Origin of the sequence: Streptomyces narbonensis, assembly GCF_014649015.1 — a bacterium.
Classification (GTDB): domain Bacteria; phylum Actinomycetota; class Actinomycetes; order Streptomycetales; family Streptomycetaceae; genus Streptomyces; species Streptomyces narbonensis.
In genome coordinates this window covers 339082-395879 of the sequence record NZ_BMSF01000005.1, presented here as the reverse complement: position 1 = coordinate 395879, position 56798 = coordinate 339082, and the positions used below count along the sequence as shown (strand labels likewise).

General features: G+C 70.3%; 50 protein-coding genes and 9 pseudogenes (1 of these 59 running past the window's edge). 24 read left to right on the top strand and 35 right to left on the bottom strand.

The window, feature by feature from the left end:
- The 3 genes and pseudogenes from IE124_RS12535 to IE124_RS34805 form a co-directional block, all read left to right on the top strand.
- Positions 1 to 2016: the 3' portion of an ATP-binding protein gene (locus IE124_RS12535; RefSeq protein ID WP_229832400.1), read on the top strand. Its footprint begins 921 nt before the window's first position; the window shows 2016 of its 2937 coding nt (coding positions 922-2937); its start codon lies off the left edge, out of view; the stop codon is at positions 2014 to 2016.
- A 291-nt stretch (positions 2017 to 2307) separates the two neighbouring features.
- The gene (locus IE124_RS12530) at positions 2308 to 4299 is read left to right on the top strand and encodes a DUF11 domain-containing protein (protein ID WP_189507776.1); all 1992 of its coding nucleotides are present in this window, start codon (positions 2308 to 2310) and stop codon (positions 4297 to 4299) included.
- A gap of 154 nt (positions 4300 to 4453) precedes the next feature.
- Positions 4454 to 4635 (top strand): annotated as a pseudogene (locus IE124_RS34805) (IS5/IS1182 family transposase); the annotation flags it as partial.
- Positions 4636 to 4641: 6 nt separating this feature from the next.
- Here the strand turns inward: IE124_RS34805 and IE124_RS12525 are convergent.
- Together IE124_RS12525 and IE124_RS12520 are read right to left on the bottom strand one after the other, a co-directional pair.
- Positions 4642 to 6051, bottom strand: a complete 1410-nt coding sequence (locus IE124_RS12525) for a hypothetical protein (RefSeq protein WP_189507775.1) — start codon at positions 6049 to 6051, stop codon at positions 4642 to 4644.
- A 473-nt stretch (positions 6052 to 6524) separates the two neighbouring features.
- Positions 6525 to 6861, bottom strand: a pseudogene (locus tag IE124_RS12520) (transposase family protein); the annotation flags it as partial.
- 136 nt (positions 6862 to 6997) lie between these two features.
- Between IE124_RS12520 and IE124_RS12515 the strand changes: the two are divergent.
- Entirely contained in the window at positions 6998 to 7969 is a 972-nt protein-coding gene (locus IE124_RS12515) for a quinone oxidoreductase family protein (protein ID WP_189507774.1), read from the top strand.
- Between the two features lie 397 nt (positions 7970 to 8366).
- Here the strand turns inward: IE124_RS12515 and IE124_RS12510 are convergent.
- From IE124_RS12510 to IE124_RS12500, 3 genes and pseudogenes are all read right to left on the bottom strand, one after another.
- Positions 8367 to 8702 (bottom strand): annotated as a pseudogene (locus tag IE124_RS12510) (IS30 family transposase); the annotation flags it as partial.
- A 141-nt stretch (positions 8703 to 8843) separates the two neighbouring features.
- A complete protein-coding gene (locus IE124_RS34800) occupies positions 8844 to 9095 on the bottom strand; it encodes a hypothetical protein (RefSeq protein WP_229832399.1) in 252 nt (83 codons plus the stop codon).
- 466 nt (positions 9096 to 9561) lie between these two features.
- Positions 9562 to 10770, bottom strand: coding sequence for a DUF4241 domain-containing protein (locus tag IE124_RS12500; RefSeq protein ID WP_189507773.1), 1209 nt, complete (start codon positions 10768 to 10770; stop codon positions 9562 to 9564).
- A 376-nt stretch (positions 10771 to 11146) separates the two neighbouring features.
- On the opposite strand from IE124_RS12500, the gene IE124_RS12495 reads away from it, so the two are divergent.
- Positions 11147 to 11584, top strand: coding sequence for a PucR family transcriptional regulator (locus IE124_RS12495; protein ID WP_229832398.1), 438 nt, complete (start codon positions 11147 to 11149; stop codon positions 11582 to 11584).
- Between the two features lie 221 nt (positions 11585 to 11805).
- The gene (locus IE124_RS12490; RefSeq protein ID WP_189507771.1) at positions 11806 to 12510 is read left to right on the top strand and encodes a hypothetical protein; all 705 of its coding nucleotides are present in this window, start codon (positions 11806 to 11808) and stop codon (positions 12508 to 12510) included.
- A 393-nt stretch (positions 12511 to 12903) separates the two neighbouring features.
- On the opposite strand, the gene IE124_RS12485 is transcribed toward IE124_RS12490, so the two are convergent.
- The 5 genes and pseudogenes from IE124_RS12485 to IE124_RS12465 form a co-directional block, all read right to left on the bottom strand.
- Entirely contained in the window at positions 12904 to 13656 is a 753-nt protein-coding gene (locus IE124_RS12485; RefSeq protein WP_189507770.1) for a hypothetical protein, read from the bottom strand.
- Positions 13657 to 13775: 119 nt separating this feature from the next.
- A pseudogene (locus IE124_RS12480) lies at positions 13776 to 14676 on the bottom strand (aminoglycoside phosphotransferase family protein).
- A gap of 538 nt (positions 14677 to 15214) precedes the next feature.
- The gene (locus IE124_RS12475; RefSeq protein ID WP_189507769.1) at positions 15215 to 16216 is read right to left on the bottom strand and encodes a TIGR00341 family protein; all 1002 of its coding nucleotides are present in this window, start codon (positions 16214 to 16216) and stop codon (positions 15215 to 15217) included.
- A gap of 144 nt (positions 16217 to 16360) precedes the next feature.
- On the bottom strand, positions 16361 to 17725 hold the full coding sequence (gene gad / locus IE124_RS12470; protein WP_189507768.1) for a glutamate decarboxylase: 1365 nt from the start codon (positions 17723 to 17725) through the stop codon (positions 16361 to 16363).
- Between the two features lie 987 nt (positions 17726 to 18712).
- Complete coding sequence (locus tag IE124_RS12465; protein WP_189507767.1) at positions 18713 to 19102, bottom strand: hypothetical protein; 390 nt, start codon at positions 19100 to 19102, stop codon at positions 18713 to 18715.
- A 276-nt stretch (positions 19103 to 19378) separates the two neighbouring features.
- Between IE124_RS12465 and IE124_RS12460 the strand changes: the two genes are divergently transcribed.
- Positions 19379 to 19678: a DUF6506 family protein gene (locus IE124_RS12460; RefSeq protein WP_189507766.1), complete on the top strand. Its 300-nt coding sequence runs from the start codon at positions 19379 to 19381 to the stop codon at positions 19676 to 19678.
- 14 nt (positions 19679 to 19692) lie between these two features.
- Here the strand turns inward: IE124_RS12460 and IE124_RS12455 are convergent.
- Positions 19693 to 20017, bottom strand: a pseudogene (locus tag IE124_RS12455) (IS5/IS1182 family transposase); the annotation flags it as partial.
- A gap of 204 nt (positions 20018 to 20221) precedes the next feature.
- A complete protein-coding gene (locus tag IE124_RS12450) occupies positions 20222 to 20485 on the bottom strand; it encodes a hypothetical protein (protein ID WP_189507765.1) in 264 nt (87 codons plus the stop codon).
- A 692-nt stretch (positions 20486 to 21177) separates the two neighbouring features.
- Between IE124_RS12450 and IE124_RS12445 the strand changes: the two genes are divergently transcribed.
- Complete coding sequence (locus IE124_RS12445; protein ID WP_189507764.1) at positions 21178 to 21789, top strand: YdeI/OmpD-associated family protein; 612 nt, start codon at positions 21178 to 21180, stop codon at positions 21787 to 21789.
- A 112-nt stretch (positions 21790 to 21901) separates the two neighbouring features.
- On the opposite strand, the gene IE124_RS12440 is transcribed toward IE124_RS12445, so the two are convergent.
- Entirely contained in the window at positions 21902 to 22264 is a 363-nt protein-coding gene (locus IE124_RS12440; protein ID WP_268246720.1) for a Kelch repeat-containing protein, read from the bottom strand.
- 293 nt (positions 22265 to 22557) lie between these two features.
- Between IE124_RS12440 and IE124_RS12435 the strand changes: the two are divergent.
- A pseudogene (locus tag IE124_RS12435) lies at positions 22558 to 22650 on the top strand (IS5/IS1182 family transposase); the annotation flags it as partial.
- A gap of 281 nt (positions 22651 to 22931) precedes the next feature.
- Positions 22932 to 23842 (top strand): IS5 family transposase gene (locus IE124_RS12430; RefSeq protein WP_189507762.1). Its coding sequence is split into 2 segments (ribosomal slippage): positions 22932 to 23280 and positions 23280 to 23842, totalling 912 coding nucleotides; the frame shifts between segments, so codons are not numbered across the junction.
- Here the strand turns inward: IE124_RS12430 and IE124_RS12425 are convergent.
- Positions 23839 to 24009 (bottom strand): hypothetical protein, encoded by a 171-nt coding sequence (locus IE124_RS12425; RefSeq protein WP_189507761.1) that lies wholly within the window; start codon positions 24007 to 24009, stop codon positions 23839 to 23841. The two genes, IE124_RS12430 and IE124_RS12425, sit on opposite strands and share 4 nt — an antisense overlap.
- A 98-nt stretch (positions 24010 to 24107) precedes the next feature.
- Between IE124_RS12425 and IE124_RS12420 the strand changes: the two genes are divergently transcribed.
- From IE124_RS12420 to IE124_RS12410, 4 genes and pseudogenes are all read left to right on the top strand, one after another.
- Positions 24108 to 24311, top strand: a complete 204-nt coding sequence (locus IE124_RS12420; RefSeq protein ID WP_010982331.1) for a cold-shock protein — start codon at positions 24108 to 24110, stop codon at positions 24309 to 24311.
- A 76-nt stretch (positions 24312 to 24387) separates the two neighbouring features.
- Positions 24388 to 24548 (top strand): annotated as a pseudogene (locus tag IE124_RS34795) (IS5/IS1182 family transposase); the annotation flags it as partial.
- 386 nt (positions 24549 to 24934) lie between these two features.
- Complete coding sequence (locus tag IE124_RS12415; protein WP_189507760.1) at positions 24935 to 25279, top strand: hypothetical protein; 345 nt, start codon at positions 24935 to 24937, stop codon at positions 25277 to 25279.
- A 1245-nt stretch (positions 25280 to 26524) separates the two neighbouring features.
- Positions 26525 to 26962: a DUF8189 domain-containing protein gene (locus tag IE124_RS12410; protein ID WP_189507759.1), complete on the top strand. Its 438-nt coding sequence runs from the start codon at positions 26525 to 26527 to the stop codon at positions 26960 to 26962.
- Positions 26963 to 27317: 355 nt separating this feature from the next.
- Here the strand turns inward: IE124_RS12410 and IE124_RS36060 are convergent, their stop codons facing one another.
- Positions 27318 to 27542 (bottom strand): GFA family protein, encoded by a 225-nt coding sequence (locus tag IE124_RS36060; RefSeq protein ID WP_440862307.1) that lies wholly within the window; start codon positions 27540 to 27542, stop codon positions 27318 to 27320.
- A 566-nt stretch (positions 27543 to 28108) separates the two neighbouring features.
- Between IE124_RS36060 and IE124_RS12405 the strand changes: the two genes are divergently transcribed.
- Entirely contained in the window at positions 28109 to 28525 is a 417-nt protein-coding gene (locus tag IE124_RS12405; RefSeq protein ID WP_189507758.1) for a hypothetical protein, read from the top strand.
- A gap of 105 nt (positions 28526 to 28630) precedes the next feature.
- On the opposite strand, the pseudogene IE124_RS34790 reads toward IE124_RS12405, so the two are convergent.
- Positions 28631 to 28789, bottom strand: a pseudogene (locus IE124_RS34790) (type II toxin-antitoxin system PemK/MazF family toxin); the annotation flags it as partial.
- A 57-nt stretch (positions 28790 to 28846) separates the two neighbouring features.
- Positions 28847 to 29731, bottom strand: a complete 885-nt coding sequence (locus tag IE124_RS12400; RefSeq protein WP_189507757.1) for a LysR family transcriptional regulator — start codon at positions 29729 to 29731, stop codon at positions 28847 to 28849.
- A 139-nt stretch (positions 29732 to 29870) separates the two neighbouring features.
- Between IE124_RS12400 and mgrA the strand changes: the two genes are divergently transcribed.
- Complete coding sequence (gene mgrA / locus IE124_RS12395; RefSeq protein ID WP_229832397.1) at positions 29871 to 30863, top strand: L-glyceraldehyde 3-phosphate reductase; 993 nt, start codon at positions 29871 to 29873, stop codon at positions 30861 to 30863.
- Positions 30864 to 31012: 149 nt separating this feature from the next.
- Here the strand turns inward: mgrA and IE124_RS12390 are convergent, their stop codons facing one another.
- Both IE124_RS12390 and IE124_RS12385 read right to left on the bottom strand, forming a co-directional pair.
- On the bottom strand, positions 31013 to 31897 hold the full coding sequence (locus IE124_RS12390) for a hypothetical protein (protein ID WP_189507755.1): 885 nt from the start codon (positions 31895 to 31897) through the stop codon (positions 31013 to 31015).
- A 217-nt stretch (positions 31898 to 32114) separates the two neighbouring features.
- Positions 32115 to 32609, bottom strand: a complete 495-nt coding sequence (locus IE124_RS12385) for an aldose epimerase family protein (RefSeq protein WP_189507826.1) — start codon at positions 32607 to 32609, stop codon at positions 32115 to 32117.
- 87 nt (positions 32610 to 32696) lie between these two features.
- Here IE124_RS12385 and IE124_RS12380 point away from each other — a divergent pair, with 87 nt between their 5' ends.
- Positions 32697 to 33839 carry a S1 family peptidase gene (locus IE124_RS12380; RefSeq protein ID WP_189507754.1) on the top strand — a complete coding sequence of 381 codons (1143 nt, stop codon included), beginning with the start codon at positions 32697 to 32699 and terminating at the stop codon, positions 33837 to 33839.
- Between the two features lie 233 nt (positions 33840 to 34072).
- On the opposite strand, the pseudogene IE124_RS34785 reads toward IE124_RS12380, so the two are convergent.
- Positions 34073 to 34357, bottom strand: a pseudogene (locus tag IE124_RS34785) (AbfB domain-containing protein); the annotation flags it as partial.
- A 359-nt stretch (positions 34358 to 34716) separates the two neighbouring features.
- Here IE124_RS34785 and IE124_RS12370 point away from each other — a divergent pair.
- Entirely contained in the window at positions 34717 to 35979 is a 1263-nt protein-coding gene (locus IE124_RS12370) for a glycoside hydrolase family 16 protein (protein ID WP_189507753.1), read from the top strand.
- A 219-nt stretch (positions 35980 to 36198) separates the two neighbouring features.
- Entirely contained in the window at positions 36199 to 37866 is a 1668-nt protein-coding gene (locus IE124_RS12365) for a beta-1,3-glucanase family protein (RefSeq protein WP_189507752.1), read from the top strand.
- A 140-nt stretch (positions 37867 to 38006) separates the two neighbouring features.
- On the opposite strand, the gene IE124_RS12360 is transcribed toward IE124_RS12365, so the two are convergent.
- The 4 genes from IE124_RS12360 to IE124_RS12350 form a co-directional block, all read right to left on the bottom strand.
- Entirely contained in the window at positions 38007 to 38984 is a 978-nt protein-coding gene (locus tag IE124_RS12360) for a phage baseplate protein (protein WP_189507751.1), read from the bottom strand.
- 366 nt (positions 38985 to 39350) lie between these two features.
- On the bottom strand, positions 39351 to 40802 hold the full coding sequence (zwf, locus tag IE124_RS12355; protein ID WP_229832396.1) for a glucose-6-phosphate dehydrogenase: 1452 nt from the start codon (positions 40800 to 40802) through the stop codon (positions 39351 to 39353).
- Position 40803: 1 nt separating this feature from the next.
- Complete coding sequence (locus tag IE124_RS35355) at positions 40804 to 40929, bottom strand: hypothetical protein (protein WP_268246718.1); 126 nt, start codon at positions 40927 to 40929, stop codon at positions 40804 to 40806.
- Between the two features lie 250 nt (positions 40930 to 41179).
- Positions 41180 to 41614, bottom strand: coding sequence for a MarR family winged helix-turn-helix transcriptional regulator (locus IE124_RS12350; protein ID WP_189507750.1), 435 nt, complete (start codon positions 41612 to 41614; stop codon positions 41180 to 41182).
- A 120-nt stretch (positions 41615 to 41734) separates the two neighbouring features.
- Between IE124_RS12350 and IE124_RS12345 the strand changes: the two genes are divergently transcribed.
- The gene (locus IE124_RS12345) at positions 41735 to 42862 is read left to right on the top strand and encodes an NADH:flavin oxidoreductase (RefSeq protein WP_189507749.1); all 1128 of its coding nucleotides are present in this window, start codon (positions 41735 to 41737) and stop codon (positions 42860 to 42862) included.
- 299 nt (positions 42863 to 43161) lie between these two features.
- On the opposite strand, the gene IE124_RS12340 is transcribed toward IE124_RS12345, so the two are convergent.
- The 8 genes from IE124_RS12340 to IE124_RS12305 all read right to left on the bottom strand — a co-directional run bounded on the left by IE124_RS12340 (position 43162) and on the right by IE124_RS12305 (position 49751).
- Entirely contained in the window at positions 43162 to 43503 is a 342-nt protein-coding gene (locus IE124_RS12340) for a HopJ type III effector protein (RefSeq protein ID WP_189507748.1), read from the bottom strand.
- Between the two features lie 351 nt (positions 43504 to 43854).
- The gene (locus IE124_RS12335; RefSeq protein WP_189507747.1) at positions 43855 to 44118 is read right to left on the bottom strand and encodes a hypothetical protein; all 264 of its coding nucleotides are present in this window, start codon (positions 44116 to 44118) and stop codon (positions 43855 to 43857) included.
- Positions 44108 to 44314 carry a hypothetical protein gene (locus IE124_RS12330; RefSeq protein WP_189507746.1) on the bottom strand — a complete coding sequence of 69 codons (207 nt, stop codon included), beginning with the start codon at positions 44312 to 44314 and terminating at the stop codon, positions 44108 to 44110. Before IE124_RS12330 ends, IE124_RS12335 begins: the two co-directional genes overlap by 11 nt.
- A gap of 193 nt (positions 44315 to 44507) precedes the next feature.
- Positions 44508 to 45008, bottom strand: coding sequence for a hypothetical protein (locus IE124_RS12325; RefSeq protein ID WP_189507745.1), 501 nt, complete (start codon positions 45006 to 45008; stop codon positions 44508 to 44510).
- 23 nt (positions 45009 to 45031) lie between these two features.
- Complete coding sequence (locus IE124_RS12320) at positions 45032 to 45520, bottom strand: low temperature requirement protein A (RefSeq protein WP_189507744.1); 489 nt, start codon at positions 45518 to 45520, stop codon at positions 45032 to 45034.
- Between the two features lie 38 nt (positions 45521 to 45558).
- Entirely contained in the window at positions 45559 to 46230 is a 672-nt protein-coding gene (locus IE124_RS12315) for a DUF4389 domain-containing protein (protein ID WP_189507743.1), read from the bottom strand.
- Positions 46231 to 46350: 120 nt separating this feature from the next.
- A complete protein-coding gene (locus tag IE124_RS12310; RefSeq protein WP_189507742.1) occupies positions 46351 to 47697 on the bottom strand; it encodes a nicotinate phosphoribosyltransferase in 1347 nt (448 codons plus the stop codon).
- A gap of 80 nt (positions 47698 to 47777) precedes the next feature.
- Positions 47778 to 49751, bottom strand: coding sequence for a serine hydrolase domain-containing protein (locus tag IE124_RS12305; RefSeq protein WP_189507741.1), 1974 nt, complete (start codon positions 49749 to 49751; stop codon positions 47778 to 47780).
- A 114-nt stretch (positions 49752 to 49865) separates the two neighbouring features.
- Between IE124_RS12305 and IE124_RS12300 the strand changes: the two genes are divergently transcribed.
- The gene (locus IE124_RS12300) at positions 49866 to 51758 is read left to right on the top strand and encodes a sensor histidine kinase (protein WP_189507740.1); all 1893 of its coding nucleotides are present in this window, start codon (positions 49866 to 49868) and stop codon (positions 51756 to 51758) included.
- A 7-nt stretch (positions 51759 to 51765) separates the two neighbouring features.
- Here IE124_RS12300 and IE124_RS12295 read toward each other — a convergent pair whose 3' ends face one another.
- The 3 genes from IE124_RS12295 to IE124_RS12285 all read right to left on the bottom strand — a co-directional run bounded on the left by IE124_RS12295 (position 51766) and on the right by IE124_RS12285 (position 53443).
- A complete protein-coding gene (locus IE124_RS12295; RefSeq protein WP_189507739.1) occupies positions 51766 to 52374 on the bottom strand; it encodes a response regulator transcription factor in 609 nt (202 codons plus the stop codon).
- Between the two features lie 206 nt (positions 52375 to 52580).
- On the bottom strand, positions 52581 to 53054 hold the full coding sequence (locus IE124_RS12290) for a VOC family protein (RefSeq protein ID WP_189507738.1): 474 nt from the start codon (positions 53052 to 53054) through the stop codon (positions 52581 to 52583).
- A gap of 161 nt (positions 53055 to 53215) precedes the next feature.
- Positions 53216 to 53443, bottom strand: a complete 228-nt coding sequence (locus tag IE124_RS12285; RefSeq protein WP_189507737.1) for a hypothetical protein — start codon at positions 53441 to 53443, stop codon at positions 53216 to 53218.
- Between the two features lie 209 nt (positions 53444 to 53652).
- On the opposite strand from IE124_RS12285, the gene IE124_RS35510 reads away from it, so the two are divergent.
- The 3 genes from IE124_RS35510 (at position 53653) to IE124_RS12270 (ending at position 56476) form a co-directional block, all read left to right on the top strand.
- The gene (locus IE124_RS35510) at positions 53653 to 54138 is read left to right on the top strand and encodes a UBP-type zinc finger domain-containing protein (protein ID WP_306432394.1); all 486 of its coding nucleotides are present in this window, start codon (positions 53653 to 53655) and stop codon (positions 54136 to 54138) included.
- 180 nt (positions 54139 to 54318) lie between these two features.
- Positions 54319 to 55908 (top strand): MFS transporter, encoded by a 1590-nt coding sequence (locus IE124_RS12275; protein WP_189507736.1) that lies wholly within the window; start codon positions 54319 to 54321, stop codon positions 55906 to 55908.
- 361 nt (positions 55909 to 56269) lie between these two features.
- Positions 56270 to 56476 (top strand): hypothetical protein, encoded by a 207-nt coding sequence (locus tag IE124_RS12270; RefSeq protein ID WP_229832395.1) that lies wholly within the window; start codon positions 56270 to 56272, stop codon positions 56474 to 56476.
- Positions 56477 to 56798 lie beyond the last annotated feature (322 nt).

Here is a 56798-nt window from a genome sequence, read left to right as displayed (position 1 = left end):
CGGCCGGCTCCCGTCAGCGTCCTCGCCGAGGTGGCGGAGTGCCCGCCCGATCTGGCCGAAGCGGCAGTCAGCGTGTGCGTACGACGGTCAGTACTGCGGGCCGACGGGTCGTCGCTCGCCTTCCGGCACCCGCTGGACCGCCGGGCCGCGCTGGCACGGGTTTCGGGGCCCCGGGCGGCACGGCTCAGCGTGCGCGCGGCCCGGATCCTGCACCGCGCCGGGGACGGTCCGGTGCCGCTGGTCGACCTCGCCCGGCTGTACACGGCCGCCGGGCATGTCCGCGAAGGTCTACGGTGCCTGGTGGTGGCCGCCGATCGCGCGGCCGCCACCGGCGACAACGCCACCGCCACCCGCCTGTACACCCGGGCGGTCGTCGAGGATCCGCGCGCCGACGGACGGGTGCGCACCGCCGCGAAACTGGCCCGTACCGCCCAACTGGCGCGTGCCGGCGAGCAGGTGGTAGCCGCCGTGCGCACGGTCCTCGACGAGGACGACCCGCCGCCGCGCCTGCGCGGCGAGATCCGCCTGCACCTGAGCGTGGTGCTGCGCAACCAGGCCGGAGGGGCGCTGGACAGCCTCGAAGAGGTCGCTCGCGCCATTCCCGACCTGGAGGCGTCCGATCCGCAGACCGCCGCACGCGCCATGGCGGTCGCCGCCATCCCCTCCATCCAGGGCTGGCCCCTCGAACGGCACCGACACTGGCTGGACCGCGGCGAGGCAATCGCGGAGCAGGTCACCGATACGGTCGCCCGGGCCGCCATCGCCGCCAACCGGGCCACCGCCCTGATGCTCGTGGGCGACCCACGCGCCTGGCGCGCCGCAGAGGCGCTGCGCGGACCGGCCGAATCCGCGATGGAGGCCGCGCACCATGCCCGGGGGTGGACCAATCTGGCGCACGCGTCCAGCGCGCTCGGATACGGTGCGCGAGCTCAGGAGTTCCTCGACCGGGCCGTTGTCGGGCTCGCCGACACCAGCAGCCCATATCTGGAAGGACTCGTTCAGACCGCGCGTCTGGTCCTCGCCTGGCACGGCGGCCTATGGGACGGTCTGCACACCGCCGCCGACCGCACCACCCGGCTCTACCAGGAGATACCCGACCTGACCGCCGAGGCGATGCTGGTACGCGGACTGACCTCGCTCCACGTGCTCGGCGACGTCCTCCGGGCCCGCCGCGACCTCGCGGAGGCCTCCCGCACCACCTGCTACGACACGGGTTTCATCCTCACCTCGTCGGCCGCCGCCACGGCCCGCGTCCACCTGGAGGCGGGGCGCCCCGGGCAGGCCTGCGAAGCCGTGGAGGACGTGCTGCGCCGGATCGGGCGTACGCGGGGCTGGGTATGGGCGAGCGAGGTGCTTCCTGTCGCAGTGGAGGCACTCCACGGCAGCGGCCGGACGGCGCGCGCCCGGCGGCTCGTCGCCGACTTCGCGGCCGGGTCCGTGAACGGCGACGCACCCGCCGCGCAGGCGGCCCTGACCGTGTGCAGGGCGCTGCTCGCACAAGCCGCGGACCGGCCGGACGAAGCCGTCGGCCTGCTCACGGACGCGGAGGCGCAGTGGCGGTTGCTCGGCCGCCCCCTCGACGCAGCCCGCGCGGCGGAGGCCCGAGGGCGCTGCCTGCTCGACCTGCACGGCGAGGCTGGGTCCCGGGACGTCCAGGACGTGGTCGAGGTCTACCGACAGCTGGGCGCCCGCTGGGACGTGGCCCGCTGCCGACGACTGCTGCGCCGCCACAACATCGTCACCACCCACCGCCGGGGCCGCCTCGGCTACGGCGACCGCTTGTCCCCGCGCGAGGAGGAAGTGGCCCGTCTCGTCGTCCAGGGCCACGCCAACCGGGACATCGCCGAGAGCCTGGTGCTGTCCACCCGCACCGTGGAGCACCACGTGGCACGCATCATGCGGAAGCAGAACGCAGCGTCGAGGGGCGACATCGCTCTGCCGGAGGGCACGGAAGCAGCCCGTGCCCCGGCCGCCGCACCCCGGCGTGACCAGGGGTGGCCGGATGTGTGGGCGTGACATCTGACGACAGAACCTAGGGCTTGTCCAAGCGGATCATGTGACGCGGGGAGATTTCACGCATGCCGAATGGGTGCGACTGCAGCCGCATCTGCCGAAGTCCGGGCAGCGGGGCGGACGCTGGCCGACGGCGGCCCGTACCGGGCCGTTCGGATGACCGGTCCGTCACTCCTGGGGGTGGAACACGGCGGTCCAGTGGGCGCAGCCCCGGCCCGCCGCGGCCCCGTCCTGACCCGGTATCCCGGAAAGCTGGGGCACCCAAGGAACCGAACGGACGGAAGTGGTTCGCGCATGCCCCAGCACTCCCCACGGCGCCGGGCCGGGCGCGCCGGAGCCGCCGGCGCCGCCGCCCTGGCGCTCGTACTCGGCCTGCCCACGACGGCCGCGGCCGCTCCCGGCGATCTGGACCCCGCCTTCAGCGGCGACGGCAAGGTCGTCACGGACGTGACCGGCTACGAGAACGTCTCGGGCATGGCCGTCCAGCCCGACGGCAAGATCATCACGGTGGGCGACGGCTACTTCGACGAGACCAGCGGCGACTTCGTGCTGGTGCGCTACAACGCCGACGGCAGCCTGGACACGACTTTCGGCGGCGACGGCATCGTCAACACCGACTTCGACTTCAACAACGACGAGGCCAGGGCCCTGGCCCTGCAACCCGACGGAAAGATCATCGCGGTGGGCGGGTCCACCTCGATCGCCGGCTACGGCGACTGGGTGGCCGCCCGCTACAACCCCGACGGCAGCCTCGACCCGACCTTCGGCACCGGCGGCAGGGCGGTCACCGACATCGACCCGGACGCGATCGAGACCGCCATGACCGTGGCCGTGCAGCCCGACGGCCGCATCGTGGCGGCCGGCCAGAGCTTCGCGAGCTGGGTCGTGGTCCGCTGGAACGCCAACGGCTCCCTGGACCCGACCTTCGACGGCGACGGCAAGGCCGTCACCACCTTCCCGGGCGGGAGCTTCGCCTCGGCCGCCGACCTGGCCCTCCAGCCCGACGGCCGGGTCGTCGTCGCCGGGGCCGGCCCCGGCGGCGTCACGCTCGCCCGCTACAACACCAACGGCAGCCTCGACCCCACCTTCGACGGCGACGGCCGGGCGACCCCCGGCTTCGGGGCCAGGGCCCGGGGCGTGGCCCTGCAGTCCGACGGCCGGATCGTCGTCGCGACCGGCGACAACAACGTCTTCGGGCTGGCGCGCTTCACCGCCGGAGGCGTCCTGGACCCGACGTTCGGCAGCGCCGGCCGGGTCACCACCACCTTCGGACCGGACATCGCCGACGCCGCGGACGTCGCCCTGCAGACCGACGGCCGTATCGTCGTCGCGGGCCGGTACGCGGGCGACTGGGCGCTGGCCCGGTACAACACCAACGGCGCCGCGGACACCTCCTTCGACAGCGACGGCCGGCTGACGACCGACTTCGGCGGCCCCTCCGAGCAGGCCTCCCAAGTGGCCCTGCAGCCCGACGGGAAGATCGTCGCCGGCGGGGTCGTCGGCCAGGCCAACAGCCTCGCCGCCGACCGCGGCGTGGCCCGCTACCTCGGCGGTGGCGGCACCACGCCCCCGCCGCAGTCGGCGGACCTGTCCGTCACCAAGTCCGGTACGACGACGGTGAGCATCGGCGACCAGGCGATGTACACGGTCCGGGTGACCAACGCGGCCTCCTCCACGGCGACCGCGACGGGCGTCTCCCTGACCGACTCCCTCTCCGGAGCCGGCGGCACCCTGATCTCCGCCGCGCCCTCCCAGGGCACCTGCACCACCACCGCGACCGGCGCGACCTGCGCCCTGGGCAGCCTGGCCCCCGGCGCGAGCGCCACGGTCACCGTGACCGCCGAACCGCGCACGACCGGCACCCTCCGGGACACCGCGTCCGTGACCGGCTCCCCCCAGGACCCGAACACCGGCAACAACAGCGCCACCGCCACCACCTCGGTCAACAACGCCCGGGGCTGCACGATCGTCGGTACGTCCGGCACCGACACCCTCACCGGTGGCTACGGCAACGACGTCATCTGCGCGCTCTCCGGCAACGACACCGTGCGTGCGGGCTTCGGCAACGACACCGTCTACGGCGGCCCGGGCAACGACAACCTCGACGGCGGCTTCGGTGACGACACCATGAACGGCGATCGCGGCAACGACGTCCTCACCGGCTACTACGGCAACGACCGCCTGACCACCACCGACGGCGTGAGCGCCAACGACACCGCCAACGGCGGCTCCGGCTTCGACACCTGCACCACCGACACCGGCGACACCCGCATCAGCTGCCCCTGACGGCTGGCCAAGCGCGCACCCCCACCAGCGCCGGCCGGGTGAAACCCGGCCGGCGCTGGGGCGCACCCCGCCGGGCCGTCCCGCGGTGTGTGGGAAAGCCAACGTGCTTGGTCTTGGCGGTGAGGACGTCGACGAGCAGGCCACGCGGGGCCTTCCGAACCGGGGCCTCACCACGACCCAGCGAACGGTCAACCGGGCCCTGTCAGCGGCGAGAGCACCAGTCCAACTCAGCGTCGCGCGATTCAATTCCTGGCGTATCCCCCGCAAGGCCCGCTGCCGCCCCAACCACCTGACCGCCATCGCCGCAGCCGTCCTCACCTGGAGCGTCAACGCTGAAAATGCTCAGTGTGCCGACAGGCCCAGGCGTTCCCTGGCGTTCCTCAGGTCGGCGGTGAGCGCGTCGCTCATCGGATCCCCGGCTTGTTCCAGTGTGTCGACGAGAACGGCCGCTCCGGCCAAGGCGTTCTCCTCGGCCTCGCGCAGCGGCACGGTCGCGGTGGAGTCGCTGGTGTTCAAGGTGGTCCAGCGGCGGGCGGCATCGCAGAGGAGCAGTGCCTCCCAGAGTACGCGCAGTGCCGCGGGAATGCGGTCGGATGCGATGAGCTGGTGGCCGACCCGGGCGAGCGAAGTGACCTGCCGTGGCACGGCGTTGACCACCTTCATCCGGCCGGTAGCCGAGAACCTGGCTCCGTCCCCGCTGCAGAGGGAAAGTCGCAGCGTCTGGATCTCCAGCGGATCCAGGGCGCCGGCCCGCCCGCCGCCTGCGAGCCTCGTGGACTCCGTCCGCTCCGCTTCCAGCAGTGCCTCCCGCAGACTCGGCGCAAGCACCGACCCGAACTCCCGCTCCATCTCCGCGATCCGATCATGCGACCCGCGGCCGGCCATGGCCAGATGTCCGGCCGCCTCCGCGTCCCGCCCGGCCTCTCTCAGGTGGACACCGATCCGGGCATGAGCCCCGGAACTCCCGACCTGGCCGAGTTCTGCGGCCTCCAGAATCACGCCGTCCACGGCCAGTGCCGCGTCCCACTGCCCACGCGCCGCCTCCAGCATGGAGACGACCGGGGCGGCGAAACCGATCGCGTACGGGATCGCCTCAGGGCCGATCCGGCCCATCTCCTGGTATCGGGCGAGGGACTCCTGGCCGCATTCCAGAGCCAGTTCATGGTCCCCTACCCTCAGTTGGATCCCCGCCCCGACCGCGAGGATCCGGGCCGCGTCCCCGGATCGGTCCGAGAGGGGAGTGAAGGCTCCCGCCCGCATGTACCCACCGATCGACATGTCCAGATCGCTGAGAGCGCTGAAGGGACGGTCCCACTCGGCATAGGCCCGGGCCCTGCGTAGCCGGACATCGGCCGTCAGCAAGACCGCGGGTACGGGGCCCGTCTCCTGCCGGTCACCCCGCTGCTCACCCTCCTTCCGGGTGGCGAGCTGCTCCGACTCCATCCGCTGGTACAGCTCCTCGGCCTGGTCCAGGGCTGCGACTGCACCCGTCACGTCTCCGACATCAGTGCTGGCCCGTCCCATGGCGTAGAGCAGTCCGGCTCGAGCCTGGGGAACCTCAGGCAGGTCCGGGGAGGCGGCGTCCAAACGGTCCAGGGCGTGCTGCGCCCGCGCGAACTCGGCCAGCGCCTGTGCTGGCCCCTGGCTCTGCTCGGCGGCGAGCCCCCGTTCGTATGCCGTCCGGTACTCCTGGATCGCCTGCTCGGAACGATCCCGGTCCTGAGAGGCTTTGCGCCGCCGAAATATTTTCATCTTCTCTATATTCCCCTTGAGTTGACTTCATCCAGCCGTCCGGTGAACGTCGGAATCCTGTCACGGCGTCTCCACCGGATGCCCTCGTTCACTTCGAAGGGGTCTCTCACAGGGTCTGTCACAGGTTCCCTGGCCGACTTGTGCCGGTGTGTCGGTCCGCGCGCGGGTGTTGGCGAGGCGTACGGCGCCTGCGATCGACGGGTGGCCCGACCGCAGGTGCACGGCGGTGGCGACGGCGCCCCGCCTCGGCTCGCTCGAGCGTCGGATCAGGGGAACGGCAGGGGCGGTCCAGCCGCTCGCGTCCGTCGGGTGCCGTGATGACGGGGGCGTGCGCGACGAGCCGGAGGCGGCCGTCGACCACCAGGTACAGGTAGGTTCCGTCGCTGTCTTCGAGGCGGGGAACAGTGACGGCTCCCCCGTGCATGAGTTGCCGGCACAGGCCCTCTCAGGGAGGTGCGCGTCAGTCAGCCTCTTCAGCGTGGCCTCTCCAGGGTGAGGACGGCTTCGGTGATGACGGTCATGCGGTTGGGACTGATCCGGGATCCTCGGAAGATCTGCCAGGACTACAGCCGTGCCATGCCGCGTTCGACTGGCGCTCTCGCCGCGGCCAGGACCCGGTTGACGGTGCGCTGGGTGAGGGTGAGTTCACCGCCCGGTGGCCGTTTGAGTCCGGTGGTGACCCGGGGGGGCCAGCGCCTGGGTAGGCGCGGTCGGCAAGGATCGGGACGCCCTGGCGTTCGCGATCCGGATGATGCGGTGGGTGCGTGCGGCGGTCAGATCGTGAGCGCGGCCCGGCAAGGCCGGCGGCAGGATGGGGAACCAACAGGGCTTCTGGACCGGCAGGTTGAGACTTCGACTCGAGACGGCTACAACACCTCACCGTGAGCGGGAATTGGATCACCACGACCGGGGTTGGTGAGGGAAGTTAGCCGTTTCAGGAGGGGTTATGCGAGCGATTCAGGTGTCCGAAGTGGGCGGTCCCGAGGTGTTGCGACTGGTCGACGTTGATCGACCGGTGCCGGGTCCGGGCCAGGCGGTCGTGGAGGTTGCCGCGTCCGGTGTCAACTTCCTCGACGTATACCACCGACAGGGCCGGTACACCCTCCCGCTGCCCTTCACCCCGGGCACTGAGGGCGCGGGCACGGTCCTCGAGGTGGGCCCCGGCGTCACCCACGTCGCTGTGGGAGACCGGGTCGGCTGGGTGGAGATTCCCGGCACCTATGCCGAGCAGGCCGTGGTGGACTCCTCCCGGCTCGTGCCCCTTCCCGACGGCGTCGACTTCGAGGCCGCCGCCGCCGTGCTGCTGCAGGGCATGACGGCGCACTACCTCGTCAAGGACGCCTACCCGGTCCAGCCAGGCGACACGGTGCTCGTGCACGCCGCTGCCGGCGGCATGGGGCTTGCGCTGACCCAGCTCATCACCCATCTTGGCGGCAGAGTGATCGGCACAACTTCCACACCGGAGAAGGCCCAGCTGGCGCGGCGCGCCGGGGCCGCCGAGGTGATCCTCTACTCCGCAGTGGACGATCTCGCGGCCGAGGTGAAGCGGCTCAATGGCGGCCAGGGCCTGCCTGTCGTCTTCGACGGCGTCGGCAGGGACACCTTCGATGCAAGTCTCGCCAGCCTGCGAACCCGCGGCCACTTGGTGCTCTTCGGCGCCGCGAGTGGTGCAGTGCCGCCCTTCGACCCCATCCGGCTCGCCCAGGGCGGTTCGCTGACCCTGATCCGGCCCAGCCTCGACGACTTCATCGCCGATCGCTCCGAGCTGCTCCGGCGCGCCGCCGACGTGCTTGAACTGGTGCGCACCAAGGCGCTTGAGACCACCGTGACGGCCCGCTACCCGCTCGCCGAGGTCACCCAAGCTCACCGCGATCTGGAGGCTCGGCGTACCACCGGCAAGCTACTCGTCATCCCCTAGGGCAACCGACTGAATTAACTGACCTGTAGGAACCTGGCTTCCGCCAGGCGTCGATCCCGCGCAGCTGTGTCCGCGATCCCGGGTGATGACCGCTGACGGGAGCCGGCTGCAGTGCGAGCGCAGGCCAAGCCGTGATGCCCGGCAGGCCGTCGAGCGCGTTGCGTCACCTGGGCAAGCCCATTCCGTCGGTGGCGCAGCAAGGCCCGCACAGCGAACGAGGGCGTGCTCACACTCCAGATCGCTTCCCCCATCGGCTCGTTCGGTGAGCTTGTCCGAGATCCCAGACACGATCCGCAGCCTCCCACCGCCCGACCCGCCCGGACATTCCGCTGTCAACCACAGCGGACCCGGGCGGCCGGATCAAGCCAGCCCGGCCTGTCGGCAAACGATGGCGAGCTCAAGCGGTCAGCGCATCACCGCTGTTCAGAAGGTCAGCGTAGACCTCTGCCGGAGTGCGGTAGCCGTGTGTCCTGCGCGGACGGTGGTTGAGCTCGTGGGCGATGGCGTCCAGGTCGGCCTGGCTGAATGTGCGGAGGTCGGCACCCTTGGGCAGGTACTGCCGAAGGAGCCGGTTGGTGTTCTCATTGGTGCCGCGCTGCAACGGGCTCCGTGGCTTGCAGAGATAGATCGGCATCCTGGTATCGGTGGTGATGGCCTGATGCTCGGCGGTCTCCCAGCCCCGGTCCCAGGTAAGCGTCCGCCGCAGTTGGGGCGGGATGCCGAGACGGCTCCTTGGAGGCGGTGTAATTCCGGGCGGTCGGGGCGCACTTCCGGCAAGTCGCCGGCTCACCGCCCCATCCGGCGAACAGCGTCTTGACCTCCGGCCCGGACGGCGGAATCCGCAGTGCCGCGTCCTTCGCGCCGCGCGGCCGGTTCATCTCGTCGATCGGCACTCGATCACCCGACCGGTCATCCGGTGGATCCCGACCTTGTGCCGCAGCTCCAGGAAGAGGAAGTACGTGGTCAGCGCCTGAGAACGCCCCAGCCGGGTGCCGCTCGGCGAAGCCCGCAGCGCCTTCCCGAAGTACGCGTCGGCGTCTGGCGGTTCCCTCTCCCACAGAGGCCGGCCGAACCAGGACCGCATCTGCTCCAGATGCCCGACGTCCCCGCGGGATCGTCCCGTCACCAGGCCCCGCCGAAGCCCGCGCCAGCACGAACCCCGCCGGCACGTCGGTCTCGAACTGCTCCAGCTCCTCCGCCGTGGCCGGCGGCCGGACATCGCGCAGGTCCCGTACTGCAGCCAGCGCCAACCCGAGCCTCCTCACCTTCAGCTCGATCGTGAACCGATCGGGCAAGGTCCGAACGTTTCAGGAACCCGAAGTTACGTCAGCCCGCGAACTGCTACGGGAAAGAGGACGAACCGCCTGGTCACTGGGTTGAGGACTCGCGGAGGCTCAGAGCAACCCACGGGATGTCGCACACAAGTTCAGCGTGTTGAAGTGAAGCAGTCCACCCAGCTGACCGGCCGCTCCTATCCGATTGCGCTCCTGGCTCAGGAGGTAACTGTCAGGAGCCTTCGACGTGTGCACTGTGGAGGGTCGTCGTGGTCTCAGTCTCGGGTGGTGCGGCCTCGCGCAGGTGGTTGGCGATTCTCACTCTGCCCCGGCGGCGGAATGGAGCTGGAAGTCGACGACGACGCAACTGACTTGTCCGTCTTCGGTCCGGCCGGTCCAGACGGGATAGGCCCCGTCGCCTTGGCCGGCACGGAAGGCGATGAGATTCGGCTCGGGCTCCATGCCGGGCAGTTCGACGCTGAAACGGCTGTCGCTGTCGAGGGGTATGAAAACGTCGTCGTCCAGCTGGTCTTCGGTCACGGTCCGCGTCGCATCCATGAAGGCCGCCGTGCCGGTATCCACGCCAACCCCGTAGAACTGGCCCTCGCCGAGCAGCCCCAGGTCCTCGTCGGGCCGGAGGGTCATTTCCCATTCATGGGGAGGGATGTCCAGGAACGTCACCCTGGCCGCGGCGACACCGGCCCCGTGTTTCGTGCGCAAAAGCGAGAGTGTGACCGGGAACTCGCCTAGCGGCACTGCGACGGTCCGCGGGTTGCTGATCCAGCCGGGGTCCGAGACCGCCAGCTGCCCTGACGTGATCCGCAGCATGCCGGAGTCAATGGGCTCGACGACGGCCGGCCCCTCCTGGGTGTCACACTCACCCGGGCTGAACAGCTGCTCGATTCCGGTGGCACGCAGCGGTCCCGATCCTTCGGCCACCGACTTGTCGTTCAGGACGACGGTTGTGACGGACTCGTGGCCCTGCTGAGCGAGGAACGGCGCGAACACCTGCCAGTCGCCGAATTCCGGTGCGGGACAGAGGAAGTCCTCGACGGGTGTCGCAAACCGCCGCACGGGGACGCTCGACGGGCCGGATGCTCGATCATGTGATGATTCCGGCGATCCGCCCCGCGGTCCGGCGAACTCGGACTTCACCTCAACCTGCCCGTCGGCTGAGACGGTCGTGGTCTCCTGAACATCCCACTTCCCGTACGAGTGCGCCTGATCGTCGGGAAACTGCCATCGGGTGTTCCGCTGAGCCAGCAACATCCCCGTGCCGTGCGGCTTGAGGTCGATCATCTGCATGCACCAAGATCTGTCGTCGAACAGATACACACGCCACATCCGCCCCGGCCAGTATTCGACCAGTGCAAGCGGTTGCTCCCGCGCGGACAGCAGAACCGCGTAATCCTTCCCGGCCGCATGCTTGCGTGCCGCGAGCGCGCGGGACATTGGGCTCCGATGGGTCGTTCCCCGATAGGAACCCCACATCTCGCCGTACGACACATCAAGACTGTCGAAGATCACAGCCGAACATCTCCCCCGTGGCACCAGCCACCCCGGAGCAGTGCGTTCGACCGGTGACCCCTGTCGCGACGCCCTGCCCTTCCGAAACTCCGTCGCGCCGCAGTCTGCCACTGAGGTACGACACAGAGGTCGTGGCCCTCCTGCGCGGGAATCCAACCCGGCGGAAGCATGTTCCCGCTGGTCAACGAATTCCGTCGGTTACCCTGGACCACAGTGAGTGTGAGCTGTCTCCGAACGGGATTACGTCGGCAGCGTGCGGACTACGCCGGTGCCCGGGCCTGCAGCAGGGTCCCGGCCCGTCATCGGGATCGGCCGTCCCGCTGCCGACCCGAGCGATCTGCCTCGCTCGCGCGCCGACGCCGACCGCGCCCTGCGCGTGCTCACCGCCACCGGCACTCCCCACCGCGCCGCGGCGCTCGAAGACGTCTACCTGCCCTCCCTGCTCCTCGATCTCGCCGACCGGGTCCACATCGATGCCCATCCGTCCGACGACCCCGTCACCCGTCTCCGCGCCTACGACGCCGAACACCACAGCGCGCTCACCGAGACGCTCGCCGCCTGGCTCGACAACTTCGGCGACGTCATCGCCGCCTCTGCCGCGATCCATGTCCACTCCAACACCTTCCGCTACCGCCTCAAACGCCTCGCGCAGGTATCGGGCTTCGATCCCGGCGACCCAGCGGCCCGCTTCGAGGCCATGCTTCACCTCCGCCTGACACCGCCTGTCGCTCGGGGAACGACTTCATCCCGCCTCACCCAACCTGCACGCCACCAACGGAAGGAGCAAGGGGAAACGGAAGGCACAGGGCCATGACCCTCAAGGGCAGTTCGGCAGGACGTCACGGATCGCTGAGGGCGTGGACTGGCGGGGTGGGCCGGTGCGTTTCTCTCTCCTGGCCGGTATCGGCCATGCCGCTACCCGGTTCCGGTCATTCCGCCAGGGTCGTGCTGGACTTGTGTGGGTGCCATCGAGAGCGTGCCTGCGTCTGCACCAACCCCTTGGAGCGATACAGGAGCATCCCTGTGAGAAGACGCATGATCGCGAGAGCCTTGGTCGCTGCCGCAGCGGCTGCGGGTCTCGCCCTTGCCGGCGCCGGGAGTACGTCCGCCGCAAGCCAGTACGCCTGGGTCCACGAGTCCTTCAACAACGACGTCTGCGTGGCGAACTGGTCGGAGGTCACGACCGGAGGCGCAAACAACGGCGGCTATACCGCGAGCGTGGTCAACACCTGGTTCAACAACCACTGCTCGCAGCACATCCCGAGGCCGGCGAACTCGGTGCGCGTGAGGACGGACATCCTCGCCTTCGACCTGGATACCGGGATCTGGTTCGTGTGCTGGTCGAGCCCGTATGCGGTCAACGTGAACGGGCAGTACCAGGTCGGCACGTACTACAACATCAACAGGTACTGCAACAAGCCGGGTGAAGGCCGCTGGTACGCGAACAACACCCTGGCCGAGGCCAAGAACATCGCCGGCAGCTGGCGCGGGGGCTGGCTCGCCTCCGGCAACGAGTGGGTCGGCCCCGCATTCGCCGCGGCCGCTACCGCAGTGAAGCCGAAGGAGCCGAAGATCGGCATCCGCCAGGCCATCGAACGGGGCGACGTCCGCACCGGCTCGCCGACGGGCCCCAAACTCCCCCGCTCCTTCTTCGAGGGCAAGACCGCCGCCCCGCCGGCCCTGAACCTGAACCCCGCGGCGAACGTGCCCACCAAAGCCTCCGCAACACCCCGTCCGTAACCCGGCGCGGGACCTCGCGGGCGCCTCCAGCTCCGGCTTCCCGGCAGCCAGTCGTCCATGACCTGGGCGAGTCCCGCTGCCGGAGGGCCGTCCCGGTCCGGCGGCCTCATACTCGTGCGCACGGCCACCGCGCCATGTCACCCGCGCCGAGTCGTCGAGGAGGGCGTCGGCGTCATCGAGCCGGGGCCACCTCAGAACGCCACGACATCGGCATCGCTGTGCGCGAGGCCAAGGATCCCGCGGTCGCGGACGGTGACCCTGCCGGCCGCCGCTCGGCGAGGCCGGGTGGACGACCTCGGCGCGCTGCTCATCTCGCCATGGTGCTCCCGCCCGTGCATGGAACCTCCCGGGCGGGGTCGATTCCGGGCGGGCGAGCGGCGTCGTACGTGCGCTCTACGTCGCGGACGAGTCGTGGGAGCGCCAGTCCGGATTGGTGACCGTACGGGCGACCTGCCATGTCTCCGTGCCCCGGCGGCACGTGAAGAGGAGGCGTATCGGGTGCCCGGCGTACTCCTGCTGCCAGGAGTCGTAGGTCTTTCCTCCCATCCACGTGCCTGGGTTCGTCCGGTCGAGCACAAGGGGTCTGCCTCGGCCGACTCGCAGGTCGGTGAAGGTCAGCTCCCGGCCGTGTTCGTCGGCCTCGTTGATCCTGGGACGGAGGCGGAACGGCCCCCAAACGTGAGCGGCGATCTGCTCGGGAGAGGGATCGTGCGGGTTGACGAACCCCAGCGCCTGCTGCGTAGGGGTGTGGTCGTAGTCGTCATCCCCGATCCGCACCGTGACGGAGTCGAGGTGACCAAGGGCGTCCGGGCCGGCGAGGTGCATGAGGAGCTTGGCCGCCTGGTCGCCCTCCTTGGTGAGGGTGAACTCGAACACGGGGGTGAGTTCGGCGAGCCACCGGTCCCGCTCGATGCGGGCCACGATTTCGGCGGTCCGCCGGGCCTCTTCGGCTGTGTCGCTGGCGCGGCCGGTTGCCTCCCACGCCGCGGCCGCGGCGACAACGCTGAGGAAGGCGGCGATGATGCCCGCACGGTCCTTCCCGAGCTGGTCCAGCGCGGTCAAAGCCACCAGGCCGGCCACCGTGGAGACGAGCGCCAGCACGAGGAGCAGGCGGCGCCGCTGTCGGCGTTGATCTATGTCTGTCATGGGGGGAGGTTAGGGGCCGGGTCTGACACGGAGGTCGGGTTTCGTGTGGGCGGCGCCGGCTTTGTTCACGGGTAGCGACAGCGGTTGTTCAGGAAGCGGTAGGTCTTTGCCCTGGTGGCCTAGCCGATGAGGGCCTCGGTGATCTGACGGGTGGTCTGCGCGGCGACCCGGGGGTTGACGGCAGCGTAGTAGGTGTAGGCGTCGAGGGCCGTGGCCAGTGCCCAGCCGCGGCCCCGGATCCAGGTGGCGTCGTCCACGACGAGCGCGGCGCGGAAAGCGGCCCGGCTCCCCGCCGACATCAAGGTGAAGGCGATCACCAGGTCGCAGGCCGGGTCGCCGATGCCGAGCCCTCCGAAGTCGATGACCGCGCTGAGGCGGCCGTCGACGGTCAGCAGGTTGCCGGTGTGAAAGTCGCCGTGGAACCAGACCGCAGGACCATCCCATCCGGGGGCACTGATCGCCGCTTCCCACAGCTCGGTCACGGCCGCAGCGTCGAACGCGCCGTCGACCTCCGCGATGGCGGCCCGCGTCGCCCGATCCCGTGCGACCAGCGGCCGGGCGGTGAGATCCTCTCGGGCGCCCCGGGCCGATACGTCCCCGGGCTCGAACCGTTGGAGAGCGGTCAGGAACCCGGCCAGTTCGACGGCGGCCTCGGCCGAATCCGCCAGTGCCTCGACGGTTGCCACCTCGCCGTCCAGCCAGCGGGAGACCGCCCACGGCCCCGGATAACCGAACTCGGGCTCCCCCACCCCCACTGGCACGGGGACAGCCAGAGGCAGGTGTGGGGCGAGCCGCGGCAGCCACTCGGACTCCTTCCGAGCCTGCCCGATCGCGCCAGGATGGCGGGGCAGACGGACGGACAGCTCCTCGCCCAACCGGTAGATCACATGGTCCGAGCCGGCCGGGTCAAGCAACTCCAGGGGCAGACCGGCCCACTGGGGGAACTGCGCATCAAACCAGGCGCCTGACCAGTGCGGCATCGATCGCGGGACGGATGTCCGCGGTTCTCTCGGTTGCCAAGAGCAGCTCCTGGAGTCGGCCCGCCCGTGTGGCAAGCTGTTGGGACCATCACATGACGTCACAGGTCTCCTGTCGACCGGATTTCCCAACCGGCGTCGTCCGCTACGGGTTTCGCGTGCCGGCTCTCGAAGCCGACCCGTCGTGATCCTCACTGATCCGAACATGGGCCGGCCAAGGGGGCCCGGGCATCACCCGCTGGTTCTCTGCCGTCCTCAAAGAACACGCGGGCCGCCCGGACATCATCGAGACACCCCGGACTTCCGAACGGACGCCCACTCCCTCAGCGACGGCTTGCCTGTGTCCCGTACGCCTTCGCAGGCAGCTCTCGTCATGGCCGACTCGACGGCGGCACACACCGAATAGCGAACACGCTTCCGGCCACCCGCGCAGCTCCAACTCGCCCTGCCGCCCCGTACCGACGAGAACTCGGTGCGGGCCGGGTGGTCTGGCTCCGCATCCGCGCGCTCAGGACGCAGCAGGCCGAGGAGCGGCCGCGCCGGGACGTTGCGCGGGAACAGGACGGATACGGATGGGATGCTCAGCCGCCCACCTTCCCGGCATCGATACGCCGTCCGCGCGAGGCATCCACCACGATGGGGATCCCGTCCGGGACCTGCCCCTCAAGCCGGTCGAGCAGGGACTGCACTGGCGGAAGTTCTCCCGGGTTACGAACATTGATGTACATCGTTCGCGAATTCGCGTCGACACTCGTCACGGACGCGCCCGGTTCGTCGGCGAGCCACTGCTGCGCCGCCTCCCTGGCCCGGCCGGTCCAGGCATTGAGCAGCAATGTGGTCACGGTGTTGGCCGTCAGCGGAACGAACACGACGACGAACAGCAGGGCCATGGCGACAGAAGCCCTGCGGGCGGGGTGCCCGGCTGCCTTGTCGGCCTCCGCGGCGTACCCGAGCGCTGCGAATACCACCATACCGGCGAAAACCAGGGCAAAGAGGTTCGATACGAACAGCGCCAGAGCGCCCAGTGCCAGCCATCCCGACAGCTGCCCCAGGCACACTCCCACCACCACCAGAGGCGGGACGAGGGAGATGGCGATCGCGACGCCGGGCAGCACCGCGGCGACGTCCCGGCGAGCCAGGGCGATCGCTCCGGCGAAGCCGGTCGCCAGGGCGGCGATCAGGTCCATCAGGTCCGGCGACGTGCGTGAGGAGATCTGGCTGTTCGACAGCAGGTCGTAGTTGCTGGGCAGAACCATCGACATGGTGATCCCGATCGCGATCACCAGCAGGCAAGCGAGGAGGACGATCGTGACCGATCCGGTGCGCCGGCGCAGCACCGACCCAAGTGCGATGCCCATGATGGGCGTGGAGAGCGGGGCGATGATCATGGCGCCGATCACGGTCGCCGTCGAGTCGGTGAGCACCCCGCCGGCAGCGATGATCGAGGACAGCGACAGCATCGTCCAGAAGGCCGAGCGCTTGGACGCGGCGTCCCCGGTCGACAGGATCAGATCCTGTGTCAGTTCGTCCAGCGAGCGGCGTTGAGAGGCCGGCAGAACACGGGCGCGAACCTTGCTCATCATGTATCCAAATAACCACGAGCAGGAGCATTTGGACGTGTGGGACACAGGGAGATGATCCTGGGCCCGGAGCAGAAGTCAGCGGAGGATGCCCTCCGCGACCCGCTGAAGTCCGGCCATCGGCACGGACGCGAGGCCCGGAAAGGATCAATAACCGGTGCCGCGCTTGACCTGGGCTCGCTCTGCATCGTGCGCCGCACCCTTGTCGTCCAGGGTTCGGCAGGCGTCGATGATGTCCTGACTCAGGCGGTCGATGTGTTCGCGGCTCAGGGTTTCCTTGACGAGGGCACGCATGATCTTCACCCGCTCCGCATTGGGCGGGAGCGTGTACGCCGGCACCATCCACCCGCGTTCGGCAGAGAGCTGCCAGGCGATGTCGGACTCGTCGTAGGAGCGCTTTTCCGCAAGGCGGAACGCGACGAGGGGCAGCTGTTCGAGGTCGCTGCCGATCACTTCGAAACGGCCGCTGCTCCGCAGGTTGTCCGCCAGCACGCGGGTGTTCTCCTGCATCATCTTCATGACGTACGTGTAGCCCTGACGTCCGAGCCGCACGAAGTTGTAGTACTGCGCGAGCACCATCGACGCGCCGGTGGAGAAGTTCAGCGTGAACGTGGCGTCGGTCTTGCCCAGGTAGTTCTCGTAGAACACGAGGTCCTTGGCCAGGTCGGACTCCTCGCGGAAGATCAGCCAGCCGATACCGGGATAGACCAGGCCGTACTTGTGGCCGGAGACATTGATCGAACGGACCTGCTCGAGCCGGAAGTCCCATGCAGAGTCTGGGTAGAGGAAAGGCCACACGAACGCGCCGCTGGCGCCGTCGACATGGATCGGGATGTCAAGGTCCCGCTTCTCGCGGACATCCCGCAGGAGCGCGTCGATGCCGACGACGTCGTCCTTGTGGCCCGTGAACGTGGTGCCGAGGACGGCAACGACACCGATCGTGTTCTCATCGAGTCGGGGTTCCACGTCCTCCGGGCCGATCGTGTACTTGCCCTCTTCGAGCGGTACGATCCGCGGCTCGACGTCGAAGTAGCGGCAGAACTTCTCCCACACCACGTGGACATCGCCACCGAAGACCAGATTGGGCCTGTCGGTCGACAGGCCGGCGGCCTGACGGCGCTCACGCCACTTCCACTTCAGCGACAGCGCTCCGAGCATGATCGCCTCGGACGAGCCCTGGGTCCGGCACCCGGCAGTGCCGCCCGGCGCGTGGAAGAGATCGGCGAGCATGCGCACGCAACGCCGCTCGATCTCGGCGGAGATGGGGTACTCCGCGTGGTCGATGAAGTTGCGGTGAAGGTTCTCGGCGATCAACCGCTGAGCCTCTGGCTCCATCCACGTAGTGACGAACGTAGCGAGATTGCGCTGTGGATCGCCCTCCATGGCGAGATCCACGTCCACGAGCCGCATCGCGTCCGTCGCGGCCATGCCTTCGTCGGGAAATCTCTCGGAGGGGGCGGGCGCGGTCAGAAAACGATTGCCGAACAGAACCGCGTCATCACGCTTAGTCATAGGCGGATTCAAACAGCGCGAGTTCCCACCTCGGCTAGAGACACGCCGACAGGTAATTGCCGGGCACCCGGGCATGAACGACTCGACAGACGCGGAGGTCTGCTTGGAGCCCGTACGCCCGCCGGATGCGGCTGCAGAAGGTCCTCCACCACATTCGGCCTCCACAAGCCGTAGAAACGCCGGTCCTCCAGCTTTCGGAACGCACGGCTTCACAGGAAGCTCCAGTCGTCAGGCGCGCCGATGAATGGCGATGACGAGGAGTGGCGCGAGCCCGACGGGGCCGCCCGCAACGCGCTTTGGGCGCTCTGGTCCGTGGTGGCCGGTCATGAACACCCGCCAGGCTCGGCGAGCCCGGCATCGTGCGGCTGACCGCGTCGGACAGGGAGCTGGTTGCGGGACGCGGATCGTGGTCTGCGTGAGCAAGTTCAATCCCTCTCCGAGGTCTGCGCCAACGATCCCGGGGCCTTCCTCGGCACCGACGAAGCCCGAGAGGTCGGTGCGCTGGATTCCGCCGACCTCGCCGCAGTGGAGCAGGCCCTGACCGCACTCGGCTACGCGCGCGGCCCACGTGGTGGACGCGATTCTTCGGCCTCTGGTGATCCGCTCGTGCAGAGGCCCCGCCCTGTGAGGAGCGCCCCGACACCGGCTGTCCGGCCTCGCGTGCCAGGGCGGCAGCCCGTGCGTGCCGGCGAGGCGCACGTCCGGTGGAAGAGCCGGTCAGCGCCGACCACACGGTCGAGCCAGGCGGTCCGAAGAGTCAGCCGCGGATGGACCCGGTCCCATGACTGCGCGGTCGACTTGCCGTAGCTCGTCGTGGCGGTGCGGGTGGTGATCGCGGGCTCGGGCCGGCTCTCGAGCTCGGCGAAGCGGAACGCCGGCCCGCGCTCCGGCGGCCAGCCGCCCTGAGGATCGTAAATGCGAAGCGGCTTCGGCAGCTGCATCCCCCGGTCACAGCGGACGCGGCCCACCAGTTCAACGGGCAGGCCTCTAGGGAATGTCCGGGGGCGGGCCGGAGAAAGCCGCGATCGCCGAGATGACCAGGAAAGCGAGGGCCAGGGCGAACACGAACCAGATCGCCGAGACGGGCCGGCCACCGTGCCGCTCCGCCCACTGCTCGTCCTCCGTGCCGCTACCGAGCCGGCCCAGGAGCAGGGCACGGATCCGCGTCGCGAACTCCGGGTCGGCCGCCATGCGCTCCGCCAGGATCGATGCGAGGGCATGGGTGGTGGCCGGTGCGAGCGGTTCACGCTCGAAGGCGGCGACGATGCCCACGTGTTCGGGCGACAGCTCTTCGAGGATCACCTCACGCAGCCGACGCACGACCGGGGAGGGTGCGTCGGGGTCCTCCTTCAACCGGTCCAGCACTTCGTCGGCCATCACCCGGCCATCCGCTTCATCATGCCCGTGTTCACCGGATTGGGATTGCATGTACTCCCCCCGTTCCAACTGCCCCGTTGCGAGTATGGTCGCGCCGCCCTGGCCACCACCACCAGCTGGGCCGACACCACTACCCGTGCCACCACCAACCGTGCTCGGATGGCGCGGGCATCCGGAGTGCGGCGCAGATCACTCCCGGATCGTCTCCGATTCAGGCCGTTCCCGCTCTCACTCTGCTTGGCTGGTGACTCTGACGATCACGGGAGGTCGATACGTATGGCGCTCACACACTGGGGGTTCATCTACACGGCGGACGGCAGCGCGGCCGGTGGCGATATCAGCATCGTGGACACCGGTATGTGCCGCAGTGTGTTCGTCGGGGTGGAGAAGCCCGAGGAGGGCATCGAAGCCGCGCGCCGCCTGGTGAGCGAGGGCGTGCAACTGATTGAACTGTGCGGGGGGTTCGGGCCGGTATGGGCCGGGCGTGTCATCGAGGCGATCGACGGCGCGGTCCCCGTGGGCACGGTTGGCTATGGGCCCGAAGCGGTCGATCAGGTACACGCGATCTTCTCCTGACGGTGCCGACTCCTTCACTCCGACAGGGACCGGAGCCAGAGCCGGATGGCTACGGCTGTGACGGTGCCGTGAAAGATGCAGGCCCTTCGTCGTATCTCGTCGCGACGGCCCGGAAGGCTTTGAGCGCGTTGATCGTTCGCTCCACTTCGTTCCTGCGTTCGTGGATTGTCGTGTCGAACCGGTGGGCCGACCGCCCTTGCTGCCGCGGCGCTGGCGGTTGGCCCGCTGATCCTCCGGATCGGGGACGGTGTGTTTGATCTGGCGACGGCGCAGGTAGCGGCGGTTCCGCCGGGGTGAGTACGCCTTGTCGCCGCCGAGATGATCGGGCAGGGCCCGGGGCACTTCGTGAGCTGCAGTTTCACCTCACCCCTGGTCCCGCCTGAACCACTTTCGCCGAAACCGGCAATCGGGGCAACGCATCCTGGAGTAGGGCGGCCTACAGCTGTGGTCAGCTCGGGGGCCCTTGCCCGCACTGCGGCTGCGGAGCCGACCGCGGGCACTCGACCCGGGCCGCGACAGCTCCTGCCTCAAGCACCGTGCTGCTCAGCCGTTGCCTTCGATCGCCCGTACGGATCCGGGGACGAGTCCCAGACATGGCTCTGGCCGAGCATTCCGCCCCGTTCCCTGCTCCACGCAACCGCTGTTGTCGAGATCGAACACCGCGCAGGGCTGGCCATTCAACGACGATGTGTAGATCAGTCCCTGAGCGGGGTTGTCCGGGTTGAAGACCTTGAGGAGCAACTCTGCGACCACCTGGGTCGGCACGTGATCGATCTGGTCGTAGCCGTCACGAATCGGCTTGGCCATCTGCTCGATGAACTGGTGCAGAAACAGCAGGGTGCGCCGCTGGTGGCCGCGCTCAGGGAGCTGCCGGACCGTGACTACTGGGGTCAGTTACTCGGCCACCGACGTCGACAGCAGGCGCCCGGCGGTTACGCCGATCAACGTCTTCACCGTCCTGACCGCCTCGCAGCCCTTTCAAGTAGCCACGCGGACCAGGCCGTGGGGCGCGGTCGCTCTCGCGACCCGGGTGGCCGACGTGATTCCGCTGGAGCAGGCGGAGGCGCACCGGCGCGTGGAGGCGGGTCACCGGCCCGGCCGGATCGTACTGATGCTCGGGACCTTCGTTGACGGGATCCGCTGTCATCCGGCTGGACGACCGGATCGCGGCCGACAACCCCACGCCCCACAGACGTGACCCTGACCGTGGGGTACCGGCTGGGCAACGACACACCACCCGGCCAACGACGGCCCTGGTGACCTGGTGCCCCAGTCCGGCCACCTGCACCGGTCCCAGGGCCTCTCCGGGAAGCTGCCGCGGCTGTGCGACAGTCCTCTGAGCCTTGCTGACTCCTTGCCCCGTGACCAGGGTGTTCTGTCTCCTTGGGATGTTCTTCGAGGGCGGTGCGGCGGGCTTCGGCCCGGGTACAGGGGTGGGGTCCTGGTCGTAGCGACGCGAGACAGGTCGCACCAGCTGGTTGCGGCACTAACCTGCAAGGGTGACCGGAACCGAGCTGAATGAGTTGATCGTTGCTGACGGCGCGGCGCTGCGCGCGTGGCTGATGGACAACCACGACACCTCTCCTGGCGTGTGGCTCGCCCTGACAAGAAAGGGCGGCTCCGTTACCACGCTTACCTGGCAGCAGGCGGTCGACGAGGCACTGTGCTTCGGCTGGATCGACGGGCAGGCCCGCAAGCGTGACGAGGAGAGTTCCTGGAGGCGGTTCACCCCGCGTCGGCCCCGCAGCGTCTGGTCCCAGCGCAACGTCGCCAACGTGGCCCGGTTGGAGGCAGCCGGCCTGATGCTGCCCGCCGGCCGCGCCGCGGTGGACGCCGCGAAGGCTGACGGGCGGTGGACGGACGCCTATGCGCCGTCATCGGAAGCGGAGGTGCCGGCTGACCTGCGAGCGGCGATCGCCGCCGACCCAGCGGCGCAGGCGATGTTCGAAGTGCTCACCAAGACCAACCGCTTCGCCCTCATCAGCCGGGTCAATGCCGTCAAGCGGGCCGAGACCCGCACCCGGAAGATCGCCGAGTGCGTGGCGATGCTGGCCCGGCACGAGACGGTCCACCCACAGCGGGCCAAGCCGACGGACGCGCCGACATCGTGACCGGGGCGCGACAAAGGCGGGCTGGTCAGGAGATCCGGACGAGCGGGCGTCGCCCTGGAACGGCAGACCGCCGTCCTTACACGAGCCCTGCCGACGGGGTGGGGCCACTGGGTCAGTGTGGTGTGAACAGCTCGGTCGTACCCGTCAGGTGGTGATAGCCCCCTGACGGTGTGGACGGGCCCGTGCGGGTCGTGCCGGCCGTCACGAGGGCTCGGCCGTCGGTCAGGACGACCGCGGCGAACTCCGCACGGCCCACCTTCATTCCGGCCTCGGGTGACCAGCTTCGCGACAGGGGGTCGTAGCGTACGGCGCTGCTCAGGCCCCCGTCGTGCAGGGGCTCCGTGCTCCCACCGATCACCAGGACCTCGCCCGAGAGCAGCGGGAGGGCGCGGTGCTGAGATCGGCCGCACGGGCGATTCAGTACGGGTGATATCCCCTGATCGTGGGAATGGCCCGATACAGGCGTATGTGGCATGGTCACTGCAATGCCACGACATGCGGCCTCGTGGCACCGCCGCCCCGACGGCCGCGTCCGCCGGCTGCGCACCTGCCGCTGCGACTTCCGAGATCCGCGACTGCGGTCACCCGGCTACCCGACGAACGTCACAGAAGGGCCACCCTGCAGAAGTAGCCGGGAGCATCCCCACGGGTGCAGGGGAGCAGGTCTCCACCAGGTTGTTGCCCGGCCTGTCGAACGGGGGCGCGGAGGGCGGGATCTCCCCCTCGACATACGCAGGCATCCGCCGCTGACCCAGCACACCAGGCGGTGAAGAATCCGACGCCAAGGCCGCCGTCGGCGAGGCCACCACGATCGCCGACGGCGGCTGCCCGGGCACCGGACTCGTCATCCCGCACCGCCGCCGGGCTTCAGCGTTGGTGAAAGCAGCATCTGTGTCTCGTGGGCGGCGCCGCCGATGACGACCTGGGCGCGGCCTCGGTGCCTAGGGGGTGTCGTCACATTCCCGTCGTCGCCCGAAGGGCGGCCCCGCGGCGTCTGGTGCGTGCTCTCGGCGTGCCGGGTGGAAGCCCACGTACTGGACGTACGTGGGCTTTCGCCCGGTGCGGCGAGAGCACGCACCAGACGCCGCGGGGCAGACGGGAATGTGACGACACCCCCTAGGCGCTGTCTGATAATTGATCTTGTGGTGGGTCGTGGTGAGCTGACGGATGTGGCATGGGAGCGGATAGCGCCCCTGTTGCCTGGTGTTGATGGCCGTGGGCGGCCGTGGCGGGATCACCGGCAGGTGATCAACGGGGTGTTGTGGCGGTTGCGGACTGGTGCCCCGTGGCGTGACCTGCCGGAACGCTACGGGCCGTGGCAGACGGCCTACGAGCGGTTCGCCCGCTGGGAAGCCGACGGCACCTGGTCCCATTTGCTCGAGCAGGTGCAGATCCGCGACGACTCCGTCGGAGCCGTGGAGTGGACTGTGTCGGTCGACTCCACGATCAGCCGGGCTCACCAGCATGCCGCCGGCGCCCGCAAAAAGGGGCGGCGGCGGGGGACGAACTGGAAGATCCGGCACGTGAGGCGGCTGGCCAGGCGCTGGGCCGTTCCCGCGGCGGGCTGACCACCAAAGTCCACCTCGCCTGCGACGGCCGGGGCCTGCCCCTGGCCGTCGTCGTCACGCCCGGCAACGTCAACGACTCGACCGTCTTCGACGCCGTCCTGGGCACTTTGAGGGTGCCCAGGAGCGGCGCCGGACGACCCCGCCGCAAGCCCGACGCGGTCATCGCGGACAAGGCGTACTCGTCCCGGGCGATCCGCCAGACCCTGCGCAGGCGAGGCATCCGAGCGGTGATCCCTGAGCGGGCGGACCAGAAGGCCAACCGCCTGCGGCGCGGACAGGCCGGCGGCAGACCCCCGGCCTTCGACCGCGAGCTCTACAAGGCCCGCAACGTGGTCGAACGCTGCTTCGGCCGCCTGAAGCAGTTCCGCGCGATCGCGACCCGCTTCGACAAACTCGCCGTTCGCTACAAGGCGGGAGTCCACCTTGCCGCACTCATCCTCTGGCTCCGCGAACCCGCCCAAGATCCTTTGTCAGACAAGTCCTAGTGGACTTCGGGGGCGAGCGTGCGCCAGGCGTTGACGCTGTAGTGGGCGAGGATGTACTTGAGTCCTCGCTCACCGAGCGTTCCGGCCGGTGAGGGCGCGGCTGCTGGTGTAGCGTCAGGGGTAGCTGTCGTGGTTCCGAAGTACCGGTCGCCCGTGCGCACACTCACGGGCGATTTTTGCTGTTCACAGTCTCTGAGGACCAGGGCGATCACCTCCGGTTCCCGCGCGGTGCGGGAACCGACTACTAGTCCCCTTGGAGGGCACAATGGCCAGCGGAACCGTCAAGTGGTTCAACTCGGAAAAGGGCTTCGGCTTCATCGAGCAGGACGGCGGCGGCCCTGACGTCTTCGCCCACTACTCCAACATCGCCAGCTCCGGTTTCCGTGAGCTCCAGGAAGGCCAGAAGGTGAACTTCGACGTCACCCAGGGCCAGAAGGGCCCCCAGGCGGAGAACATCACCCCCGCCTGAGCCCGCACGTCCACGGCGCCCGCCCTGCGATGCCCGCTGGGCGGGTGCCGTGCGTCCGGCACCTGACCACCGGTGGCGGGCGGTGTTCGACTCCAGCCATGTCCGGGCGGTTCGGCAGGGCCCAAAAGCGGTCCCAGCCCGGTCGACCGCGCACGTCCGGGCAACAAGCGCCACATCCCCGTCGACGGACAAGGCATCCCGCTCGCCGTGTCGCTGACTGGCGGAATCCGCAACGACGGCGGGTGTGCCCGGACCGGCCCGCCCCTCCCGCGGGGTCAAATCGTCACGGAGTACGTGTCACCGCACCTGACGGGCAGGCCGGCCGTCGCCGCGATGGGTCCGGTCAGCCGGCGCCCGAACACGGCCACATGTGAGCTCTGGGCATGGCAGATGCCCCGCCAAGTGTCGGATTCCTCGCCGCACGGCGGGTCATCGGCATCCCGTATCCCCCGTCGAGCGTGCCGGGGAAGTGGCCAGTCTGTTGTCGGCCGCATCCGTCAGGTCATTTCTTTTGTGACGAGATGACGTAGGGGACATCTGGGTGGATATCCCCTTGCGTGGCAACTGTCCTCGGTCTCCGAGCCGTCGTCCTTGGCAGCTGCACGACGACTGAGGAGGCACTCATGACTGGATTCCAGGCCTTCGACACGGCTCCGACCTCGCTGTTGGATCTCGACCCGTACCGCTTCCCTGCCATGTACATCGACGACCGACACGAGGAGACATCGACGGCCTGCGGCACCATGGAGTTCGGCGACTACCCGCCGCCGGCGCCCGAGCCCTCGAACCGCCTGCCCCTTCGTCTGGAGCCGGCCGATCGCCGCAGACTGGAGCTGCACGCCGCTCTCACCGCGTCAGGTATCGCGCCCCTGCCGGGCGACCTCGACGCCATCGAGGCCCTGTGCACGCTCGACGACACGACCCACATCGCGCTCAGGCGCTGGCTCAGCAGGTCTGACAACCTCTGACACATCACAAGAATCGGCCGGTGAATCCGCCACACTTCGCCTCCCTGCCCAGGCCGCTCTTGGCACGGGATAGTCGACCACTTCGTCGACTGATCCCGGGAACGAGGTAGCAGATGAATCCCTCTTTGTGGTCGGCTCGGTGGCTGGCCTCTGCATGTGACGACCCCACCGCGTGTCTGCGTGAGTGGAGGCTCAGCGAACGAGGTGTGGCACTTTTGCCGGCGGGGCGATTGTGGGACGCGCTAGCAGTCCCGGAGATGCTGGGACACAGCCTGCTGAACGCCTACTCCCGCTGCGGGCACCCCACGGCCGGCCCAGTGCTTCGCAACAGCAGGCGTCAGGAACTCGTACTCCTGATGACTCCAGGCAGCCCCGCAACGAGGCTGGAGCGGGCCGCTCGGTACCTGACGACCGGGACCTGGCTGGCCGTGCCCGACCCTGGCCGGAAAGTGGCCGGGCTTTCCTGGCTCGTCCCACCCGACGGCAGCGGAACGCTCTTCTCACTGAGGGATGTATATCCCGCACTCGCGCCACGGCCGTCAGCCGAATGAAGGAAGGAGCGAAGAAAGGGCGCGGCCGCGCATTCTCGAGACTCCTGAGCTTCCCCCACCTGCGAATTTACTCGATTCGACTGAGGGTTGCTCGTCTCGGATGGTTCTCCGCGCTCCTCCGTAGGCTGGTCTGGGGAGCCCGCCACGACGTCTACCGATTGAGAGTCCGTGATCCGGCATGCGGTGTGGAGGATGACGCCGGGACCGCCGGCGGGCAGGAGCGCGTCTGAGCGAGGGCGGGCCGGCTCGCCTGGGCCCGCCCGCCTCGTCCCGGCCGGGCCCGGGACGGACGGGGGGTGTGGCATCGGCGGTCCGGCGTCACACTGCTGCTGCAGGTGCGTATCACCGCGGCCCCGCTGGTCGCGGAGCCGGGCGTTCTGGGGCGGTACGCGGACGGTCGGGCATCGGGTAGGGGTGCGACACCTGACCCGATGGGCCGCGGACTCCGCGCACCGTACGCCGCGATATCGACCGGCTGCGCGACCTCGGCTACCCCGTGCTGACAGGTCGCCCGGCAGTCACTCCATCGGCTGCCGCCCGCGTTGAAGTAGGCGGTGCCGAACTCGTCCTGCGCGGACGCAAGCGAATCGACAGCGTGGCGTTAGAGCAGAGGCCGAGGATATCGACATGCCGGGTGCGCCAAGGCGTTGGCTCACCCTCTTGCCGGCACGACCACGCCACTATGCAAAGGAACATGGACATGCGCAGATTCAGGAGTGGACTCGCGGCAGTTGCGGCCCTGGCCGCCTTCGCCGGGGTTGGTGTCGCGGCGGCGCCGGCGCAGGCGGCGACCTACTGCACGAACAAGAGCCAGAAGTTCTTCTGCGAGTACGGCATCTCGACGACGACGTTCCCCGACGGGACGAAGGAAGAGTTCGTCGTCGGCGCCGATCATGCGGTGTGGACGAACTGGACCTACACCGACGGTTCCTGGAACGGGTGGGTATCCATGGGCGGGTGGGTGAAGAGCAGGGTCGAAATCAGCCATCTGCAGGACAACCCCTACAACTTCACCATCGCGGCCATCGGCAGCGACGACAACTACTGGTTCCGAGTGCGCTACACCAACGGCTCCTGGAACAACTGGCAGGTGAGCTGCAACGTCAACCCGAACGGTCCGGGCTGCCCGTGACCGCCGCAGGTGGGTGGGCGGGCTGTCCCGCCGCCCGAGAGACACGGCGAGACAGGTGACGTTGCGGTCGTCCCCTGCACGCGTGGCCGTACCCTTCGCCACCTGCTGGACGGGCGTTCAGCCGGCCGTGCCGTGCTCGACCTTCGGCACCGAGAACAGCCAGCGCACGGCGTTGTCCCTGAATGACGCATGGATCGGAGCGAGGTCTGGACAGCTGGTGTCGTCGAGGGCGGTGACGTTGATGCCAATTTCCGGGATGTCGCTGTCGATCGCCGCGAGGCGGCTGCCGCAGACTGGGCAGAAGCCGCGTTTCGCCTCGCCTTCGAAGGTCTCGTACCAGGTCGGCTCGCCACCTTCACCAGTCCAGGTAACCCGTCTCGAATCCCACCCACCACATCACTGGGGTGCCGCCGAGCTTCTGACAGTGAGGGCATGCACACGTGTGAGGGAATACGGCCCGGCCTCGGGTGGTGAAACGGATACGGCCGCACAGGCAGCCCCCAGTACGTTCCCCGGCTGTTTCGGCTCCCTGAGCGTCCTCGGCGGGGTTGGGACCGCGCAGGGACTCGTCGACGAACATGTCTGCACCGTCTTGGGGAGCGGCGAGGCCGCCCGTCGTGTTGTTCATGCTCTGGTTAACGAACGTCCGGACCAGCGGATGCCTGACAACCGCCGCCGTGGGGCATTCGCTGTCCGCCGCCGCACGGGTGCCCAGTACTGGTTCGCTCCGGCGTCTGGGGTTCTCTGGCCTGGATACCTCCGACGGCTGCAACACCCGCAACGAGGTCCTCCGCACCGAAGCCACCGAGGCCCCGACCATCGCTGCCGACTGCAAGGCTGTCCGGAGGCGAGTGGCTGCCGTACTACGACGGCCCGGCGGTCAACGGTCCCACCAAGCTCGACTCTCCCACATGGTCCCCAGGAAATGTGGGAAAAGCTGGGTGCCAAGCAGTGCACTGTGGAGGTCTCCTGAGACTGCGCAAAGACCGCGCCTCAACGAACTTGGCCGGGCGCCGAACGTTCGGCTCCTGACGAACCAGGGCGCGCCACCAAACCGGTGACGGGCCCTGATTCGTGGGGTCGTGGTCTCCGCTCACAGCCGAGACCACCACACGACGATCACGAAGAGCCATAGAATGACGGGCCATGGACATGCAGTCGGTCATCGAGGACCTGGCAGAGGAAGCCGAACGCCTGGTCGCGGACCAGGTGTGGATCCTGTCCCCCGCCGAACGCACCGCCGCCGCGAAGGCCGCCGCCGACCTGCACGCCGCGGTCGGCCCCTCCCCGTCCCAGCAGACCTTGACCACGGTCGACAGGCTGGAACATCTACGGGAAGCACTCGCCACCGTGGCCATCGCCCTCGCCCACGTCCACGGACGCTTGGCCTGGTTCCTCGGCGCGGCTGCCACCGCCTTCACTCCAGTCCTGCACTGGCGCGCCCTGCCCGCCGAGGAGGGTGCCACCTTCGGCGCTGTACAGCCGACTCCCCTGGAGTACGCAGAGGCGGAAGACGCGGTCCGCCGGCTTCAACGCGCGCTCACCAGCATTGCCACCGCCTGACGCGCACCGCTCGGCCAGGGCTTGGCCGTCGCAGGCAGCGGCGCCGGCCGGGTGCGCGCCCCGGGCATCGGCGGCATCGCACAGGAGTGCGCGTAGGCACTGGGCTAGGGCGTCCCCTATCTCGCTGAGCTTCGCGGTCGTTGACAGGGTCCGCTCCTGTGCTTGTTCAGCGAGGCGGAGGGCATCGTCGATCTCGCTGAGCTTCCTGGAGGACAGGACGGCCTCCCGCTCTATCAGGACATCCCGGGACACGGTGGTCAGCCAGCCACGTGCATGGGGTTGGGGCGGGCGCGACCTCGGCGGTGTCCGGCTATGGGGCCGTCACCGTCTGCCGCTCTCCAGCAGTTTCATCAGCGCGCGGGCTGCCGGGCTGGTGGCATGCGGCGGTGGCAGCAGGGCCACCGTCTCGTAGACCGCCTTGCCGGTGTCGGCGAGAGGGGTGGCGTGCAGGGAGTCACGCTTGTGCCGGAAGTGCCGTGGTACGGCAGCGACACCGAGGCCCTCCTCGACCAGGTCCAGGAGGCTGTGCACGTCGTTCACCTCCAGGCTCACGGTCCGCGGTACGCACGCGGAGGCGAAGGCCTCGTCCGTGGCCCGGCGCGGTCCCCAGCCGGGGTGGAAGTCGACGAAGACCTCCTCGGCGAGGTCTCGGAGGGTGAGGTCCGGGCCGGCCGCGGCGAGCGGGTGCTCGGGGTGGCACAGCAGGGTCATCGGCTCGGTGGCCAGCGGCACCGACCGCAGCTGGTCGGCATCCGCGCGGGTGCGGTAGGCGAAGGCCAGGTCGAGGCGACCCGCGGCGACGTCCTCGGCCAGGGCGAGCCCACCTTCCTGCCGGAGCCGTATCTCCACTTCCGGGTGCCGCTGCCTGAACGCGGCCAGCAGCCCCGCGACGTGCACTCCGGCGACGCACTGCTCGGCCCCGAGGGAGAGCGTGCCGCGCACCACGCCCTGCACGGCCGCTACCGCCTCGTGCGCGGCACGTACCTGTGCCAGGATGCGCTCCGCCTCGACCAGCAGCGCCCTCCCGGCCTCCGTCAGCGTCACCCGGCGGGTGCTCCGTACGAACAGCGGCGCCTTCAGGTCCCGCTCCAGGGCGCGGATCGATGCCGAGAGACCGGACTGGGAGACCATCAGCCGCTCCGCGGCCCGTGTGAAGTGCCGGTCCTCGGCGACGGCGACGAAGTGCTGGAGATGCCGCAGTTCCATGACTCAGAAGTCTATGCGCTGAATCTCATCGGATTCTCCTGTTGGATTCATGCCCAGAGGTCGGGGGAGATTGGTCACGCCACGACAACCCCCGGCACGCAGCGATCGCTGTGCGCCGGTCCCACGCCATGGAGTCGCGTTGTACACCGCACATCCCGCCCGCTACGACGACATGCCCTACCGGCGCTCCGGGCGCAGCGGCCTGAAGCTCCCCGCCCTCTCCCTGGGGCTCTGGCACAACTTCGGCCCGGACCGTCCCGCCCAGGCCCAGCGCGCCATCCTGCGCCGTGCCTTCGACCTCGGGATCACCCACTTCGACCTGGCGAACAACTACGGTCCGCCGCCCGGTGCGGCCGAGTCCGCCCTCGGCGAGTTCCTGCGGACGGACTTCGCGCCCTACCGCGACGAGCTGGTCGTGTCCACCAAGGCCGGGTATCTGATGTGGCCCGGGCCGTACGGCGAGTGGGGCTCCCGGAAGTCCCTGCTGTCGTCGCTCGATCAGAGCCTGGGCCGGCTCGGCCTCGACTACGTCGACGTCTTCTACTCGCACCGCTTCGACCCGGACACGCCCCTTGAGGAGACCATGGGCGCCCTGCACTCCGCGGTCCAGCAGGGCAAGGCGCTCTACGTCGGCGTCTCCAACTACTCGGCCGAGCAGACCCGTGAGGCAGCCCGCATCCTCGGCGAGCTCGGCACACCCCTCACCATCCACCAGCCCCGCTACTCCATGCTCGACCGGCGCCCGGAGGACGAAGGCCTGCTCGACGCCCTCGACGACCTGCGGGTCGGTTGCATCGCGTACTCCCCGCTGGAACAGGGCCTGCTCACCGGACGCTACCTGGACGGCATCCCCGAGGACTCCCGGGCCGCGAGCGACAGCCCCTTCCTGAACCGCGACGCCGTCACCGCGGACCTGGTAACCCGGTTGCGCGCCCTGAACGACATCGCCGCGTCCCGTGGCCAGACCCTGGCCCAGCTCGCCCTGGCCTGGGTGCTGCGCGGCGGCCGCGTGACCTCCGCCCTGGTGGGCGCAAGCAGCGCACGACAGCTCGAGGACAGTGTCGCCGCCCTGCGCAACCTCGACTTCGACACCGAGGAACTCACCCTCGTCGACGCGCTGACCCGCCCCTGAGCCGCGAGCGCCACCCCTCAATACCGACCGGCGTCGATCCCCTGTGCCCGTGACCACCGGTCCGAACCTGGCGGAGCACGAACGCAAGGAGAGCCGCGAGTGCCCAGCCGCGCCATCAGGTCCGCTACGGGCCGCGGGGTCCGGTGGATTCACTCTCCCCCGCACCCCCCACAACCACCGCAGCTGCTGTCGCTGCTGTCGCTGCTGTACGAGTCGACGTCGATACCGGCGCCGCCCGGGTCACCGCTGTTGCTGCGGGTGTGGTGGCGAGTGGGCTGTGGGGGCGGGGGTGGTGGCTTCGGGCGTTCCTTGGTGCGGGCGATCGCCTGGCGGGTCGAGGCGGGGAGGGCCGCGCGGGCGATCTCGGTCTTGTCCCGGCAGACGGTGTCGAGGGCCTTCCAGCGGCGTCGTTTCTCGGACGGCCAGAGGCATGCCGGAGCCCATTGAACCAGCCAGGCGGCCATGCACACGTAGAGCCAGGACATGCGGTGGGCTTCGGGGAAGAACGCCGTGGGGGCCATGGCTCCGCCGGCGTGGACGCCCATGCCGAACGTGGTCAGCAGCGAGGTAGCGAGCATGAGTGACTGGCTCTTGCCCGAGGCGGTCAAGTGCACTGCGGGTGACCGGTGTTCGACGAGTTGTCGGAACGGGGCGAAGCGGGCTTCGGTGGGGATCTCGTGCAGTGGCGTGGTCGTCCCCGACGGCGTGGCGCGGATCGCTTCCGCCAGGGCGCGGAGGGCGTGGTCCGTCTGCTTCCTCCCTCGGTGGGTGGGGCGGAGCTCGCCCGTGGAGGAGACCTTCACGGCGCCGTCGTCGACGAGCATGCAGACCGCGGTCTCGGCGGCCTCGCTCATTCCGCCGAGCAGGAACGACGCCTGTACGGGATGGGGCTTGAAGGCGAGGAGGCGCTCGACCACGCGCCGCTGGTCCTGGTCACGGAACCAGCAGTACATCCCGCGCAGTCCGTTGCACAGCGCGAAGATCAGCAGCCAGGAGGCCACGATCCCCTCACTGTCGGTCAGCCACCAGTCCACCTGTCGCCCCCGTCTCGGTGTGGTCCCCCGGCCGTACCGGGGGCCGACCGTCGACCGCACAGTTGAGCGATCGCCCCCCCTCTGCCAGTACCAGACCCGTACGCCCTCGCCGTGGTTCCCGAAGGGGTGAGACGGATGCCTCGGAAGGTGACGGGGGCTCGGCGGCGGAAGGTCCGTCGGGGAGTTGGGCGGTGGCCCCAGGGCGGAGGGGCCGGCGTCAGTCGGCCGACGGCGTCCGTGCCGCCGGGCGGGGGAAGCGGAATTCCGTGCGGCGGTGGCCTGTCGTCCCGGGGCGGAGTACGGCGCTCGGGTAGGCGGGGCGGTTGGGCGCGTCGGGGAGGTGCTGGGTCTCCAGGCAGACGGCGCCGTGCCGGCCCAGAGGGTGGCCGGCCGGGTCGGTGAGGGTGCCGTCGAGATGGTTGGCCGTGTAGACCTGGAGGCCGGGGGCGGTCGTCCAGACCTCCATGGTCCTGTCGCCGTCCGGGGCGGACAGACGGGCGGCTCGGCGCGGAGCCACGGATTCGTGGGAGGCCAGGACCCAGAGGTGGTCGTAGCCTTGGGCGCGCCGTAGGGCGACGTCCGCCGGGGCCGCGCGGGAACACCGCGCGGCCCCGGGCTCCCCGGACCGCGGGCACGGGCCCGCGGTCCGGGACTTCGCCGTGCCCGGGGGCGGCGCTCCGGCGCTGCCGTCGCGACGGCCGAAACCTGGTATGGACCTGACAAGCGGGGCCGGATAGCGTGACGACGGCGCTCACTGAGAGCGCTCTCAAGATGGCCAACCCCCACACCAGGAGGTCCCGTGAAACGCACCACCCCCCTGCGCGCCGCCATCGCCGCCGTACTCCTGACGGTCGGTCTGAGCGCCGTCCAGGCCGGCGCGGCCCCGCTCCCCGAGCCCGCGGCGGCGCCGTCCGCCTCGGCCGGCCTCCTCGACGCCATGAGCCGGGACCTCGGGCTCACGGCGGCCGAGGCCGAGGAGCGGCTCACCGCCGAGAAGGCCGCCGTCGAGGTGGAGAAGGCCGCCCGCCGGAGCGCGGGCGCGGCCTACGGCGGTTCCTGGTTCGACGCGGCGACCGGGCGGCTCGTCGTCGCCGTGACCGACCGCGCCGAGGAGGCGGAGGTCCGGGCACTGGGCGCCGACACCCGGCTGGTCCGGCACAGCGCGGCGGCGCTGGACCGCGCCAAGGCCCGCCTGGACACGCTGAACGCACCCGCTGGAGTGGCCGGCTGGCACGTCGACCCGAAGAGCAACAGCGTGGTGGTCGACGTCGTGCGCTCCGAGCGGCAGACCCCCGCCGTGCGGTCCTTCGTGGACCGGGCCCGGGCCGGCGGCGCCGTCACCGTCGCCGAGACGGCGCAGGCGCCCCGAACCTACGCGGCGGGCACGGTCGGCGGCGACCCGTACTACACCGGCAACGTCCGCTGCTCGATCGGCTTCTCCGTGCACGGGGGCTTCGTGACGGCCGGGCACTGCGGTCGGGCCGGCGCGGCGGTGCGCGGCTGGGACGGTTCCGCGATGGGCACCTTCCAGGGTTCCTCGTTCCCCGGCGACGACTACGCGTACGTCTCGATCCACAGCGGCTGGTGGACCGTGCCCGTCGTCCTCGGCTGGGGCACCATCCCCGACCAGCTGGTCCGCGGGTCGGCCGAGGCGCCTGTGGGCTCCTCGATCTGCCGCTCCGGCTCGACCACGCACTGGCGCTGCGGCACGGTCCTGGCCAAGAACGAGACGGTGAACTACAGCCAGGGCGCCGTCTACCAGATGACCAAGACCAGCGTCTGCGCCGAGGGCGGCGACTCCGGCGGCTCGTTCCTCAGCGGTGACCAGGCCCAGGGCGTCACCTCCGGCGGCTGGGGCAACTGCTCCTCCGGCGGCGAGACGTGGTTCCAGCCGATCAACGAGATCCTCGGCCGGTACGGCCTGCGGCTGCACACCGCCTGAGTCCGTGACGACGAGCGGGTCCCTCCGGGCGCACGCGCTCGGAAGGACCCGCGGCACGGCTCCCCGTCCGGCCCGCACGGGCCGGACGGGGTTCCCGTCAGGGCGCCCAGGGCGCCTCGACCGACCAGCTGCTGTCGGCGCCGAGCGTCTGGGGCCGGTCGAAGCCCCCCGCTTCCCGCGCCCGAGGCGATGTACACCGCGGACTCGAAGTGGCGCAGGTAGGAGCCGGGTATGTTCAGCGACTCGTACGAGGTGCCGCCGGTCCCACCGATGCCCGGACGGGCGCAGAAGCTGGCGTCCTGGCGGAACAGCGCCGAGCCGTCGTCGGCCGCCGTGCGAACCCGGCTGTCGCGGTCAGGGCCGGCGTCTTCGGGACGACGGCGGAGGCGGCGGTGGCGCCGGTGGAGACAAGTCCTCCGGCCATCACCAACAGGGCCGCCAGACAGGCGACGATGCGTCGCATCGAACTCCTCCTGGGCAGGACGGTCAGGCCCATACCAGCACCTTGACGTGCACACCTCAGGCCTTGACGCTGCCCCCCCGCCGCCCGAACCGTGGCGGGACGCGCGGAACCGAATCCGCCGGCTCGACGGCGACGCGGACCGCCCGGCGACCGCTCCGACGAGGCCCCAACCGGCCCCCGCGGTCCCTCAAGCCAGCCTTAAGCGAGCGTTAAGCCACAGGTCGCCGAGAAAAAGCCCAGGTCAAGGGCGCGTAAGGAGCGATCGCTGACGTTGCCATGACAGTTACCCCTCCGTAATACTCACTGCCCGCGGACAACTTCCCGTCGTTCTGAGAGCGCTCTCATGCGACGCCCCGCGGATTCGCCCCGCCCTGTCGCCCTCGTTCCCCAACCCCCAGACAAGGGAGCACGCCCATGGCTGCTGCTCATCGCGCACGACGCTGGTCCTTCGGTGGCGTGGTGCTCGTCGTCACCGCCGCCCTCGTCGCGGCCGTCCTCATCTCGTTCAGCGGATCGGTCGCACCGCGGGCCGGTGCCGCGGTCGCCGCGCAGACCTGGTCCGACGAGTTCGACGGCGCGGCCGGCCGTGCGCCCGACGGTGCCAAGTGGACGCTGGAGACCGGAGGTTCGGGCTTCGGCAACCACGAGCTGCAGTACTACACCAACAGCACGTCCAACGCCGCGCTCGACGGCCAGGGCCAGCTGGTCATCACGGCGCGGAAGAACACCGACGCCGGGCTCGGCTGCTGGTACGGACAGTGTCAGTACACTTCGGCCCGGCTGAACACCGCCCGGACCTTCACCCAGGCGTACGGCCGCTTCGAGGCCCGCATCAAGATCCCGCGCGGCCAGGGCATCTGGCCGGCGCTCTGGATGCTCGGCAACGACCTCGGCACCGTCGGTTGGCCCAACAGCGGCGAGATCGACATCATGGAGAACATCGGCCGCGAGCCCAACACCGTGCACGGCACGGTGCACGGCCCCGGCTACTCGGGAGCGGGCGGCCTCGGCGCCGCGTACAGCCTGCCCGGCGGCCGCGCCTTCGCCGACGACTTCCACGTGTTCGCCGTCGACTGGAGCCCCGACTCGATCGTCTGGTCGGTGGACGGCACCACGTACAAGACGCTCACGCCGGCCGACACCGGCGGCAAGAAGTGGGTCTTCGACCACCCGTTCTTCATCATCCTCAACCTCGCGGTCGGCGGCGACTGGCCCGGCAGCCCGGACGGGTCCACGGCCTTCCCGCAGACGATGACCGTCGACTACGTCCGCGCCTCCTCCTCCGGCAGCGCGCCCGCCGCCCGCCCGATCCGCGGCATCGGCGGCATGTGCGTCGACGTGGCCGGTGCCTCCAGCGCCGACCGCACCCCGATCCAGCTGCACAACTGCACCGGAAACGCCGCCCAGCAGTGGACTGTCGGCACCGACGGCACCGTCCGCGCCCTCGGCAAGTGCCTGGACGTGGCGGGTGGCTCCACCGCGGACGGCGCGATCGTCCAGCTCTACACCTGCAACGGGACCAACGCCCAGAAGTGGACGTACACCGCCTCACACGACTTCACCAATGTCGGTGCCGACAAGTGCCTGGACGCCAAGGGCAACTCCTCGGCCGACGGAACCCGGCTCCAGACCTGGAGGTGCACCGGCGCGGCCGGCCAGAAGTGGACTCTCGGCTGACGGGTCCGATCCGGCGGACGGGCCCTCCCCTCCCTTCCGCCCCCCTCTCCCGATCTCCCCACACCCCTCGCTCCCCCACCCGACGTCACGCAGACCTCCACCCAGCCCCACGCAGACCCCCACCCGACCTCACGCAGACCTCCACCCAGCCCCACGCAGACCTCCACCCGACCTCACGCAGAACGGACCCCCACCGTGACGGCACGCCATCAGCGCACGATGTCCCGCAGAAAGATCCTCGCCGCGACCGCGGGCCTGGCCGTGGCGGTCCCCGCCGTGGCCGGCTGGCTCGAGGCCGGCGCCGGCGCGGCCACGACGCCCACGCTCCCCCTCGACCTGGTCAACACCACCGGCAACAACACGGTGTACGCCTACGTGCTCGGCCGCGACCCGGCGGCGGGCGGCAACTGGGCCTTCATCCAGGCCAACGGTTCCACCCTGTACCACCCGCCGGCCCCGGCCAACGACCAGACCCCGCTCGGCGCCGACTGCGCCATCGCGCTCAACGCGTCCGGCGCCGGCGCGCGAAGGGTGACGCTGCCGCGCCTGTACAGCGGCCGCATCTACTTCTCCGTCGGCGCGAAGCTCACGTTCCTGATGAACCGCGGGGGCGGGCTGGCCCTGCCGTCGGTGAGCAACCCCACGGACCCCAACGCGGACGTCCACCACGACTTCTGCGAATTCACCTTCAACGCCGACCAGTTGTACGCGAACATCACGTTCGTCGACATGGTCTCGCTCCCCATCGCCTTCCAACTGGAGACCGGTCAGGGCACCCAGACGGTGCGCGGGCTGCCCTCCGACGGCCTGTCCCGGGTCTCCTCGGCGCTGCGCGCCCAGTCCGCCGCCGACGGCAGCGACTGGAGCAGGCTCATCGTCAGCAAGGGCGGGGGCGACCTGCGCGTCCTCAGCCCCAACCTGGCGATCCGCGGCAACAACGCCCTCTTCCGGGGGTACTTCGACAGCTACGTCGACGAGGTGTGGAACAAGTACCGCTCCACCGACCTGCGCATCGACACCCAGTTCACCTGGGGCACGCTCACCGGCCGGGTCAACGGCGACACCCTCACGTTCCCCGGGGCAGGCAGCTTCGCCAAGCCGTCGACCCTGTCGATCTTCTCGTGCAGCGACGCGCCCTTCACCACGGGCAACGACCTGATGGGCAACCTCAGCGCACGGCTCGCCGCCGCGTTCAACCGCACCACTCTGCTGGACAACGCACACCAGCCCACCGCCGAGAACCCGGCCGCCTTCTACACCCGGCCCCGCACCAACCACTACGCCCGCATCCTGCACAACACCACCCCCGACCACCTCGGGTACGCCTTCCCGTACGACGACGTGCACCCCGCCGGTGTCGACTTCGAGGGCAAGGTGCAGTCCGGCAGCCCCGGCCGCTGGACCATCACCGTCGGCGGCGTGGCCGGCGGGGGCGGCACGCCGAGCCCGACGCCGACCGCCACCGCCACGGGCGGCGGGGTCAGCGCCTTCGCCACCATCCAGGCCGAGGCGTTCAACGCCCAGTCGGGTGCCCAGGTCGAGGCGTGCTCCGACGGCGGCGGTGGCTCCGACGTCGGCCACCTGTCCAACGGCGACTGGCTCAGGTTCTCGTCCGTCGCCTTCGGCGCCACCGGAGCCACCCGGTTCAGCGCCCGCGTCGCCTCCGGAGCCTCCGCCGGCGTCAGCGGACTGGTCCAGGTCCGCCTCGGCAGCCCCACGGCCGCCCCGGTCGGCAGCTTCGCCGTCGCCAACACCGGCGGCTGGCAGGCCTGGCGTACCGTGCCCGCCGACATCGGCCGCACCACCGGCACCCACGACGTCTACCTGACCTTCGACAGCGGTCAGCCGGCCGACTTCGTCAACGTCAACTGGTTCACCTTCGCCTGACGGGGTCTCCGTGCCGGGGGCCGCGTCCACGCGGGCCCCGGCCTCGCCCTACCCCCGCGGTGGTTCCGACGCAGAACTGTCGACCGGTCAGCGACGCGTGTGTAGACCTGACTTGGGGGCGGGCGGGGGCCGGGTGCGGCTCAGACCAGCACGTTCTTGTAGAAGATGCTCGAGCGCCGGTCGCCCTCCACACCCGTGGCGAATCCGATGAAGAGACGGGCCTCGCCGGCGTCCGTGCGGTAGATCGCCAGGCCCTCGGGCTCGCGGTGGTGGAGGGTGGAGCCCGCCTTGGTGAGGACGGGACCCTGCTTCACGGTGCCCGTGTTGATGTCGATGCTGGTGACGTAGGAGTTGCCGTCGCCGGTAGGGGTGCCGTCGCCGGGGTATGCGTCACCGGTCAGGAAGTACATGTACGAGCCGTAGAGGGTGTAGCCCTGCGGAGTGCCGGAGATGGCCGGCTGCTTGAAGTCCACCAGTGGTGTGCCGAAGTTGCGCGTCTCAAGAGCGGAGAGGGGGAACACCGCGATGCGCTTCCCGGCGCTGGTGTGGTAGCGCACGATCACACGCCGGTAGACCGGATCGACAGAGCAGGTGTACTCGGTGGCCCCGGCGATGGGCCGGTACGCGGCCGAGCCGGCCGGCGAGTTCAGCGTGGTGCCGGCGGTGTAGCGGACGGGGGCGAGCGCGGTACCGTACCCGCTGCCGTTCGCGGCGCACTCGATCCACAGCTCGGTGCCGGAACCGTCCGGCAGCGCGGCGAAGGCAACACCGTGACCGAAGCCGTTGAGGTGCATGTACGAGATGTAGTTCCCGTCGAAATCCATCTTGTTGATGCACAGGTCACCGGCGGACTCGGGGCTGCCGCTTCGCTTGGTCGCCACGAACAGGAACTTGTTCACCCAGTCGAAGGCGAAGCTCTGCTGAACCCGAGCACCGTGCGTGTTCGCGGACCGGAACAGATCGTGCGACGGCTGCGTGAGGTCGAATCGCTTGGTGACGGCCACATCGGCCGAGGCGGTCTGCGCGCCGGCGCCGAGCCCGAGAGCGGCAAGTGACGCGCCGGCCCCGGTGAGTATGAGGCTGCGGCGGGAGAGGGGGGAGCCGGGGGTGCGGTTCATGGGGGGACTCCAGGCAGGGGTTGGGGGGATGAACACGTGATGCTATCCGCCGCCGAAACGGCGTGATGTGCGGGGCCCCGATGGGCGGTTGGGGCGTCTGGCACCCGAGCAGCGGAGGAGGCGTCCGGCAACGGTGGTCTGCGTCCGAAGCGGCTGGGGCCCGTTCCGTCGCGTCGTTCCCGGTGGATCCGCGATCGGCGCGGCATGGAACCAGGAGTTGGCCCGTTCGACGACCCCACGCACGCTCGCCCGTGGGCCGCGCGCAGGACCGCCCCTCCCCCGCTGTCGGCGACGGTCGACCGCTCCGCGTGCGCCGGAGTCGGTGACGACCACAGCGGCCGAAGCGGTCGGGCTGTGGATTCCGGGTCAGTTGCTACGGGGGAGGTGCCAGCGGTAGGGCCGGATGAGCTCCGTCAGGCTGTCGGGGCCCCAGGATCCCTTGGCGTACGGCTCGACCGGCGGTGGGGAGTCCAGGAGGGGCGCGGCCACCTCCCAGAGTCGTTCGATCCCCGTCGCGTCGGTGAAGAGGGACTGGTCGCCCAGCATGGCGTCCAGGATGAGGCGCTCGTAGCCCTCCAGGGCGTGGTCCTGGCTGAAGGAGTCGGCGTAGTCGAAGACCATGTCCGCCGGGGTCAGGCGCATGTCGGGGCCGGGCTTCTTGGCGAGGAAGCGGGCGGTGATGGTTCCGGGGTCGTTGAAGTCGATGACGAGCTCGTTGTGTCGGCCTTCGGCGGACTCCTGCGCGGCCAGCGGGAACATCCGCAGGGGCGGTTCGCGGAAGCCCAGGGTGATGACGTGGCGGCTCGCGGCGAGGGCCTTGCCCGAGCGGAGGTAGAAGGGGACGCCTGCCCAGCGCCAGTTGTCGATCTCCAGGCGCAGGGCCGCGAGCGTCTCGGTGTCCGAGGCCGGGTCGACTCCCGGCTCGTCCCGGTAGCCGTCGTACTGTCCTCGGACCACCCGGGCCGGGTCGACGGGGCGCAGGCTGTGGAAGACCTTGTCCTTCTCCGCGCGCAGCGAGTTCGCGTCCAGGGTGGCCGGCGGTTCCATGGCGATGAACCCGAGGAGCTGGAACAGGTGCGTGACGATCATGTCGCGGAAGGTGCCGGTTCCCTCGAAGAAGTGGGCGCGGCCTTGGATGTCGATGTGCTCGGGGACGTCGATCTGCACGTGGCTGATGTGGTCGCGGTTCCAGATCGGTTCGAGGAGTCCGTTGGCGAACCGCAGGGCGAGGATGTTGTCGACGGACTCCTTGCCCAGGAAGTGGTCGATGCGGAAGACGCGGGACTCGTCGAAGACGGTGTGGATGGCGTCGTTGAGGGCACGGGCGGAGGCGAGGTCCGTGCCGAACGGCTTCTCCACGATCACGCGGGCGTTCCGGGCCAGTCCGGAGGCACCAAGCAGCTGCACGACCGAGGCGCAGGCCTGCGGGGGTACGGCGAGGTGGTGGAGGAGCCGGGGAGTGCCGCCCATCTCCCGTTCGGCCTCCTGGACGGCGGCGACGAGCGGGCCCGGGTCCTCGGGGTCGGCGGCGCCGAAGGTGAGTCGGCTCTCGAATTCCAGCCACTGCGGGCCCTCGGGCTTGGCGAGGCCGAACTCGGCGACCGCCTCGCGCGCGTGTTCTCGGAACGCTTCGCTGCCGAGGGCGACCGTGGCGGGGGCCGAGCCGACGATCCGGTAGCGGTCGGGGAGCAGTCCGGCTCTGGCCAGGTGGTACAGGCCGGGCAGGAGCTTGCGGCGGGCGAGGTCGCCGGTGGCGCCGGAGATGATGATGACGTGGTCGTCAGGGGTGGCTCCGCCAGGGCTGGGGGATGCGGCCACGTCAGTTCGTCCTCTCGCCACGGTCGCCAAACTCGTCGTGCGTCGTGGAGTGGACCTGGCGGGCGGGCCGGTTCGCCGGGGCGGTGAACCGGTCGCCTCGGGACAGCACGTCCGGGACCTGCTCCATGGGGCCACTGTGGAGGCCCCGCGGGAGTCCGGCACCCTCCGGCGGGCCGACCGGGCGACTGGGCACCGACCAGCGGCCGAGCCGGCGTACGTGATCACCGCGGCAGCCCGGCCTGCGCGGCGTGGCCGTGAGGGCGTCGGCGCGCACGTGTGGGCCGGGCGGGGCTCAGGCGGTGGGCGGGCTCAGGCGGTGGGCGGGCTCAGGCAGTGGCCGGGCTCAGGCAGTGGCCGGGCTCAGGCAGTGGCCGGGCTCAGGCAGTGGGCGGGGTGAGGAAGATCCGTTCCAGCAGGGTGTACAAGGCGTCCCGGTCGTCGGACCTGAGCCCGGCCAGACCCTCCTGGGTGATGCGCATCTTCGCGCGGATCGCGTCGGTGACGCGCTCGCCCTCGGCCGTGAGGATCACGTTCTTGACGCGCCGGTCGGCAGGGGCGGCTTCGCGGCGCACCAGGCCGCGCTTCTCCAGCCGGTCGATGATCCCGGTCATGTTGGAGGCGTCGCAGGTCATGGTCTCGGCCAAGGCACGCATCGCGGCCGGCCCCCGACGCAGCGCGGTCAGGGCCCGCCCCTGGCTCGCCGTGAGGTTCTCACTCGCCGCCGCGACGGTGAAGTCGCCGTAGTAGACGCCGAGCGACACGGAGAGCAGCTCCAGGAGCTGGGCCGTGTCGACGCGGGGAGCTTCTGTCATGGAGGCCACTTTAGCCCAGAGATACTTGACTATCTCAAACATCGATGTCTACCGTCACCCCTGTTGCATGAAGTTCTCAAGCATCAAGGTTGTCAAGTAATTGCCACGAGGAGCGTCCCTGTGACCGTCACCGCGTCCCCCAGCTCACGCGCCGCCGAGATCCTGTCCCGGCCTGTCACGCTGAACGGCCTGACCGTCCCGAACCGCATCGCGATGGCTCCGATGACCCGCATGTTCTCCCCCGGCGGAGTCCCCGGCGAGGACGTGCGGTCGTACTACGCCCGACGCGCCGCGGCCGGCGTCGGCCTGATCGTCACCGAGGGGACCTACGTCGGCCACGAGTCGGCCGGGCAGAGCGACCGCGTGCCGCGGTTCCACGGCGAGGAGCAGCTCGCGGGCTGGGCGAAGGTCGCCGAGGACGTCCACGCGGCCGGCGGCACGATCGTGCCGCAGCTGTGGCACATCGGCATGGTGCGCGAGCAGGGCCAGGCACCGTACCCCGACGCACCGGCGATGGGCCCCTCCGGCATCCGCACGGACGGCACCGAGGGCGTGGGCAAGGCCATGACCCAGAGCGACCTGGACGACGTCATCGGCGCCTTCGCCGAGGCCGCCGCGGCCGCGGAGCGCATCGGCTTCGACGGCGTCGAGCTGCACGGCGCCCACGGCTACCTCCTGGACCAGTTCCTGTGGGCGGGGACGAACCGCCGTACCGACGCCTACGGCGGCGACCCCGTGGCCCGTACGAAGTTCGCGGCCGAGATCGTGGCCGCGGTCCGCGGGTCCGTCTCGCCCGACTTCCCGGTGATCTTCCGCTACTCGCAGTGGAAGCAGGACGCCTACGACGCGCGGCTCGCCGAGACCCCGCAGGAGCTCGAGGCGATCCTCGCCCCGCTCGCCGCGGCCGGCGTCGACGTCTTCCACGCCTCCACCCGCCGCCACTGGATCGCCGAGTTCGACGACTCGGACCTCAACCTGGCCGGCTGGACCAAGAAGCTCACCGGCAGGCCCACCATCACCGTCGGCTCGGTCGGCCTCGACGGCGACTTCATCCACGCCTTCGCCGGCCAGGGTGCCCCGGTCCAGGGCATCGACGAGCTCCTCGACCGCCTGGAGCGGGACGAGTTCGACATGGTCGCCGTCGGCCGCGCGCTGCTCCAGGACCCTGAGTGGGCTGCGAAGGTCCTCGCCGGGCGCACCGACGAGCTGAAGCCGTACGACGCGTCCGCCGTCAAGACGCTCAGCTAGCGTCGCGCGTCACGACTGCTCGGCGACGAAGCCCGACTGACGGGTGCGGCCAGGCTGAATCGCCGGGCCGTACCCGTGTCGAAGCGCCCGCCCCGCCGTGCGCGCAGCATGTGGATGATCAGCAAGGAGTTCGGCGCCTCGGCGTGCGCCGCGACGGCCCGGCCGTGAGCGGCCTCGGCAGCCTCGTCCGGCAGGACGAACCCCCGCACCGCGACCGCGTCCGCCTGCTGGTGCCGCGCCCGAGCGGCCGAAGCCAGGCCCGTACCCCCAGTTGGTGGCCTTCGCGGCGGCCTCGCCGTTCAGCTCTTGCGGGCCAGCGGCTGCCCCGCGAAGCTCACTCCCGCCAGGCCGTGGGCCATGAGGTTGCGGATGTTGCCGTGATCGGTGTCGTTCGGCGTCGCGAGCACGCTGCGGTAGTGCTCACCGAAGGCCAGCAGCGCTTCCTGGTCGCTCAGCCCTTCCAGCAGGGCCAGCCCCAGCGTCTTGCAGGAACCCTCGTTCTCGCCCGCGGCGTTCTCCACGCCTCCGTTGCGGAACGCCTGCGGCTGGTAAGCGTAGTGCGCGGAGACGAAGGCCAGGGTGTCGGCGAACTCGTGCTCACCCGACGCGAGGCTCGCCCGCAGCGCGTTCAGATCGGTCATGTCGTTTCCCTCGGGTCGGACAGACGATCCCGTTGCCGTCCGTGACCGGATGACGATACCCCCACCGTGCCGCCGTCGGCGGTGGTGTCTCAGCTCCGTCGGATCCCCGCGAGCAGCTCTACCAGCCGCTCACCAAGGACGGCCGGTACGCGGTCACTGTCCTCGACAGCACCCAGGAGGGCGGCCGGTGGTTACGGGGCGCCGAAGCCGCTATCGCCCCTGCCGGCGACGACCGGTGGACCGCCGCAGTCGCGGCAGCACACCTACCGGACGTCACCTGCGACGACACCATCACCGTCACCACCCCGGCCGCACTCCGGTGAACTCGCCGGCGACGGATGCGTGCGGAGCTCAGTCCACCTCGACGTAGGTGACGATGAGGATGCTGCCGAGCGCGGTCGCGTAGAAGATCACGCGGATACCATCGTGCTGGTAGTCACGAAGCGCGGATGCGGTGGCGTGCGGCTTCACGTCGGTGGGGTCGGCCGCAATCACGTTGAGCGCCTTGTCCAGGCAGCCGGTCTGCTCGGTGGTGAGGACGCGAACCTGCGTCTCGGCCGGCTCGATGAAAACGATCCTCGGGCGACGGCCGCCCCGGTTGTGCCTAGGCGACACCCTGCGCCCCGCCATCGCGATCGGGCAGGCCCTGCTCGGCCCGAATGTCGTCCCAGTCACGGCACCGGTCCAGGTCGATCCCTTCGGCCGCGAGGTTCTCGAGGACGTAGGCGAGCGCCGGGTTCCCGGGGAACTCGGCGCGCGCGGCGTCACGCAGCTCACGCTGCTCAGCCTCGTCGAAAGTCAGGTGCGCCACGGCGGCCCCCTCGTGGATCGGGTACGCCCCTGAGGCTAGCGCAGCGGGCCTTCCCCTGGGGGCGAGTCCTACTCTCGGCCCTCGGCTTGCCGAAGCTGCTCCTCCACGCACTGAGGAAACCGTCGGGGCCATCGCGAGCGTCCCCGAGCTGCCCGGGCCCCGGCCGGCGGTTGTCGGCCGGGGCCCGCTTCGGTCAGCCGGTCTCACCCCACCAGGCGGGAGACACGCTGAGGCTCCACAGATCGCCTGCCGCCCCCTGGGCGTCGGCGTCCACCCGGACGATGAGCCGCACACCGGACTCGGGGACCCGATAGCGGCGGAAGTCGGTGGCCGTCGCGTCGTCGTCCGGTTCGACCGAGCAGCCCAGATCGTTGATCGCCGCGGTCAGGTCCTCGAAACGCACCGAAGAGGCGAAGGCACCGTATGGCTTGCGCAGAGCCGCCGGCACGGCCGACTCCGCGTCCCACCTCAACCGGTGCGCCTGCACGCTGATTCCGAAGCAGGGCCAGGAACCCTGCGCCTCCTCGAACGACAGCTCCACGAGCCCGTAGTCCTGGCGCATGAGCCCCGCGTCCACATCGTCGACGTAGTCGGTCCCCAGCAGGTCCGCCCACTCGGCGGGCTCCGTGCCGATGCCCACGCCCAGAACATCGCCGCGGGTGGCGACGTGGGCGTACAAGTCCAGGTCGGACATCTACGTCTTCTCCATTGCCTCGATCAGCGCGCGCCCGCAGCTCGGCCGTCCGGTCGTTGCTGAAGCGCCACTGCGGGTTGCGGCCTTCCTTCATGGCCTTGGCGCGGCGCACCCGGAGTACTTGGCGGCGGCCTTGAAGTCGGCCCGTTGGTGCCGCGCGAGTCGCTGCTGGTCCACTCGGGGTACAGGAAGCCGGCCACGTCACGGGCGAGCAGGTGGGCGTCCCGCCGGTCGGCGGTGCCGATGACCCGCTCCGCGGCGGTCGGGGCGAAGTCGAAGTACGACCACCGAAGCGCGGCCGGCAGGCCGAACCCGAGCACCGCCACCATACCGGCCGCAGCGGTCCGGACGTGGTCGGTGGAGGTGATCAGCGCCGGCACGGACTCGCCCAGGACGATGATCGCGAACAGTCCCACCCGTTCGACCAGGTGACCGGTGTGCAGCCGGCCGGGGATCCCCCGGCCCCGCGAGGTGAGCAGCGGGATCATCTCCGCGATGGCAGGCCGGCTCATGTCACGGCACCCGCGCCCGTCGTCCGGTGGGGGCGGCATCAACGCCCGTCGGCGGCCCAGAGCTTCTCGGCGGGCTCCTCGCCCCCTTGGTCGAGGCGGAATGGCGGGTAGGCGTCCGTCATGAGGCCCGCGTAGGCCGCGACGCGGAAGACCCAGCGGTTCAGGCCGACCACCAGGACGAACAGATCGCGCGGATACCGGCCGGTGAACGCGAGGGCGATGGCGGCGAAGAGGGTCAGCAGGGTGATCAGGCCACCGCTCCACCAGCTCGCCCTCATGCCACCGGCGAAGATGGCGATCACGAGGTAGTGCGGGATGGCGAGCAGCCACCACTTGACCAGGACGAGGCCGCGCGAGAGCCGCTCCGGGTAGGCGATGTCCAGCCGCGCGGGGTAGTCGGGCTCCGGCCCCAGGCTGAAGGGTGGGTAGCGGTCGGTGCCGAGGGCGCTGTACGAGTAGTAGGAGACGCGCCACGCCCAGCGCAGCACCCCGAGATTGAAGTCGAACAGTGGTCGCGGATACCGCTCGGTGAACAGGATGGCGAAGAACGCGATCACGGTCACGATCAGGAACGCGATCCAGAGGAAGATCAGCACGATCCAGTGGGGGATCACGAGGAGCCACTTGACCAGCCACAACCATCGGGACAGCGGGGTGTCGAGCCGGGCCGTCACCGTGACCGGAGGGTAGGAGGAACGGGAGGTTTCCATGAACGTCACTTCCTCGCCGAACCGGTGGTTTCGTACGGGAGCCGGTCATGCACCCCCACCTTCAGGATCACCCCGTTCCGCACTCCGGCCCACCGGAGTACGAGCTTGCCGGAGTCCTCCTCACGGCCCTGCCCCGTGCCCGCCCTCCGGCCGCGCCTCGATCCGGTGGCGGACGACCGTCGTCAGGACCGTGAGCCGCGTCGACGCCGCAGGGACCGGGGCGACGGGGTTCTCGATGCGCCGGGCCGCCTCCGGGAGCTGCGCCAACTCGGCTTCGAAACGGGCGCGCGCGGCGTCCAGGGTGTCGGGCGGCTCCGTGCGGAGCCCGCCGCGCATCACGGTCCGCAACAGCGGCTCCGTACCGTCCGGCGGCTCCTCGTTCGCCAGGCCCACGGTGTCGCGGAACCCCGCGCCGCGGAAGACCTGCTTCGGTGCGGGCGCCGTCGCCTGGGCGGACGCGAGCCTCATGACGGGACGCCCGTCGTACTCGACAAGCTTGTAGGAAGCATCGAGATACGGGGCGCCTGCGGCGACGCCGGTCTTCGTACCCACGGCGAAGACGTCGATCGGTGCCCCGTCCCGTACGAGAGCGGCCACGCCGTACTCGTCGAGTTCACCACCGGCGATGATCCGCACGTCCCTCAGCCCCGCCGCGTCGAGAGTGGCCCTGGCCCGGTGAGCGCGCGCTCCGAGGTCGCCGCTGTCGATGCGGATCGCGGACCCCGGGCCGCGCCCCAGGTCCGTCAGGACGCGGGCGGCCGTCGCCACCCCACGGTCCGTGTCGTACGTGTCGACCAGGAGGGTCACCGGGCCGGGGTGGGCGCGCGCGAACGCCCGGAAGGCGTCCTCCTCGGAGGCGAAGGACTCGATGTGCGAGTGGGCCATGGTGCCGGACGAGGGAATGCCGTACCGGGCGGCGGCCGCGACGTTGCTCGTGCCGGCGAAGCCGACCAGCGCGCAGAGCCGCGCCGCCTGCAGGCTGCCCGCCGGTTCGTGGGTCCGGCGCGAACAGGAGTCCACGAGGGACCGGCCTGCGGCGGCGAGCACACAGCGTGCCGCCTTGGCGGCGACCGCCGTCTGATGACAGACGAGCGCCACCAGATACGTCTCCACGAGCATGGCCTGGGGCAGGGTCGCGGTGACCTCCAGGAGGGGTTCACCGGCGAAGACGAGCCGCCCTTCCGGAACCGCGCGGACCTGGCCGTCGAAGGACAGCCCGTGCAGGGGTTCGAGCTCCTCGACCGGCCGCCCCAGAGCCTCCGCGAACGCACGCACATCGGACAGGCCCACCCGGAACCGCGAGAGATGGTCGAGCGCAGGTTCGAGCCCGGCGGCCACGAGGAAGCCGTGCCCCGGCGGCAGGTCGCGCACGAAGAGGCTGAAGGTGGCCGGTGCCCGCATGTCCTCCCGCAGGTACGAGAGCGCCATCGTGACCTCGTACAGCTCGGTCGTGGTCACCAGGGACATACTTCGAGGATGCGCGGCCGATGGGCGCACCGCACGCGCGACGTACGTACGACGCCCGCCGCACGAGGCCACCCGGCCGGTCAGGCGAACGGGAACCCCGCCAGGTGGTAGTGGAGCAACATGCTCGTCGTCGCGACCGCGGCCGCTCCCGTGAGGGTGAACAGCAGGCGGCCCGCGATGGTCCACCATCCGCGGAGCCAGGCCGCGACCGCCCCCGCCACCACGCCCAGGGTCAAGGCCACCAGTGATGTACCCAGCATCGTGACGGCGGACAGGAGCGGCGACCCCAGGGGGACCATCTCCATCATCGCGTTGCCGTCCGCGACGACCGCCGCCAGTGCGGCGGTGAAGGCCGCCGCGATCAGGCCGGTCACCGCGGCCGCTGCCCGGGTGGCCCGGGCGGCGGGCGGATGCGGGGTCCGGCCACGGGTGCGTCGCAGCAGGGCGGTTACCGGGAACGCGATCGCACCGATGACCAGCCCGCCCACGCCGAAGGCGAGCAACCCCATGTGCATGGAGGGAGATTGACGCCAGGTCAGGGCCTCGTACGCCGTGGAAGGCGTCGCCGACGAGACCAGTACCCCGCTCTTGGTGAAGGCGAGCGTCGCACCATGGCCGCCGCGTTCGCGGAAGAGGCCGTCGCCGAGGGCGAGCCAGCTCTGCTCGGGCTGGTCGGGGTCGAGGGAGAGACCGGTGGTGCGCAGTCCGTTCGCGCCGTCCCTCTCCACGCCGACCGACGAGACCAGGCCTTCGACCGCCATGAGGCTGGTCCGGCTGACCCGGGCGGGGCGGTACGTGCCGGTGTACGAGTCGAGGGCGGGGTCCGTGGCGGCATCGCCGGCCCCGCTCGGCGCCGCGGTCGCCGGGCGGTCCGGGACCAGGGTATCCACGATGCGATTGATCAGGTCCTTGCCGTCCCAGGCGGCCCGGCCGTCCTTGCCGTCACCGTTGAAGACGACGAACACCCCCAGATCATGGCCGGGGACGAGGAGCAGGTTCGAGTGGAATCCGGGGATGTCGCCGTCCTTGAACCAACCGGTCCGGCCGTCGCGCCGCCACTCCTCGAAGCCGTAGCCGACGCCGGGCAGCCGGGGATCCTGCCGGTGGTGCACCTGCTGCATCAGGCGGTTCGCCGGAGCCGCGTCGGCAAGCTGGTCGGTCATCCAACGGCCCATGTCGGCGGCGGTGCTGACGGCCCCCGGCCCGGTCGGGCTCCACGCGCCGTACTGACCCCTGTCCTCGGTCCAGCCGGACGTACCGCTGGGCCGGTAGCCGTGGGCGAGACCCGCTGCGATCGGCTCCGGCTGCGGCTGGGCGACCGTGGAACGCGTCATGCCCAGCGGCCTGAGGATGTGCTCGTCGACGTAGGAAGGGAAGGACCGGCCCGAGGTCTCGGCGACGATCTGGCCCGCGAGCGCGTAGCCGTAGTTGTCGTACGCGGCGATCGTGCCGGGGGCACGGACCCGGGGCGGGCGGCGCGTCACGAGGCTTTCGGCGAGCGGTTCGATGTCCTGCGCACGGGCCCTGCTGCGGCCGACGAGGTCGCTGTCGAAGCCGCCGGTGTGGGTGAGGAGTTGGTCCAGGGTGACGGGGCGTCCGGGATAGGTGTTTGGGACGGTGACAGCCCGGAGGTGGTCGTTGACGTCGGCGTTCGGGTCGATCCTGCCCTCGGCGACGAGCTGGGAGGCGGCCTGCGCAGTGAACAGCTTGGCGAGCGAGCCGAGGAAGAAGACCGTGCTGTGGGGGTCCACGGGCGCCCTGGTTTCGATGTCGGCGACGCCGTAGCCCTCGGTCAGGACGGTCCGGCCGCCGGAGACCACCGTGACGGCCGCGCCGGGGATGCGGTCGTCCGCGAGGTAGCCGGCGACGGCCGTGTCGACGAGGGAGTCGAGAGCGCCGGGGGTGCGGGAATCACGGGCGTCAGGGAGGGCGGCGGGGCCGGCCGGAACGGCCGCGTGAGTGGATGTGGCTACGGAAACCAGCGTGGCGGAGGTGACCGTCATCATGATCGTGGCGGCCATCGTGGCGAGGGCTCGTATCGGCGTCGTACGCATACGTCGACGATCTCCTCCGGGCGCGGGCCGCCCCAGTGCGAGCCGCATCGGCCTGTGTGTATTTCACATGGGTGGGCCGGGTGCGGTGCCCAGGTGTACGTCTACCGTGACCTCATGAACGCCCGCCAGGCCGACCGCACCGCCGACCGCACCGCCGACGGCGCCCGCCGGGCCGACCGTACCGTCGACCGCACCGCCGACGGCGCCCGCCAGGCCGACCGCACCGCCGACGGCTCCGAATCCGGTCCGGCGCCCGCGGTCGTCTCCGTGGTCCTCGTCGTCGTCATTCTCGGATTCTCCTTCGAGCCCGGTGTCCTCCTGCCGCGCCCGGCCGCCGTGCCGATGCTGCTGCTCCAGATCGTCACCTGCCTGCCCTCGACGCGGCGGCTGCGAGGGGCGTGGACCCTCGCCGCGCAGATCCTGCTCGCGCCCTGGTCCGGACTGCCCGGCTTCCTCGGCGCCTCCGTGCTGCTCGTCGTCGAACGGCCCGTCCGCTGGGCCCTGTTCGCGGTCGTGGTGCTCGCCGGCGGGCTGCTCGCCCCCGGCGACGGCGGTGTCCACTCCGTACTCAACGGCATCGGCAACGCTCTCGCCCACGGCCTGATCATCTACGCACTCACCCGGCTCACCGACCTGTACACCGAACTCCGCGCCACCCGCGACGCATTGGCGCAGGCCCGGGTCGCGGCCGAGCGGGAGCGCGCCGGGCGGGACCTCGACGCGGTGCTGGGAACGGCACTGGCGGAGATCGTCCGGCTGGCCGGACAGGGAACGCGCGGAGCGCGGCAGCTGGTGACGGTGGCGCGGGCGGCGACGGATCGGGTACGAGCCGCCCCGTCCGTGCACTCCGCCGATGGCACGGACATCCACGCGGGCGCCCTGACACCCCGGCTGGCGTGGCCCATCGTCGTCGCCACCCACCTGGAGTACCTGATCGTGGGCGTGGCCTTCCTGCTCGACGACGGGGTGACGGGTGGGCGATTCGCCGCGTACACGGCCGCGTTGGCGGCGGTCGTCGGTCTGCAGGCGTACCACTCCCTGCCGCGTCCGCCGGGCGTACGTCCCCGTTTCGTGGTGTGGACGCTGGGCGCCCAACTCGCCCTCGCCCTGGGCATACTGACGGCTCCGGACGGCCCGTACCCCCAGTTGGTGGCCTTCGCGGCGGCCTCGGTGCTGATCGTTCTCCCGGGCCGCATCGCCTGGCCTGCGACAGCAGCGCTGACGGGTCTGGTGGCGGTCGTGGCGCTCGTACGGACCGACGGCCCCGGAGCCCGGGGCACCGCGGTCCTGGTCCTGGACGTCGTGGTGATCGCTCTGGTCTTCTACGGCCTGGCCCTGCTCACCGGCCTCGTCCACCAGGTGCGGGAGGCCCGCGGAGCACTCGCCTCACTGGCGGTGGCCCGAGAGCGTCGGCGTATCGCCAGGGACGTCCACGATCTGCTGGGCCACGGCCTGTCGGCGATCGCGCTGAAGGGCGAGTTGGCGGACCGCGACCCGGACCCACTGCGAGCCGCCGGCCATCTCGCCGATGCGGCGGCGCTGGCGGGCCGAGCGCTCGCGGACCTCCGGGCGATCCCGGGGGACGGCACCGAACTCACGCTTGCCGAGGAGGTGAACTCCGCCCGGCAGGTGCTCGCCGCCACCGGCATCGAGGTGCGGGTGCGGGGCGAGGTGGCGAACGTCGACGAGGTGTCGGAGGGGCTGTTCGCCACGGTGCTGCGGGAGGCGGTGACGAACGTGCTGCGGCACGCCCCGGGAGCACGATGGTGCGAAGTGGAAGTCGGTCAGCGCCTGTTGCGGGTCGCGGACGACGGCCGTGGGCCGCTGGCGGAGGGAAGCACCGCGGTGGCCGGCGTCGGCGGCAACGGGCTGAGGAACCTGCGTGAGCGCGCGGCGGCGCTCGGCGGGCGGCTGGAGGCCGGGTCGGCCCCGGACGGACGCGGCTACGTCCTGACCGTCCGGCTGGTCACCGAGCCCGTCTCGGCGCCCTCGCGGACCGGAGGATGACTCCGCGTCAGGCCAGCCATCCTTCCTCCCGCGCGATCCGCACCGCGTCGAGCCGATTGCGGGCCGCGAGCTTGGTGACCGCCGCACCGAGGTAGTTCCGTACGGTGCCCTGGGTGAGGTGCAGTTCACGGGCGATGCGGTCGAGCTCGGCGCCGGTGGCGGCCAGCCGGAGCACATCGGTCTCGCGGGTCGTGAGCGGGCTCTCCTTGGCGGTGAGGGCCGCGGCGGCGAGCTTCGGGTCGATGACGTGCTCCCCGGCGGCCACGCGTCGGATCGCGGCGGCGAGCTGGTCCGGCGGGGCGTCCTTGAGCATGAACCCGCCGACACCTGCGGCGAGTGCGGACCGCAGTGCCTCCGGTCGGCCCAGCGCGGTGAGGATCATGATCCGGCACTCGGGAAGCGCGACGGAGAGGTCTCGGGCGGCGGAGAGCCCGTCCGCGCCGGGCATCTCCAGGTCGAGGACGGCGACGGTGGGCCGGTGGGCGAGCGCGGCGGGGACGACGGCGTCCCCGCGGGCCACGTCGGCGACGACCTCCATGTCGTCCTCAAGACCCAACAGGGCGACCAGCGCCCCGCGGATCAGGTGCATGTCCTCGGCCAGCAGAATCCGGATCATGGTTCCTCCCCCGGGAAGATCGTAACGGCTGCCGGGGGCTCGGTCCGAGGCGCGTTCCGAGGCGCGTTCCGCCGGAGGGACGTCCGGGGCGGGTGTCCCGCGCTGCCGTTGCGCGGTGCACGCGCTGCCGCGGGGCGTCGGGGTCCGCCGGGTCCGTGCGGTCCGGGCGGTGCTCGGGGTCCGGGCGGTCCTCGGGGGCCGTGGGGTCAGGAGCCGTCCGCCGCGGCGAGCAGCGCGGCGACGTCCAGCTTTCCCATGGCGAGCATCGCCTTCATCGCTCGCTGGGCGCGCGCCTCGTCCGGATCGCTGAGGAGTTCTTCCAGGACGGAGGGCACGACTTGCCAGCTCAGGCCGAACTTGTCCTTGACCCAGCCGCACGGGCCCTCCTGTCCGCCCTCGGACAGCTTGTTCCAGTAGTAGTCGACCTCCCCCTGGTCCGTGCAGTCGATGAGGAAGGACACGGCCTCGTCGAAGGTGAACTCGGGGCCGCCGTTGATGGCGGTGAAGTGCGTGCCGTCCAGGACGAAGTCGACGGTCAGCACGGTCCCGGCGGGACGGGGGCCCGCCTCCCCGTAGTGGGACACGTTCTTGATCTCCGAGTTGGGGAAGACCGAGCAGTAGAACTCCGCGGCCTCCTTGCCCTGTGTGTCGAACCAGAGGTTGGGGGTGATCCGGGGCATGGCGTTCTCCTGATCTCGCGTCACCGCCGTCCGGCGGCCCGCGAATCATTGCTCCACCACACCCCGAATCCGCGCAACCACCCCCTGCGCCGTCTCAGGACCATGCGGAAGGGGGAGGCCGGAGACCGATCCGGGTGCCTCCGCGTGGGGTGCCCCAGCGGTCAGAGAATGTGGACGCGCTCCAGGGATCCCGCACTGTCGCGAATCATCAGGTCGCTGCCCTTGGCGCGTTCGCCTTCGACGAATCCGAGCAGCAGAACCGCCCGGTTGATCACGTCGGCCTTGCTGACACCGGTCGCGGCGGTGAGCTCCGCGATCGCGGTGACAGCCGGAGGGCACAACGTCACCGAGTACCGCTCGCTGTCGGGATGGGCGGGGAGCTGATCCATGGCGATTCCTTCCTGACGACTAGTACGCATCGGAATTGCACCATGAATGCGCCACTGTCGCACCACATTTGCATCACTCTCGTCGAGCCCCTCCGCTGCCGCTGCGGGGCGAAGCGGGCCGAGGCCTCCAGCCCGTCCTGCAGGAAGACTCCGGACAGGGAACCGGACCGGACCGCGGCCCCTGTGCTCGCCCCTGAGGGAGGTCGACGGTGGCAGGAACACGAGGGAGTGACGGCACACGTCCGCAGGATTCTCTCGGCACACGTCCGCAGGGTTCCCTCGGCGGTCGTCGTGACGATCCCCCGAGCGCGCGGTGTCCTGAGGGCGGTGGTCCGGGCCGGACGGGTTCGGTCCTGATCCCCGTGGCCGGCCGGCGCGTCGCACCCGACGCCGGACGGGCACAGGCCCGGTCATGCAGGCACCTCGATGACGAGACGCTGCCCTCAGCCCGCATACCCGTGACCGGGTGCGCCGAGTGCCTGGCAGCGGGCCGCGAGGACTGGATCCATCTACGCCTCTGCCTGCGATGCGGACACAACGGCTGCTGCGACAGCTCCCCGGGGGCTCATGCCCACCGGCACGCGGCCCTCACAGGGCACCCACTCGCGGTCGCGGCCGAACGACCCTGGGCGTGGTGCTACACCGACGAGGTCTTCCTCGTTCCGGCAGAAGGGCGGGATGCGGAGTTCCAGTGATCGTTGTGGAACACGCCGGCAGGCAAGATCCGGAAGAGATAGCCCGGGCACCACCGCCGCCCCCGGGTACCGCGGCCACACTCGGGCACCGCCCACCCGAACGGTTCGCCCTCCGGCGCCCCGCCCCCCGGGCGGCGGCCTCGGCATGCACACACGGTGCCCCGGGACGATCATCCGAACATGGCAGGTACTCCCCCACCCCCCGCGCCCACCGGGACCGTCCGCAGCGAGGCGCCCCGCCAGAAGCTGGCGCTCACAGCCATGCTCTTCGCGGTGTCGATGACCTTCATCGACCAGACCATCGTCTCGATCGCCGCCCCGAACATCACCGACGAGCTCGGCCTGACCGCCTCCGGCATGCAGTGGGTCGTCAACGCGTACCTGCTCTCCCTCGCCGCGTTCTTCGCGCTCGGCGGCCGGCTCTCCGACCTGTTCGGGCACCGCCGCGTCATGCTGATCGGCACCCTGGTCTTCGTCATCTCCTCTGTGCTCTGCGGCTGTGTGCCCTCCGGCGACCTCGCCCAGACCTGGTTGATCGTCTTCCGCGCAACCCAGGGTCTCGGAGCGGCCCTGATGTTCCCGGCAGCGCTGGCCGTCGTCATCGCCGTCTTCCCCGTCGACCGTCGCGGTCGCGCCCTCGCGCTCTTCTTCGGACTCTCCGGCGCCCTCACCGCCGTCGGTCCCCTGCTCGGCGGCTGGCTGACCGCGTGGACGTGGCGGGCGATCTTCTGGGTCAACGTGCCGGTGGCGCTCGTCGCCATCGTGCTCGCCGTGCTCGCCCGGATCCCCGAGAGCCGCCGCTCCGAGCGCCTGGACATCGTCGGCGCCGCGCTGGTCGCCGTCGGCATGGGCCTGAGCGTGCTGGGCTTCCAGCAGGCCTCGTCCTGGGGCTGGGACAGCGTCGCGACCTGGGCCTGCATCGTCGGCGGCCTGCTCGTCCTGGTGCTGTTCTTCGGCTACGAGCGGCGCACCGCCCACCCGCTGATCGACTTCGACGTCTTCCGGGACCGGGCCTTCACCGTCGACAGTCTCGTGCTGTTCTTCGCGATGCTCGCCTTCGTGCCGGTGTTCTTCTTCTCGTCCGTGTACGCCCAGGTGTCGCTCAGCGCCTCTCCGAACCAGGCCGCGCTCTTCCTGCTGTACTTCTTCATCGGCTTCGGCCTCGCCTCCCAGTGGGGCGGACGGATCCTCGACAAGCGCGGCGCCCGCCCGGCCATGAAGCTCGGCTGCGCGCTCGGCGCGGTCGGGTTCTACCTCTGGGCGCAGAAGATGACCGATCTGTCGATGCACGACCAGTGGCCGTACGCGGCCATGGCGGGCGCCGGCATCGGATTCCTCCTCGCGCCGGCCTCGACCGACGCCGTCAACCGAGCCATCGGCGCCTCGTACGGCGAGGTCACGGGGATCACCCAGACGATCCGCAACTACGCGGCCGCCATCGGCATGGCCGTCTTCAGCACCGTGCTGTCCCATGTCTCCACCGACCGCATCACGGCCACGCTCCAAGACCGCGGGCTGCCGCCGGCCGAGGCCTCGGCCACCGCGGAGAAGGTCGCCGAGGCGGTCACCGGTCACCCGGACGGCCAGGGACCCCCCGGTGACGGGCCGGTAGCGAAGGCCCTGCAAGGGGCGGGGGACGCGATCCGGATGGATTTCGCGGAGGCCAACCAGTGGGTGTTCTACGGCATGGCGATCGCCCTGGCCGTGGCGTTCCTGTGCTCGCTGGCCCACCCCGGGACGCGCGTCACCGAGCGCACTCCGGACGACTGACCCGGCTTCCGCGCTCAGCGCCGACTCCTTCCTCACCGGGGTCGGCTGGTGCCCGGAACGGGTCGCCGGGGTCGACATCCGATGGCAGAGACGCGGCCTCCCGGCCGGGGGCCCGCACTGCTCTCCGCTGACGCTTTCGCATGCTGCGCACACGGAGATCTTGAAATAGCCAGAGTTAGGCCGCCACCGAAAGGTGGCCGCGGATCGCAAAACTCCGCGGCATCGCCTGGGCTCTCTCTCTTCCCCCCAACCTGACCGCTGAGGCGAAGACCAAGCCAGGCCCGGTCAAGGGCTCCTCGGGGATATTCAGACAATTGCGGCGTAATCGTGCCGTACGTACGGCGGCACCTGCCCGGCCTGCTTGAAGGACTACGCCGAGGGCGAGGTCATCACGAAGCTCGCAGACGGCTGGGGACACCCCGGCTGCGCGCCCCGGCAGCCCTCGGCAGCGGAGCGCGAGTTCGCCCGGAACAAGGCCCGGGTCGAGAGCGGGGAGACGTACCGCGGGCAGAAGCCTTCGGACTGGCGGCTCGGCTCCTCGCCATCCAGCACCCGTCCCGCCTGCTGAGCTCCGGCCGGACGGGTGTGGCGTCGGCCATGGACAAATCCACCCGGTCAAGGGGCGGTCAAGGCGAAAGCGGACATCCGTCGGCGGTGGCCGTCAGACCGCGGTCAAGGGCCCGGCGGGCTGTTAGGGCCCTGGCCAGTCCGCGCCGACTTGGGAGCGTGGGTCAGGGCCGGTGCTGACCGCGCTCTGGGGCAGTACGACCGGACCGCCTTCGGCCCCGGTACTCCGGCAACGGAGTGCCGGGGCCGCGCCATATGCGCGGGCCGACGTGCGTAGTTCGCAGGTCGGCGGTGTGGCAGCAGGCCTGCGGAGGAGCGCAGGT

Excerpts from the sequence above, each read along its gene's own strand:
- IE124_RS12530 (WP_189507776.1), top strand. The coding sequence starts at position 2,308 with ATGCCCCAGCACTCCCCACGGCGCCGGGCCGGGCGCGCCGGAGCCGCC.
- IE124_RS12525 (WP_189507775.1), bottom strand. The coding sequence starts at position 6,051 with ATGAAAATATTTCGGCGGCGCAAAGCCTCTCAGGACCGGGATCGTTCC.
- IE124_RS12515 (WP_189507774.1), top strand. The coding sequence starts at position 6,998 with ATGCGAGCGATTCAGGTGTCCGAAGTGGGCGGTCCCGAGGTGTTGCGA.
- IE124_RS12490 (WP_189507771.1), top strand. The coding sequence starts at position 11,806 with ATGATCGCGAGAGCCTTGGTCGCTGCCGCAGCGGCTGCGGGTCTCGCC.
- IE124_RS12485 (WP_189507770.1), bottom strand. The coding sequence starts at position 13,656 with ATGACAGACATAGATCAACGCCGACAGCGGCGCCGCCTGCTCCTCGTG.
- IE124_RS12475 (WP_189507769.1), bottom strand. The coding sequence starts at position 16,216 with ATGATGAGCAAGGTTCGCGCCCGTGTTCTGCCGGCCTCTCAACGCCGC.
- gad (WP_189507768.1), bottom strand. The coding sequence starts at position 17,725 with ATGACTAAGCGTGATGACGCGGTTCTGTTCGGCAATCGTTTTCTGACC.
- IE124_RS12465 (WP_189507767.1), bottom strand. The coding sequence starts at position 19,102 with ATGGCCGACGAAGTGCTGGACCGGTTGAAGGAGGACCCCGACGCACCC.
- IE124_RS12460 (WP_189507766.1), top strand. The coding sequence starts at position 19,379 with ATGGCGCTCACACACTGGGGGTTCATCTACACGGCGGACGGCAGCGCG.
- IE124_RS12450 (WP_189507765.1), bottom strand. The coding sequence starts at position 20,485 with ATGGCCAAGCCGATTCGTGACGGCTACGACCAGATCGATCACGTGCCG.
- IE124_RS12440 (WP_268246720.1), bottom strand. The coding sequence starts at position 22,264 with ATGCCACATACGCCTGTATCGGGCCATTCCCACGATCAGGGGATATCA.
- IE124_RS12420 (WP_010982331.1), top strand. The coding sequence starts at position 24,108 with ATGGCCAGCGGAACCGTCAAGTGGTTCAACTCGGAAAAGGGCTTCGGC.
- IE124_RS12415 (WP_189507760.1), top strand. The coding sequence starts at position 24,935 with ATGACTGGATTCCAGGCCTTCGACACGGCTCCGACCTCGCTGTTGGAT.
- IE124_RS12410 (WP_189507759.1), top strand. The coding sequence starts at position 26,525 with ATGGACATGCGCAGATTCAGGAGTGGACTCGCGGCAGTTGCGGCCCTG.
- IE124_RS36060 (WP_440862307.1), bottom strand. The coding sequence starts at position 27,542 with ATGTTCGTCGACGAGTCCCTGCGCGGTCCCAACCCCGCCGAGGACGCT.
- IE124_RS12405 (WP_189507758.1), top strand. The coding sequence starts at position 28,109 with ATGGACATGCAGTCGGTCATCGAGGACCTGGCAGAGGAAGCCGAACGC.
- IE124_RS12400 (WP_189507757.1), bottom strand. The coding sequence starts at position 29,731 with ATGGAACTGCGGCATCTCCAGCACTTCGTCGCCGTCGCCGAGGACCGG.
- IE124_RS12370 (WP_189507753.1), top strand. The coding sequence starts at position 34,717 with ATGGCTGCTGCTCATCGCGCACGACGCTGGTCCTTCGGTGGCGTGGTG.
- IE124_RS12365 (WP_189507752.1), top strand. The coding sequence starts at position 36,199 with ATGTCCCGCAGAAAGATCCTCGCCGCGACCGCGGGCCTGGCCGTGGCG.
- IE124_RS12360 (WP_189507751.1), bottom strand. The coding sequence starts at position 38,984 with ATGAACCGCACCCCCGGCTCCCCCCTCTCCCGCCGCAGCCTCATACTC.
- IE124_RS35355 (WP_268246718.1), bottom strand. The coding sequence starts at position 40,929 with ATGGAGCAGGTCCCGGACGTGCTGTCCCGAGGCGACCGGTTCACCGCC.
- IE124_RS12350 (WP_189507750.1), bottom strand. The coding sequence starts at position 41,614 with ATGACAGAAGCTCCCCGCGTCGACACGGCCCAGCTCCTGGAGCTGCTC.
- IE124_RS12340 (WP_189507748.1), bottom strand. The coding sequence starts at position 43,503 with ATGACCGATCTGAACGCGCTGCGGGCGAGCCTCGCGTCGGGTGAGCAC.
- IE124_RS12325 (WP_189507745.1), bottom strand. The coding sequence starts at position 45,008 with ATGTCCGACCTGGACTTGTACGCCCACGTCGCCACCCGCGGCGATGTT.
- IE124_RS12320 (WP_189507744.1), bottom strand. The coding sequence starts at position 45,520 with ATGAGCCGGCCTGCCATCGCGGAGATGATCCCGCTGCTCACCTCGCGG.
- IE124_RS12315 (WP_189507743.1), bottom strand. The coding sequence starts at position 46,230 with ATGGAAACCTCCCGTTCCTCCTACCCTCCGGTCACGGTGACGGCCCGG.
- IE124_RS12310 (WP_189507742.1), bottom strand. The coding sequence starts at position 47,697 with ATGTCCCTGGTGACCACGACCGAGCTGTACGAGGTCACGATGGCGCTC.
- IE124_RS12305 (WP_189507741.1), bottom strand. The coding sequence starts at position 49,751 with ATGCGTACGACGCCGATACGAGCCCTCGCCACGATGGCCGCCACGATC.
- IE124_RS12300 (WP_189507740.1), top strand. The coding sequence starts at position 49,866 with ATGAACGCCCGCCAGGCCGACCGCACCGCCGACCGCACCGCCGACGGC.
- IE124_RS12295 (WP_189507739.1), bottom strand. The coding sequence starts at position 52,374 with ATGATCCGGATTCTGCTGGCCGAGGACATGCACCTGATCCGCGGGGCG.
- IE124_RS12290 (WP_189507738.1), bottom strand. The coding sequence starts at position 53,054 with ATGCCCCGGATCACCCCCAACCTCTGGTTCGACACACAGGGCAAGGAG.
- IE124_RS12285 (WP_189507737.1), bottom strand. The coding sequence starts at position 53,443 with ATGGATCAGCTCCCCGCCCATCCCGACAGCGAGCGGTACTCGGTGACG.
- IE124_RS12275 (WP_189507736.1), top strand. The coding sequence starts at position 54,319 with ATGGCAGGTACTCCCCCACCCCCCGCGCCCACCGGGACCGTCCGCAGC.